This window comes from Pantoea latae (assembly GCF_002077695.1).
Lineage (GTDB): Bacteria > Pseudomonadota > Gammaproteobacteria > Enterobacterales > Enterobacteriaceae > Pantoea > Pantoea latae.
Map to the genome: position 1 here is coordinate 56,848 of NZ_MWUE01000011.1, position 57,671 is coordinate 114,518.

Annotated in this window: 46 protein-coding genes (2 of these 46 only partly in view); 20 read left to right on the forward strand and 26 right to left on the reverse strand. The window is 60.8% G+C overall.

The window, feature by feature from the left end; all coding sequences use genetic code 11:
* The 3 genes from lapB to yciH form a co-directional block, all read left to right on the forward strand.
* Positions 1-54, forward strand: the 3' portion of a protein-coding gene (gene lapB / locus B2J69_RS08045) for a lipopolysaccharide assembly protein LapB (protein WP_081138117.1). Its footprint begins 1,116 nt before the window's first position; only the last 54 of its 1,170 coding nucleotides appear in the window; the start codon falls outside the window, past its left edge; the stop codon is at positions 52-54.
* Between the two features lie 194 nt (positions 55-248).
* Complete coding sequence (gene pyrF, locus B2J69_RS08050) at positions 249-971, forward strand: orotidine-5'-phosphate decarboxylase (protein WP_081138119.1); 723 nt, start codon at positions 249-251, stop codon at positions 969-971.
* Positions 968-1,291: a stress response translation initiation inhibitor YciH gene (yciH, locus tag B2J69_RS08055; protein ID WP_081138121.1), complete on the forward strand. Its 324-nt coding sequence runs from the start codon at positions 968-970 to the stop codon at positions 1,289-1,291. The genes pyrF and yciH overlap by 4 nt, the downstream gene beginning before the upstream one ends.
* A gap of 81 nt (positions 1,292-1,372) precedes the next feature.
* On the opposite strand, the gene osmB is transcribed toward yciH, so the two are convergent.
* Complete coding sequence (osmB, locus tag B2J69_RS08060; protein WP_081138123.1) at positions 1,373-1,588, reverse strand: osmotically-inducible lipoprotein OsmB; 216 nt, start codon at positions 1,586-1,588, stop codon at positions 1,373-1,375.
* A gap of 351 nt (positions 1,589-1,939) precedes the next feature.
* Between osmB and araD the strand changes: the two genes are divergently transcribed.
* The 3 genes from araD (at position 1,940) to B2J69_RS08075 (ending at position 4,851) form a co-directional block, all read left to right on the forward strand.
* Positions 1,940-2,641 (forward strand): L-ribulose-5-phosphate 4-epimerase, encoded by a 702-nt coding sequence (araD, locus tag B2J69_RS08065; protein WP_081138125.1) that lies wholly within the window; start codon positions 1,940-1,942, stop codon positions 2,639-2,641.
* 218 nt (positions 2,642-2,859) lie between these two features.
* Complete coding sequence (kdgT, locus tag B2J69_RS08070) at positions 2,860-3,843, forward strand: 2-keto-3-deoxygluconate transporter (protein WP_081138127.1); 984 nt, start codon at positions 2,860-2,862, stop codon at positions 3,841-3,843.
* A 141-nt stretch (positions 3,844-3,984) separates the two neighbouring features.
* Positions 3,985-4,851 (forward strand): crotonase/enoyl-CoA hydratase family protein, encoded by an 867-nt coding sequence (locus B2J69_RS08075; RefSeq protein ID WP_033746837.1) that lies wholly within the window; start codon positions 3,985-3,987, stop codon positions 4,849-4,851.
* Positions 4,852-4,863: 12 nt separating this feature from the next.
* Here B2J69_RS08075 and pdeR read toward each other — a convergent pair whose 3' ends face one another.
* The 5 genes from pdeR to B2J69_RS08100 form a co-directional block, all read right to left on the reverse strand.
* Entirely contained in the window at positions 4,864-6,849 is a 1,986-nt protein-coding gene (gene pdeR, locus B2J69_RS08080) for a cyclic di-GMP phosphodiesterase (RefSeq protein ID WP_081138129.1), read from the reverse strand.
* Between the two features lie 159 nt (positions 6,850-7,008).
* Positions 7,009-7,293 carry a YbdD/YjiX family protein gene (locus B2J69_RS08085; protein ID WP_081138131.1) on the reverse strand — a complete coding sequence of 95 codons (285 nt, stop codon included), beginning with the start codon at positions 7,291-7,293 and terminating at the stop codon, positions 7,009-7,011.
* Positions 7,286-9,352 carry a carbon starvation CstA family protein gene (locus B2J69_RS08090; protein WP_081138133.1) on the reverse strand — a complete coding sequence of 689 codons (2,067 nt, stop codon included), beginning with the start codon at positions 9,350-9,352 and terminating at the stop codon, positions 7,286-7,288. Before B2J69_RS08090 ends, B2J69_RS08085 begins: the two co-directional genes overlap by 8 nt.
* A gap of 179 nt (positions 9,353-9,531) precedes the next feature.
* On the reverse strand, positions 9,532-11,466 hold the full coding sequence (locus tag B2J69_RS08095) for an exoribonuclease II (RefSeq protein WP_081138135.1): 1,935 nt from the start codon (positions 11,464-11,466) through the stop codon (positions 9,532-9,534).
* 121 nt (positions 11,467-11,587) lie between these two features.
* Entirely contained in the window at positions 11,588-13,891 is a 2,304-nt protein-coding gene (locus tag B2J69_RS08100; protein ID WP_081138137.1) for an FdhF/YdeP family oxidoreductase, read from the reverse strand.
* Positions 13,892-14,141: 250 nt separating this feature from the next.
* Here B2J69_RS08100 and B2J69_RS08105 point away from each other — a divergent pair, with 250 nt between their 5' ends.
* Together B2J69_RS08105 and B2J69_RS08110 are read left to right on the forward strand one after the other, a co-directional pair.
* Positions 14,142-15,728: a PTS transporter subunit EIIC gene (locus B2J69_RS08105; RefSeq protein WP_081138139.1), complete on the forward strand. Its 1,587-nt coding sequence runs from the start codon at positions 14,142-14,144 to the stop codon at positions 15,726-15,728.
* A 50-nt stretch (positions 15,729-15,778) separates the two neighbouring features.
* Positions 15,779-15,988 (forward strand): hypothetical protein, encoded by a 210-nt coding sequence (locus B2J69_RS08110; RefSeq protein ID WP_081138141.1) that lies wholly within the window; start codon positions 15,779-15,781, stop codon positions 15,986-15,988.
* A gap of 100 nt (positions 15,989-16,088) precedes the next feature.
* Here B2J69_RS08110 and B2J69_RS24175 read toward each other — a convergent pair whose 3' ends face one another.
* Entirely contained in the window at positions 16,089-16,259 is a 171-nt protein-coding gene (locus B2J69_RS24175; RefSeq protein WP_167376561.1) for a hypothetical protein, read from the reverse strand.
* A gap of 315 nt (positions 16,260-16,574) precedes the next feature.
* On the opposite strand from B2J69_RS24175, the gene B2J69_RS08115 reads away from it, so the two are divergent.
* A complete protein-coding gene (locus tag B2J69_RS08115; protein WP_081138143.1) occupies positions 16,575-17,492 on the forward strand; it encodes a LysR family transcriptional regulator in 918 nt (305 codons plus the stop codon).
* On the opposite strand, the gene B2J69_RS08120 is transcribed toward B2J69_RS08115, so the two are convergent.
* The 5 genes from B2J69_RS08120 to sapC all read right to left on the reverse strand — a co-directional run bounded on the left by B2J69_RS08120 (position 17,468) and on the right by sapC (position 22,389).
* On the reverse strand, positions 17,468-18,595 hold the full coding sequence (locus B2J69_RS08120) for a CMD domain-containing protein (RefSeq protein ID WP_081138145.1): 1,128 nt from the start codon (positions 18,593-18,595) through the stop codon (positions 17,468-17,470). The genes B2J69_RS08115 and B2J69_RS08120 overlap by 25 nt on opposite strands.
* A 198-nt stretch (positions 18,596-18,793) precedes the next feature.
* Positions 18,794-19,582 (reverse strand): enoyl-ACP reductase FabI, encoded by a 789-nt coding sequence (gene fabI / locus B2J69_RS08125; protein WP_081138147.1) that lies wholly within the window; start codon positions 19,580-19,582, stop codon positions 18,794-18,796.
* Positions 19,583-19,700: 118 nt separating this feature from the next.
* A complete protein-coding gene (sapF, locus tag B2J69_RS08130) occupies positions 19,701-20,504 on the reverse strand; it encodes a putrescine export ABC transporter ATP-binding protein SapF (protein WP_081138149.1) in 804 nt (267 codons plus the stop codon).
* Positions 20,504-21,499: a putrescine export ABC transporter ATP-binding protein SapD gene (gene sapD, locus B2J69_RS08135; RefSeq protein WP_081138151.1), complete on the reverse strand. Its 996-nt coding sequence runs from the start codon at positions 21,497-21,499 to the stop codon at positions 20,504-20,506. The genes sapF and sapD overlap by 1 nt, the downstream gene beginning before the upstream one ends.
* Positions 21,499-22,389, reverse strand: coding sequence for a putrescine export ABC transporter permease SapC (gene sapC / locus B2J69_RS08140; protein ID WP_081138153.1), 891 nt, complete (start codon positions 22,387-22,389; stop codon positions 21,499-21,501). Before sapC ends, sapD begins: the two co-directional genes overlap by 1 nt.
* Before the next feature lie 254 nt (positions 22,390-22,643).
* Between sapC and B2J69_RS08145 the strand changes: the two genes are divergently transcribed.
* The gene (locus tag B2J69_RS08145; protein WP_081138155.1) at positions 22,644-23,045 is read left to right on the forward strand and encodes a cupin domain-containing protein; all 402 of its coding nucleotides are present in this window, start codon (positions 22,644-22,646) and stop codon (positions 23,043-23,045) included.
* Between the two features lies 1 nt (position 23,046).
* Here the strand turns inward: B2J69_RS08145 and B2J69_RS08150 are convergent, their stop codons facing one another.
* The 3 genes from B2J69_RS08150 to B2J69_RS08160 all read right to left on the reverse strand — a co-directional run bounded on the left by B2J69_RS08150 (position 23,047) and on the right by B2J69_RS08160 (position 26,940).
* Entirely contained in the window at positions 23,047-24,534 is a 1,488-nt protein-coding gene (locus B2J69_RS08150) for a sensor domain-containing diguanylate cyclase (protein WP_081138157.1), read from the reverse strand.
* A 364-nt stretch (positions 24,535-24,898) separates the two neighbouring features.
* Positions 24,899-26,449, reverse strand: coding sequence for a methyl-accepting chemotaxis protein (locus tag B2J69_RS08155; RefSeq protein ID WP_081138159.1), 1,551 nt, complete (start codon positions 26,447-26,449; stop codon positions 24,899-24,901).
* Between the two features lie 260 nt (positions 26,450-26,709).
* Complete coding sequence (locus tag B2J69_RS08160; protein WP_081138161.1) at positions 26,710-26,940, reverse strand: transcriptional regulator; 231 nt, start codon at positions 26,938-26,940, stop codon at positions 26,710-26,712.
* Between the two features lie 321 nt (positions 26,941-27,261).
* Between B2J69_RS08160 and B2J69_RS08165 the strand changes: the two genes are divergently transcribed.
* The gene (locus B2J69_RS08165) at positions 27,262-27,465 is read left to right on the forward strand and encodes a DUF3606 domain-containing protein (RefSeq protein WP_081138163.1); all 204 of its coding nucleotides are present in this window, start codon (positions 27,262-27,264) and stop codon (positions 27,463-27,465) included.
* Here B2J69_RS08165 and B2J69_RS08170 read toward each other — a convergent pair.
* From B2J69_RS08170 to arnB, 8 genes are all read right to left on the reverse strand, one after another.
* On the reverse strand, positions 27,462-28,907 hold the full coding sequence (locus B2J69_RS08170; protein ID WP_081138165.1) for a methyl-accepting chemotaxis protein: 1,446 nt from the start codon (positions 28,905-28,907) through the stop codon (positions 27,462-27,464). The genes B2J69_RS08165 and B2J69_RS08170 overlap by 4 nt on opposite strands.
* A gap of 374 nt (positions 28,908-29,281) precedes the next feature.
* A complete protein-coding gene (gene arnF, locus B2J69_RS08175; protein WP_094078492.1) occupies positions 29,282-29,641 on the reverse strand; it encodes a 4-amino-4-deoxy-L-arabinose-phosphoundecaprenol flippase subunit ArnF in 360 nt (119 codons plus the stop codon).
* Entirely contained in the window at positions 29,638-29,958 is a 321-nt protein-coding gene (gene arnE / locus B2J69_RS08180; RefSeq protein ID WP_081138169.1) for a 4-amino-4-deoxy-L-arabinose-phosphoundecaprenol flippase subunit ArnE, read from the reverse strand. The genes arnF and arnE overlap by 4 nt, the downstream gene beginning before the upstream one ends.
* Positions 29,955-31,616: a lipid IV(A) 4-amino-4-deoxy-L-arabinosyltransferase gene (arnT, locus tag B2J69_RS08185; RefSeq protein ID WP_081138171.1), complete on the reverse strand. Its 1,662-nt coding sequence runs from the start codon at positions 31,614-31,616 to the stop codon at positions 29,955-29,957. The genes arnE and arnT overlap by 4 nt, the downstream gene beginning before the upstream one ends.
* A 25-nt stretch (positions 31,617-31,641) precedes the next feature.
* Positions 31,642-32,532, reverse strand: coding sequence for a 4-deoxy-4-formamido-L-arabinose-phosphoundecaprenol deformylase (gene arnD, locus B2J69_RS08190; RefSeq protein WP_081138173.1), 891 nt, complete (start codon positions 32,530-32,532; stop codon positions 31,642-31,644).
* On the reverse strand, positions 32,529-34,508 hold the full coding sequence (gene arnA, locus B2J69_RS08195) for a bifunctional UDP-4-amino-4-deoxy-L-arabinose formyltransferase/UDP-glucuronic acid oxidase ArnA (RefSeq protein WP_081138175.1): 1,980 nt from the start codon (positions 34,506-34,508) through the stop codon (positions 32,529-32,531). The genes arnD and arnA overlap by 4 nt, the downstream gene beginning before the upstream one ends.
* Positions 34,505-35,491: an undecaprenyl-phosphate 4-deoxy-4-formamido-L-arabinose transferase gene (gene arnC / locus B2J69_RS08200; protein WP_081138177.1), complete on the reverse strand. Its 987-nt coding sequence runs from the start codon at positions 35,489-35,491 to the stop codon at positions 34,505-34,507. The genes arnA and arnC overlap by 4 nt, the downstream gene beginning before the upstream one ends.
* Position 35,492: 1 nt before the next feature.
* Positions 35,493-36,629 carry a UDP-4-amino-4-deoxy-L-arabinose aminotransferase gene (gene arnB / locus B2J69_RS08205; protein WP_081138179.1) on the reverse strand — a complete coding sequence of 379 codons (1,137 nt, stop codon included), beginning with the start codon at positions 36,627-36,629 and terminating at the stop codon, positions 35,493-35,495.
* 1,017 nt (positions 36,630-37,646) lie between these two features.
* Between arnB and B2J69_RS08210 the strand changes: the two genes are divergently transcribed.
* Positions 37,647-38,831, forward strand: a complete 1,185-nt coding sequence (locus B2J69_RS08210) for an MFS transporter (protein WP_081138181.1) — start codon at positions 37,647-37,649, stop codon at positions 38,829-38,831.
* A 10-nt stretch (positions 38,832-38,841) separates the two neighbouring features.
* On the opposite strand, the gene norR is transcribed toward B2J69_RS08210, so the two are convergent.
* Positions 38,842-40,368 (reverse strand): nitric oxide reductase transcriptional regulator NorR, encoded by a 1,527-nt coding sequence (gene norR, locus B2J69_RS08215; protein WP_081138183.1) that lies wholly within the window; start codon positions 40,366-40,368, stop codon positions 38,842-38,844.
* Between the two features lie 154 nt (positions 40,369-40,522).
* Here norR and B2J69_RS08220 point away from each other — a divergent pair, with 154 nt between their 5' ends.
* The 5 genes from B2J69_RS08220 to norW all read left to right on the forward strand — a co-directional run bounded on the left by B2J69_RS08220 (position 40,523) and on the right by norW (position 44,174).
* A complete protein-coding gene (locus B2J69_RS08220; RefSeq protein WP_081138185.1) occupies positions 40,523-40,783 on the forward strand; it encodes a hypothetical protein in 261 nt (86 codons plus the stop codon).
* A gap of 4 nt (positions 40,784-40,787) precedes the next feature.
* On the forward strand, positions 40,788-41,021 hold the full coding sequence (locus B2J69_RS08225; protein WP_081138187.1) for a DUF2526 family protein: 234 nt from the start codon (positions 40,788-40,790) through the stop codon (positions 41,019-41,021).
* A 13-nt stretch (positions 41,022-41,034) separates the two neighbouring features.
* Entirely contained in the window at positions 41,035-41,394 is a 360-nt protein-coding gene (locus tag B2J69_RS08230; protein WP_081138189.1) for a DUF1971 domain-containing protein, read from the forward strand.
* Between the two features lie 202 nt (positions 41,395-41,596).
* Positions 41,597-43,030, forward strand: coding sequence for an anaerobic nitric oxide reductase flavorubredoxin (gene norV, locus B2J69_RS08235; protein ID WP_081138191.1), 1,434 nt, complete (start codon positions 41,597-41,599; stop codon positions 43,028-43,030).
* A 4-nt stretch (positions 43,031-43,034) separates the two neighbouring features.
* Positions 43,035-44,174: an NADH:flavorubredoxin reductase NorW gene (norW, locus tag B2J69_RS08240; RefSeq protein WP_081138193.1), complete on the forward strand. Its 1,140-nt coding sequence runs from the start codon at positions 43,035-43,037 to the stop codon at positions 44,172-44,174.
* Positions 44,175-44,189: 15 nt separating this feature from the next.
* Here the strand turns inward: norW and B2J69_RS08245 are convergent, their stop codons facing one another.
* Both B2J69_RS08245 and B2J69_RS08250 read right to left on the reverse strand, forming a co-directional pair.
* On the reverse strand, positions 44,190-45,044 hold the full coding sequence (locus B2J69_RS08245; RefSeq protein WP_081138195.1) for an alpha/beta fold hydrolase: 855 nt from the start codon (positions 45,042-45,044) through the stop codon (positions 44,190-44,192).
* Positions 45,045-45,153: 109 nt separating this feature from the next.
* Positions 45,154-46,242: an oxidoreductase gene (locus tag B2J69_RS08250; protein WP_081138197.1), complete on the reverse strand. Its 1,089-nt coding sequence runs from the start codon at positions 46,240-46,242 to the stop codon at positions 45,154-45,156.
* Positions 46,243-46,346: 104 nt separating this feature from the next.
* Between B2J69_RS08250 and B2J69_RS08255 the strand changes: the two genes are divergently transcribed.
* From B2J69_RS08255 to B2J69_RS08265, 3 genes are all read left to right on the forward strand, one after another.
* Positions 46,347-47,252, forward strand: coding sequence for a LysR family transcriptional regulator (locus tag B2J69_RS08255; protein ID WP_081138199.1), 906 nt, complete (start codon positions 46,347-46,349; stop codon positions 47,250-47,252).
* A gap of 306 nt (positions 47,253-47,558) precedes the next feature.
* Positions 47,559-49,223 (forward strand): ShlB/FhaC/HecB family hemolysin secretion/activation protein, encoded by a 1,665-nt coding sequence (locus B2J69_RS08260; RefSeq protein WP_081138201.1) that lies wholly within the window; start codon positions 47,559-47,561, stop codon positions 49,221-49,223.
* A 12-nt stretch (positions 49,224-49,235) separates the two neighbouring features.
* Positions 49,236-57,671 carry the 5' portion of a hemagglutinin repeat-containing protein gene (locus B2J69_RS08265; protein WP_081138203.1) on the forward strand. It continues 3,219 nt past the right edge of the window, so the window shows 8,436 of its 11,655 coding nt (coding positions 1-8,436); it begins with the start codon at positions 49,236-49,238; its stop codon lies beyond the right edge, outside the window.

Genomic DNA, 57,671 nt, shown 5'->3' on the forward strand with positions numbered 1-57,671 from the left:
TCGTGCCGCACCTGGTCCTCGGTGAAACCGATCCGCGGGCTCGACGGCCAGTAATTGGCCGTTGCGCTACGCACGCTTTCTTAGTTACAACATACTAAAATATTTATTCCTCAACTCGCTTAGCGACGTGCAACTTATCGCCTGGCAGGCAATCGGCGCGCCGCAAACGTTGTCCCTGGCATAACGCGCGGGTAGAATGCATGCCGTTTGTCTTCTCTGCCACGCGCCGTCAACTACGAGGAAATGCCATGCCCTTATCGCCAACCGTGACCGCTTCGCCCATTCTTGTGGCGCTCGATTATCACGATCTCAATAGCGCATTGCGTTTTGTCGACCAGATTGATCCGCAGAGCTGCCGCCTGAAAGTCGGCAAAGAGATGTTTACTCTGTTTGGTCCCTCGCTGGTGAAAGATCTGCAGCAGCGCGGCTTCGAAGTGTTTCTCGACCTTAAATTCCACGACATTCCCAACACCGCCGCGCACGCCGTTGCGGCGGCGGCCGACCTGGGTGTCTGGATGGTCAACGTGCACGCCAGCGGCGGGGCGCGCATGATGAACGCCGCGCGCGAAGCGCTGCTGCCGTTCGGCAACGAGGCGCCGCTGTTGATCGCCGTTACGGTGTTGACCAGCATGGACGCAGAGGATCTTCTCGGCCTCGGTATTACCCTGTCGCCCGCCGAGCAGGCGGAGCGGCTGGCGAAGCTGACCCGCGACTGCGGTCTGGACGGCGTCGTCTGTTCCGCCCATGAAGCCGCGCGCTTTAAAAGCGCATTTGGCGCCGATTTCGCGCTGGTGACGCCGGGCATCCGTCCGGCCGGCAGCGACGCTGGCGATCAGCGTCGTATTATGACACCGCAGCAGGCGCAGCAGGCGGGCGTCGACTATATGGTGATCGGACGCCCCATTACGCAATCCAGCGATCCTGCCGCCACGCTGTCGGCCATTTTGAACAGCCTGAAGGAGCCGTCATGAGCCGCGACAATCCTCTGGTTTACTCTACCGACGCGGGCCGCATCGAGCAGCCGCAAGAGAAGGTCGTCCGTCCAAAAGGCGACGGCATCGTGCGCATCCAGCGCCAGACCAGCGGCCGTAAGGGTAAAGGTGTGTGCCTGATTACCGGACTCGATCTCGACGACGAGGCGCTGAACAAGCTGGGCGCAGAGCTGAAAAAGAAGTGCGGCTGTGGCGGCTCGGTGAAAGAGGGCGTCATCGAGATTCAGGGCGATAAGCGCGATCTGCTGAAGCAGCTGCTGGAGGCGAAAGGGCTGAAGGTAAAACTGGCGGGTGGTTAACGAAAAATCGGGCTACGAAAGTAGCCCGATGAGGGTGTAGATGCGCTGCGTAGCCTTTATTTTAAATATGCTTGTCGGTCGTTAATTTACCTGATGACCGATGACACCGCCCACTGCCGCGCCGCCGAGGGTTCCCAGCGCGCTGCCGTGCGTTAACACTGAACCACCAATTGCGCCCGCTCCGGCGCCGATAGCGGTGTTACGATCGCGTTTTGACCAGTTCGAACAGCCGCTCAGCGCGACGACAAGAGTGGTGGCCAGAACAGCTGCGGTAATACGTTTCATGGTTGTTGTCATAAACTTCTCCTTGGTTGTGCTCACAGAGGCAACACACTAAGTATAGGTGGTTTTTTCCTCTGCTCTGTTATCTACCCGTGTTACGCCATCGCTTCTTCCATGAAGATGCCGATCTGCCTTTCACTATGGACAATGTTGTCTCGGGAAGATAAATGCAACTGGCAAACAGATCCGCCCATTGCACGAGTGAATTCTAAGCCTTATGCAGATTTTCCGAAGATGGAAGATTCCTAATTCGCGCCGCATTTTTCATTTAACAGCCGTTTTCCGCCTCTTTTACAGCCAGTCTCTCCATAACCTTTTTAGCCAGCGCCTGCACAATTCAGGGATAAATCTGAGCAGGAGAATGCAATGCTGGAACAACTCAAACAACAGGTCCTGGAAGCGAATCTGGACTTGCCGCGCTATAACCTTGTGACCTTCACCTGGGGCAACGTCAGCGCCATCGATCGCGAGCGTGGCGTGCTGGTGATCAAACCTTCCGGCGTCAGCTACGCCAGCATGAAGCGCGACGACATGGTGGTGGTGGATCTCGCCAGCGGCGAAATCGTCGAGGGCGACAAACGGCCTTCATCCGATACCGCCACCCACCGCGCGCTCTATCTGGCGTGGCCGGAGATCGGCGGTATCGTCCATACCCATTCGCGCCACGCCACCATCTGGGCGCAGGCCGGCCGCGCCATTCCCGCGTGGGGCACCACCCACGCTGACGACTTCTACGGTGAAATTCCCTGCACCCGCGCTATGCATGACGATGAAATCCAGCGCGACTACGAGTGGAATACCGGCGGCGTCATTATTGAAACCTTCGCCCAGCGCGATCTGTCGCCCAGCGCCATTCCGGCAGTGCTGGTGAACTCGCACGGGCCTTTTGCCTGGGGACGTGACGCCCAGGCGGCGGTGCACAGCGCGGTGGTGCTGGAAGAGGTGGCCTATATGGGGCTGTTCAGCCAGCAGCTGCGCGCCGATCTGCCGCCCATCAATCAGACGCTGCTCGACCTGCACTACCTGCGCAAGCACGGCAAAAACGCCTGGTACGGTCAGAAAGCCTGATTTATTGCACCTCATGGATGAGGTGCGCATTTCCGCTGCCATGCGGCTGGTATGGCGACGCCGCTCAAAATAACGAAACATAACGCTCACAAAAAATAAAACAGCGTTTCAATTTTACGGCGCGATCACTGTTTTCACTCTCCGTCACCCGTACTTTGCTGTCACGCCTTCGGGCATACAACAACGCACCTCCCTCTGGACAGCAAAGGTGATCTCTGATGCATATCAAACGTGCTATCGATAAAATTCCCGGCGGCATGATGCTTATTCCGCTCTTTCTCGGCGCGCTTTGTCATACCCTGACGCCCGGCGCCGGTAAATACCTCGGTTCCTTCTCCAACGGCCTGATGACCGGCACGGTGCCGATCCTCGCGGTCTGGTTCTTCTGCATGGGCGCCTCGATCAAGCTCAGCGCCACCGGCGCCGTGCTGCGTAAATCGGGCACGCTGGTCATTACCAAAATTGCGGTCGCCTGGATCGTGGCGGCTATCGCCTCCCGCGTGATGCCGGAAAATGGCGTCGAGGTGGGGATGTTCGCCGGGCTTTCGACGCTGGCGCTGGTGGCGGCGATGGATATGACCAACGGCGGCCTCTACGCCTCGATCATGCAGCAGTACGGCAGCAAAGAAGAGGCGGGCGCCTTTGTGCTGATGTCACTGGAGTCGGGTCCGCTGATGACCATGGTGATCCTCGGCACCGCCGGTATCGCCTCTTTTGAACCCCACGTCTTTGTCGGCGCGGTGCTGCCGTTCGTGGTCGGGTTTGCGCTGGGCAATCTGGATCCAGAGCTGCGCGAATTCTTCGGCAAAGCGGTGCATACCCTGATCCCGTTCTTCGCCTTCGCGCTGGGCAACACCATCGACCTGACGGTCATCGCTCAGACCGGGATGCTGGGCGTGCTGCTGGGCGTCGCGGTGATCGTTATCACCGGCATTCCGCTGATTATCGCCGACAGGCTGATTGGCGGCGGCGACGGCACCGCCGGCATCGCCGCCTCCAGCACCGCGGGCGCGGCGGTGGCGACGCCGGTGCTGATCGCCGAAATGCTGCCGCAGTTTAAGCCGGTCGCGCCAGCCGCCACGGCGCTGGTGGCAACCTCGGTTATCGTTACTTCGGTTCTGGTGCCAGTTATTACTGCGATCTATTCAAAACGCGTTAAGCGTTCTCGCGTTGCGTCAGCCCAGCACGCGGCGATCAAGTAACCCCGCTTAAGCATCCCCGACCTCTAAGTCGGGGATATCTCTGGATTTTACTTTATAAATCAATCTCTCATTTGGTCTGGCCTCTCTCTGCATTACGCTGATGTGGCGTTTAACGCATCAAAATAAACAGAGGATGAGACAATGACAGTAATTAACCAACCAACTTGCCGACTGTTCACCGAAGTGGGACAGACCACCCAGCTCGCCGCGTACTACGAAGAGGGTCGCCGCACCATGTGGATGATGCTGCGCGCGCAGCCGCGCCCCAGCTTCAACCATGAATTAATTGAGGAGATCATGAACCTGAGCTATGCGGCGCAGCGTTCCGGGCTGCCGATCGATTTCTGGGTCACCGGCTCGCTGGTGCCGCAGATGTTCAACGCCGGAGGCGACCTGCGCTTCTTCGTGGAGTGCATTCGCAACAACCGCCGCGAGGCGCTGCGCGCCTATGCGCGGGCCTGCGTCGACTGCATTCATTCAGCGGCGCGCGGCTTCGACACCGGCGCGGTGACCATTGCGATGATTGAGGGCAGCGCGCTGGGCGGCGGCTTTGAGGCGGCGCTGGCGCACCACTTTATTCTGGCGCAAAACAACGCGCGGCTTGGCTTCCCGGAAATCGCCTTTAACCTGTTCCCCGGCATGGGCGGCTACTCTTTAGTGGCGCGCCGCGCCGGAATGAAGCTGGCGGAAGAGCTGATCTGTGAAGGGGAGTCGCACAGCGCAGAGTGGTATGAGACGCGCGGTCTGGTGGACAAAGTGTTCCAGCCGGGAGAGAGCTATCGCTGCACGCGCACCTTTATTGATACGCTGCGGCCGAAGCTCAACGGCGTGCGCGCCATGCTGAAGGCGCGCCAGCGCGTGCTGCAGCTGTCGCGTGCCGAGTTGATGGATATCACCGAGGACTGGGTCGACTATGCCTTTACGCTGGAACCGAAAGACATCGCCTATATGGAACGTCTGGTGCAGTTACAGAACCGCCACAGCGCGTCCCTGCGTAAAGCGGGCTAATAACAACGAGTTTTAAACGCGGGCAGGATGCTTAGCCAGCCAATGCCCGAGCTGCTCTGCGGGCATTGGTTTTGCGTAAAAATAGCCCTGACGCCCATCCACACCGTTAAGGAGAACGAATTCTTCTTCCGCTTTGGTCTCGATGCCTTCGGCGATCACCTGCAGCGTCAGCGCCTTGGCCACGGCGACGATAGCGCGCACCAGCGACTGAGAGACCGGCTGCTCGTTAATATTGCGGATAAAACTTTGATCGAGCTTGATAGCGTTGATCGGCACGCGCGCCAGCTGCGACAGCGAAGAGTAGCCCGTGCCGAAATCGTCGAGATGCACCTGCGCGCCCAGCTCCTGAAACTGCTTCATCAGGGTCAGCGCCTGCGCTTCGTTTTCTATCAGGCAGCTCTCCGTCAGCTCGATATCGATAGGGCATTCGGCCAGCCCGCTGTCCATCAGCGCCAGTTTGAGATCGCTGTAGATGCTCTGGTCGATAAGCTGCCGCGCCGAGACGTTGACCGCCACGCGCAGATTGATGCCCTGTTCGCGCCACGCCAGAATCTGACGCAGCACCGTCAGCATGACCCAGCGGCCGAGCGGCACAATCAGGCCCGACTCTTCGGCATAGGGGATAAAATCGGCGGGTGACACCATGCCGCGCTCCGGGGAGTTCCAGCGCACCAGCGCTTCCGCGCTGCGCACCACGCCGTCGCTGTCGAGCTTCGGCTGATAGAACACCGTCAGATGATCCTGCTCGAGCGCCTTGCGCAGGTTGGTGTCGAGCCAGAGATATTCAAATACGCGCTGGTTCATTTCAGCGGCGAACACGCAGAACTTGCCGCGCCCGTTCTCTTTGGCGTGGTACATCGCGGTATCGGCGTTGCGGATCAGGCTCTCGCGATCTTCGCCGTGCAGCGGCGCCAGCGCGATGCCGATAGAGCAGCCGCTGTAAACTTCGATCAGGCCGATGCGGAACGGCTGACGCAGGCGTTCCAGAATGCGTGACGCCATCGCCTCCAGCGCCGCCTGGCTGGTGTGCTCCGCCAGCACCACGAACTCGTCGCCGCCGAGGCGCGCCAGCGTCTGGTCTTTGCCCAGGCAGCTGAGGATCGCCAGCGACACCGCCTGCAGCAGCTGATCGCCGAACATATGGCCGTAGGCGTCGTTGACCTTCTTGAAATTATCGAGATCGAGGTAGACCACGCCGGTCTCATCCTCTTTCGCCAGCTCCAGCGCCAGGCTAATTTGCTGGTGGATCGCGTTGCGATTGGGCAATCCGGTCACCGTATCGGTGTTCGCCATCACCCGCAGGCGCTCCTGCGCCCGTCGCTCCTCAGTTATGTCCGTTCCTGAACAGATGAGGAAAATTTCATTTTTCCCGCTACCGCTGTGCACGAACTTATTACGAAACAGAAAGAGTCGCTGGCCCTTACGGGTTTTCACCCAGCGTTCTACCTCGTAGGAGTTGCCGTCGCGGAAGAAGCCGGCGATGTTGCGCCGCGACGCGGCGGCCTCCTGTTTGGTCATAAACAGCTGAAACACGTTGCGGCCGATCACCTCGTGCTCCTGCAGCCCGGTGTACTCTTCGCTCAGTCGGTTAAAGCGCTGAATATTGCCGCGCTGATCGACGATGACGATCACCGAGTTCGCTTCAGAAACCACCTGCTCGGCAAACGACAGTCCGAGCGTCAGGTCGCGCGCGACCGCGGAGGTGTCGCCCCAGGCAGAAGCGGTGCCGGCCCAGCTGGACTGGTTCACCTTGCGGCCGACAAAGTGCATCGGCACCGGTGTGCCGTGCAGCGGCAGCGTCAGATTGACGCTGGAGGTGATCACCGGCATGGCGCGCAGCAGGCTGGCCTGCGCGGGCGTGAGCGCCACGGCGATATTGGTATGCGCATTTTCATCTTCTGCAAAATGCAAAGCATCGCTGTCGGTGGTCAGGCGCCAATGAGGGCTGGTTGTACCAAACAAGGTATACAGCAACGTTTGCCCTTGTTCATCGGTCATGGAAAGGTCCTCCGGGGGAGTGCTCTGCAGGCGTTATCTCATTATTTTATCAACAGTATTCGGCATCCCGCTTCAGCACAAGATGCCAGCCAAATATATTTTCCAGTCTGATAAAGAATGGCACAAAAAGGCCCCGGGTCGCGGGGCCGACTTCACTGCTTAACAAGGACATTTTCCCAGCTTACCGGCCTGACTGGGGAACCGGGCATCAAGACAGTATCGGTGGAATTCTCGCTCGCTCATTGGCGTCAGATCCGGGTGATGATGCTGCATATGCTGAAGATAATTTTGATAATCATGTACCCCGACCATCAGGCGAAAGCTCTGCTGTAGCCCACGCCACAGCCGTCGCCAGCTGAACCGCGCCGGGGCCACGAGCGGCTGGCAGCGGGTAATGTTGTTGAGACGCGCCGGGCGCGCGACGCGGCGGATAGCGTCAGACATGGCGTACCTCCTTGCGCAGCGACGGCTCGGCTTCGTGCGTGGTCGGCACGCTGCTCTGCAGCGCGCGGCGGATCACGAAGAAGGCGGCGATCAGCATGGTTACCGCCACCAGCATAAAGAAGCCGCACAGCACGGCGTTGATCTGGTTGCTGAAGACGATGGTCTGCATATCCGCCACGCTCTTCGCCGGGGCGATAATCACCCCTTCGTCGATCCCTTTGCGGAATTTATTCGCCTGCGCCAGAAAGCCGATAGAAGGCTTCTGATGAAAAATCTTCTGCCAGCCCGCCGTCATCGAGGTGACAAACAGCCAGGCGGTCGGCAGAAGGGTGACCCAGGCGTAGCGCTGCTTTTTCATCTTAAACAGCACCACGGTGCCGAGGATCAGCGCCATCGAGGCGAGCATCTGGTTGCCGATGCCGAACAGCGGCCACAGGGTATTGATGCCGCCCAGCGGATCGACCACGCCCTGATAGACAAAGAAGCCCCAGCCGGCCACGGCCACTGCCGTGCCCGCCATATTGCCCACCCAGGAGCGGTTGTTCGCCAGCGACGGCACCACGGTGCCGACCAGATCCTGCACCATAAAGCGACAGGCGCGCGTGCCGGCGTCCACGGCGGTCAGAATAAACAGCGCTTCGAACAGGATGGCGAAGTGATACCAGAAGGCCATCATCGCCCGGCTGTTGAAGACGTCGGTGATGATATGCGCCATGCCTACCGCAAAGGTCGGCGCGCCGCCCGCGCGCGACAGCACCGAGGCTTCACCCACGTCGCGCGCGATGCCGCTCAGCATCTCCGGCGTCACCACAAAGCCCCAGCCGTTGATCACCTGCGAGGCGTTCTCTACCGTGGTGCCGATCAGCGCGGCGGGCGAGTTCATGGCGAAGTAGACGCCAGGGTCGATCACCGAGGCGCAGATCAGCGCCATAATGGCGACGAAAGACTCCATCAGCATCGCGCCATAGCCGATAAAGCGGATATGGCTCTCGCGCTCAACCAGCTTCGGCGTGGTGCCGCTGGAGACCAGCGCATGGAAGCCAGAAATCGCGCCGCAGGCGATGGTGATAAACAGGAACGGGAACAGCTCGCCGGAGAAGACCGGGCCGCTGCCGTCGATAAAGCGCGTCACGGCCGGCATTTTCATTTCCGGCATGGCAAAGACGATGCCGATCGCCAGCCCGACGATCACGCCGATTTTCAGGAAGGTCGAAAGGTAGTCGCGTGGCGCCAGCAGCAGCCAGACCGGCAGCACCGAGGCGACGAAGCCGTAGATCACCAGCACCCAGGTGAGCGAGGTGCCTTTCAGGGTAAAGAAGGGGCCCCAGTAGGGATCCTGCGCCACGTTGCCGCCATAGATAATTGCCGCCATCATCAGCACAAAGCCGATCAGCGACACCTCCGCGATTTTACCCGGTCGGATAAAGCGCATATAGACGCCCATCAGCAGCGCGATGGGAATGGTCGCGGCGATGGTAAAGAGTCCCCACGGCGAGTTGGCCAGCGCCTTGACCACCACCAGCGCCAGCGCGGAGAGGATAATAATCATCACCCCGAGCGCGCCGAGCATGGTGATGACGCCGGCGAACGCGCCCAGCTCCTGACGCGCCATCTCGCCCAGCGAGCGGCCGTCGCGGCGAGTCGAGATAAACAGCACGAGGAAATCCTGCACCGCGCCCGCCAGCATCACGCCAATGAGGATCCAGAGGGTGCCGGGCAGAAAGCCCATCTGCGCCGCGAGGATCGGGCCGACCAGCGGGCCCGCGCCCGCGATAGCGGCAAAATGGTGACCGAACAGCACCCATTTATTGGTCGGCACATAGTCGAGGCCATCGTTCAAACGCTCGGCCGGTGTACGGCGTCGGTCGTCCAGCTCAAAGATATTGCGCGCGATAAACAGGCTGTAAAAGCGATAGGCGATGCTGTAGCAGGCGACGGCGGCCACCACCAGCCAGACCGCGTTAACGTGCTCGCCGCGGTTTAACGCCAGCATGGCGAAAGCGCCCGCGCCGACTAACGCCACTGCTAACCAGATAGCGCTGGTTTTGACGTTCTTCATGACCTCACTCCTTGTATGAACCGAAAGGGACGTTCAATGACAACGAGTCAAAGGTAATGTAATGGAATGTAAGTGAAAGTTAATGTGTCGAGAAGTGTGAAGCGGGGAACAAATTTAACATTTGTGCAAAACAGGGAGAGGGAGGCGGGATAACAGCGATTATCCCGCCTTGTTCAGGCTCAGACGGCCGGGCGCGCCACCACGCTGCGCGTTTCCATGCGCACTTCGGCGATGGTTACGTCAATCACGTCGGTCACGCGGTAGACCACTTCGCCTTTGATCTGCACCGTGCCGCTCTCCTGGCTGCACACCAGTTCGTCGCGCACCGCATGGATAAAGGGCGCCGGAATAAAGGCGACCGCGCCGTTCTCCAGCAGGCGCACGCGCATGCCGCCGCGCGACACGTCGATGATCTCCGCGCTGAACTTGCGGTCGGTGCCGGCGTGCGGCGTCAGCCAGCGCGCATAGAGCCAGTCGCCGACGTCGCGCTCCGCCATACGGTTAAGGCGGCGACGCTCGCTCATGGTGGTCGTCAGCGCGTCGTCCGGACGGGCGCCTTGCTCGCCGCGGATAATCGCTTTCAGCAGGCGATGGTTGATCATGTCGCCCGATTTACGGATCGGCGAGGTCCAGGTGGCGTACGCCTCCAGACCCAGACCGAAATGCGGGCCTGGCTCGGTGCTGATCTCGGCAAAAGACTGGAAGCGGCGGATGCGGCTGTCGAGGTACTGGGTCGGCTGCGCGTCCAGTTCACGACGCAGCTGGCGGAAGCCTTCCAGCGTAGTGATAGCGGCGGCGTCCACCGTCACGCCGTGGCTTGCCAGTACGGCGGCGGCCTGCTCGGCGTTAGTGGCGTCGAAGCCGGTGTGCACGTTGTAAACGCCGAAGCCCAGCTTCTCGCGCAGCACCTTACCGGCGCAGACGTTAGCGAGGATCATCGCTTCTTCAACCATGCGATTGGCGATGCGGCGCGGCTCGGCGACGATATCCAGCACTTCGCCTTTCTCGCCCAGCACAAAGCGGTAGTCGGGACGATCTTTAAACACCAGCGCGTGGTTGTGGCGCCATTCGCTGCGCGCCAGGCAGATGCGGTGCAGCAGACGGATCTGCTGGGCAATCGCCTCGCTCTGCGGCTGCCACTCGCCCTTGTTTTCCAGCCAGTCAGACACCTCGTCGTAAACCAGTTTGGCTTTTGACTCGATCCAGGCGGCGAAGAAATGCACGTCGTCGCCCAGCGTGCCGTCCTGCGCAACGGTGACGCGGCAGGCCAGCGCCGGGCGGCGCACGTTGGGACGCAGCGAGCAGACGTCGTCGGAGAGTTCGCGCGGCAGCATCGGGATATTAAAGCCCGGCAGGTAGTTGGTGAAGGCGCGCTGCGCCGCCAGCTTGTCCAGCTCGCTGCCTTCCGGCACGTAAGCGGTAGGATCGGCGATGGCGATGGTCAGGCGCAGCGTGCCGTCGGCGTTCTCTTCGACGTAGAGCGCGTCATCCATATCTTCGGTGCTGGCGCTGTCGATGGTGACGAACTCGAGCGCGGTGAGATCCTCGCGCGTCAGCTGTTCGTCCTGCATTTCGCCAAAGCCGACCTGCGGCGCTTCGCGCTCCAGGTTATGGCGCGACAGCGTGACCCACCACGGCGCCAGGTGGTCGTCGGCTTTGACGATAAATTCGGTCAGTTCGGCGTAGAAGCCGCGATCGCCTTTCAGCGGATGGCGGCGCATCTCGGCCACGGCCCAGTCGCCCGCCTGAAAATCATGGCTCAGGCCGCGCACCGGACGGCAGGGAATCGCGTCTTTCAGCAGCGGATGATCCGGCACGATAGAGAGACGATCGTCTTTCTTCTGAACGCGGCCGACAAAGCGGCTGAGGAAAGGCTCGATCAGCGTTTCCGGCTCGGCGCTTTCGCGATCTTTATCGCTGTGGATGATGGCGGAGACGCGGTCGCCGTGCATCACCTTCTTCATCTGCGGCGGCGGGATGAAATAGCTTTTCTGCGCGTCGACTTCAAGAAAGCCGAAACCTTTTTCGGTGCCTTTAACAACACCTTCTGCGCGAGGCGTCTGCGCGTGGAGCTTCTCTTTAAGCTGCGCGAGCAGCGGATTATCCTGGAACATAGTAGTTTAGTTTCGTGGCCTAAGAGCGGCTGCTAGTTTTACGCGAATCAGGGGCGCGCGGCAAGGCAAAAAGGGGGAAAAAAGCCGGATTAACCGGCTTTTAGAGGCGTAACGCGAGGCGTCAGGCAATACGTTGCGTCGGGGCGGAAACCGCCAGTTCCAGCTTCACCGGAACCGATTTCGAGGTTGGCGTGCCGCTGCCGTCGCCGAAGCTGTTGAGCGGCACCAGCGGGTTGGTTTCCGGATAATAGGCCGCGAGGTTGCCGCGCGGAATATTATAGGGCACCAGTTTGAACCCGGTGACGCGACGCGTAATGCCGTCGTTCCACAGGGTTTCGATATCCACCAGCTGACCTTCGCTAAAGCCCTGCGCCTGCATATCTTCCGGGTTAATAAACACCACTTCGCGCTGGCCATAGACGCCGCGATAACGGTCATCAAGGCCGTAAATCGTGGTGTTGTACTGGTCATGGGAGCGCAGGGTCTGCAGCGTAAACGGCACCTCGGCGATATCCTGCGGGAAGAGCGACGCCGGCAGCGCCGCGCTGCTGAACTCCGCCTTCTGCGTCGGGGTGTTGAAACGCAGCTCTGCCGCGGCGTTGCCCAGATAGAAGCCGCCCGGCTGATCGCACTTCAGGTTGAAGTCGGCGAAGCCCGGGATAGTCGCGGCGATATGGTTGCGGATCAGGTTGTAATCGGCGGCCAGATCCAGCCACTGCACCTTCTCGTCGCCCAGCACCGCATGCGCGATGCCCGCCACGATAGCGGTCTCAGAGCGCTGCGTCTCTGCCAGCGGAATGCCGATGCCCTCGGAGGCGTGCACCATGCTGAAGGAGTCTTCTACCGTGATGAACTGGTTGCCGCCGGCCTGGATGTCGCGCTCGGTGCGGCCCAGGGTCGGCAGGATCAGGCTTTCCGCGCCCGGCACCAGATGGCTGCGGTTGAGCTTGGTGCTGATGTGCACCGTCAGGCCGCAGCGCTGCAGCGCCTCTTCGGTGCGCGGCGAGTCAGGCGCTGCCGCCGCCAGGTTGCCGCCCAGCGCGATCAGCACTTTGATCTCGTCGCGCAGCATGGCGTTCAGCGCTTCAACGGTGTTGTGGCCGTGCTCGCGCGGCGGCTCGAAGCCGAAGTGGCTGCCCAGCGCGTCGAGGAACGCCTTGCTCGGCTTCTCGTCGATGCCCATGGTGCGGTTGCCCTGCACGTTGCTGTGGCCGCGCACCGGGCAGAGGCCGGCGCCTTTCTTGCCGAGCTGGCCGAAAAGCAGCTGCAGGTTAACGATCTCGCGCACCGTGTCGACCGAGTGCTTGTGCTGGGTGATGCCCATCGCCCAGGTAATAATGACGCGATCGGCGCTCTGGTAGATCGCCGCCGCTTCGCGGATCTGCGCTTCGCTCAGGCCGGACTGCTGCACGATCTGCATCCAGTCGGTATTGTCCACCGCGTCGAAGTAAGCCTCGATTCCGTGGGTGGTGGCGTTAATAAAGGCTTCGTCGAACAGGCCTTTTTCGCCCGCCGCCAGACGCGCGCGATGGGTTTCCAGCAGCGCTTTCACCATGCCGCGCACCGCCGCCATATCGCCGCCGAGGTTCGGCTGGTAATAGGTAGAGCTGATGGTGCCCGCCATAGAGGTGACCACTTCCAGCGGTTTCTGCGGATCGGCGAAACGCTCGAGGCCGCGCTCGCGCAGGGTGTTAAAGGTGACGATCTTCGCGCCGTGATCGGCGGCGTGGCGCAGGCTGTGCAGCATGCGCGGATGGTTGGTGCCTGGGTTCTGACCAAAGACGAAAATCGCGTCGGCATGGTCGAAGTCGTCGAGGCGAATGGTGCCTTTGCCGACGCCGATGCTACGCTTCAGGCCGGCACCGCTCGCTTCGTGACACATATTGGAGCAGTCCGGGAAGTTGTTGGTGCCCACCAGGCGGCCAAACAGCTGGTAAAGCCAGGAGGCTTCGTTGCTGGCGCGGCCGGAGGTGTAAAGCTCCATCTGATCCGGATTGTCCATCGCCTTAATATGCTGCGCGATCAGCGCAAAGGCGTCGTCCCAGCCGATCGGCTCATAGTGGTCGGTTTCAGCGTTGTAGCGCAGCGGATGGGTCAGACGACCCTGGTACTCAAGAAAGTAGTCGCTCTGCGCGTAGAGTTTGGTGACGCTGTGCTGGGCGAAAAAGTCGGTATCGACCACGCGACGCGTCGCTTCCCAGGTCACCGCTTTGGCGCCGTTTTCGCAGAAGCTAAAGGTGCTTTTATTGTCGTCGCCCCAGGCGCAGCCCGGGCAGTCGAAGCCGCGCGCTTTGTTCATGCGCATCAGGTTGCGCATATTTTTCAGTGCGGCTTTGCTGTCAAGAACGAAACGGGTGGTCGCTTCCAGTGAACCCCAACCGCCCGCGGCGGCGCGGTAAGGCTTAATTTTACGTTTGAATTTCATGGTGAGTGCAGGCTTATGTTTTTTGTAGGAAGTTTGTTATCAGGATATATCCTGACGGTGAGGGAAGTGTGCGACTGCAATCATAAGTTGTCTAATTGATTGACTTAATGGTGCGATAGCCCGCGTTTATCGCGTGGGTAATGGAAATGTGATGCTGTTCAAAGTTTACCCGCTGTTAACCTGCTCATAACGGGAGTTACCGGCGCATCGGGTCAATACTTGCTCATCTTCCTCGGAAAGGGCGCACCTTATGAAACAGCTCAGCAGTCAGATCCATGCCTTTGGCAAGGCGCTAATGATGCCGATATCGGTAATTGCGGCGGCGGGGATCTTTCTCGGCCTGGCGGCCGCGATGCAGAACCCGGCGATCACCGGCGACGCCTTTGCCCAGATGCAGGTGCCGCAGCTGATTATCGGGTTTATCCGCAAAGTGGCGGGCGCGCTGTTCGCCAACCTGCCGCTGTTTTTCGCCGTGGCCAGCGCCATCGGCCTGGCGAAAGCGGAAAAGCCGACGGCGGCGTTCGCCGCGGTGATCGGCTACATCGTCATGAACGTCGGCATCAACGCCACGCTGGCGGCGAAAGGGCTGACGGCGGCGACCACCACGCCGGACGCGCTGCAGCGGGCGGGCATGGATCAGACCGCGGCGATGATGACCTCGGCGGAATATATCCAGATGCTGGGCATCTTCACCTACAACATGAGCGTGCTGGGTGGCGTCATCGCCGGGCTGCTGACGGTGCTGCTGCATAACCGCTTCTATACCCAGCAGTTGCCGACCGCCATCAGCTTTTTTGGCGGCCGTCGCTTTGTGCCGATTGTCACCGTGGTGTTTTTGCCGCTGGTGGGCGTGCTGCTGGCGCTGATCTGGCCGACCCTCGGCGCAGGCATCGCCTGGGTTGGCCAGCTGATCGGCCAGAGCGGGCAGTACGGCGCTTTTCTGCTCGGCACCGCGGAGCGCATTCTGATCCCCACCGGGCTGCACCATATTCTCAATGAAACGGTGCGTTTCACCCCGATTGGCGGCATCGCCACGGTAGACGGACAGACGCTGGTGGGCGCGCTCAATATCTTCAACGCCTCGCTGACCCATCCAGGTTCGGTGCCGGATGAGACGCTGCGCAGCGCCACCCGCTTTCTGGCGCAGGGCAAAATCCCGGTGATGATGTTCGGCCTGCCGGCCGCCGCGCTGGCGATCTACCACACCGCGCGACCGGAGCATAAACAGCGGGTGAAGGCACTAATGATGGCGGGCGCGCTCACCTCTTTTACCACCGGCATTACCGAGCCGCTGGAGTTCTGCTTTATCTTTGTCTCGCCGGTGCTCTATTTGCTGCATGCGGTGCTGACCGGCCTCTCATTTATGCTGATGTCGATGCTGCACCTGATGATCGGCAACGTGCAGGGCGGCGTCATCGATCTGGTGGTTTTCGGCATCCTCGGCGGCAGCAAAACCCACTGGTGGTGGACGCTGGCGCTGGGCGCCATCTACGCGCCGCTCTACTACTACGCGTTCCGCTTTGTGATTACGCGCATGAACGTAGAGACGCCGGGACGGGAATCGGAAGAGGAAAAACCGCAGCTGGTGGCGGCGGATCAGCGCACCCAGGTGATCATCAGCGGGCTGGGCGGGCAGGGGAATATTGAGGATGTCGACTGCTGCTTTACCCGTCTGCGCGTGCGGGTGAAGGATATGAAAGAGGTGGTGGATCAGACGCTGCTGACAACGGGCGCCAACGGGGTCAACCGCGTCAGCGAGCATGATATTCAGGTGATCTACGGCCCGCAGGTAGAGAAGATCGCCAACGAGGTGAAAAGCGCGCTCGGCGTGGCGTAAGGCGATTTAGGTCTACACTTAACAGACTGGAAGCAGACAAGGAGACGGAAATGTTTAAGCATAAGACCAATGAAGAACGCAAGCAGGAAGGGGACGTCAGCAAGAGCGCTCCCGAGAGTACGCCCCACGTCCACAATGCCTATGAAGAGGACGATCATCCGGCGACTGATGCGCCTAATCAGCACGGCGAAATCCCGCGCACCCGCGACGATCACGAGGATGATAAAAAGGATCCTTATGAGGATCGCGACAAAAAATAGCGGCTTTCCGCTATCGCCCCGTTACAAGAAAGGCCGCAGCGTTGTCGCTGCGGCCTTTTTGGATATTTGCGCTAGCTGGCGGTTAGCCAGCGCGTCACTGTCAGGATTGCGGCTGACCAACCGGACCGGAACCCAGCGGGCCGCCAGGAACGGACTGGCCGCTTGGCGCGTGCGGACGACCATCGCTGCCCACCGCACTGCTGTCATGCTGACAGCCTGAAAGCGCAACCAGGCTGGCGATAATTAACATTCCACCGAATAAGCTTTTCATAAATGTCCCTGTGAGGTTTAAAGTTTTGTCGTGTGTTGCCGATCAAGCTTAGCCAGGGTGTGATGACTGTCAAAAAACAACGCGATTAATTTCCAGCGCTTTCAATCAACAAGCAGCCATGTGGTAAGCAAAACGGCGCACTTTTAGTGCCAGCGAAGATGGGTAAAAATTGACAATCTCATGACGCTAAATGAACATTCAGACATTGCCAACGGATAACGGTTTTCGCCGTTACTGGAAAGCGATCGCACCGGCGCAAACAACCTGTTGCCGGTCGGGTTTGAAATTTCCAGCAAATAGTGGCGGGCTATTAAAATCGACATCAAACAACTCATCTACCTCTGTAACCTCGAACGCGAGCGCCATTTCGGCCGGGCGGCGGAAGCCAGCTTCGTCAGCCAGCCGACGCTCTCGATGCGCCTGAAAAACCTCGAGCGCGAACTCGGCCTGTCACTGATCAACCGCAGCAATAACTTTGTCGGTTTCACGCCGGAAGGGGATCGCGTGCTGGCGTGGGCGCGCGAAATCGTGTCGGTCTATCAGGGGCTGAAGCTGGAAGTGGAATCGCTCAAGCACGGCGTCAACGGCACGCTGCGCATTGGCGTCATGCCGCAGTGCAGCGTGGCGCTGCCAGAGCTACTGAAAAGAGTGCAGGGGCGCTATCCGCAGCTTAACTACCGCATCGCCGCGCTCAGCGCCGATCAGCTGCTGGAGGCGCTTAACAGCCATACGGTCGACGTCGGCATCGGCTTTTTTGAGCTGGCGACGCTGCGCGAGCTGCATTTTCAGACGGCGTTTCTGCCGGAGCGCGGCGTCGAGGCGATATTCGATCCCGCCGCTTTTCCCGCGCTGGTGGGCAGCGAACCGCTGGCGCTCACGCAGCTCGCCGCGCTGCCGCTCTGTCTCTCAGAGCCGACGCGCTATTTTCGCCGCTATCTGGATATGGCTTTTCGCGAGTCGGGCTTAACGCCGCAGGTGATGGTGGAGAGCGCGTCGATCCTCGAACTGGTGCAAAGCGCGCAGGTCGGGCTGGGGGTGCTGGTGTCGCCGGTCGGCCATCTGCTGCCCTCTATGCTGAGCGGCATGGCGCAGCGGCCGATTGCCATTACGCATATGGCGCGTCAGGCGGCGCTGGTGATCGCCGAACCGGGTCGCGCCTCGCCGCTGTCGCAACACTTCTTCGACGAGGCGCGCAGCCACCTTGAGGGCTACGCCGCTTCGCCCATGGCGTAAAACAGCCGGCTGTTCCAGTTGCCGATCGCTACCGCCTGAATCAGGGCGAACAGCGCCTCTGGCTGCCAGCCTTCATTGACCAGCGGCTGCAGATGCGCCGCGCTAAAGCGCTCCGGCGAGCGCGTCAGCTGCGCCGCCAGTGCCACCACACGTCCCTGCGTCGTCGCCTGAGCGGCGGCGTCATCAACCGATTCCAGCAGCGCGTCGCGCACCTCTTGCGGGAAAAACTGAAACGCCCAGCGGCTGCCAAGCGCGCGTGCGCAGGTCGCCTCCGCCAGCGAGGTGAATGCGGCGGGCGCGATTCGCTGGCGCAGGGTTTGCCAGCCGTAGAGCGCGGCGGCGTCGTGCGCCAGCAGCCAGACCGCGTCGGCGAGATCGGCGTGCGGCTGACAGAAGGTGACGGCGGCAAGCTGATCGGCGCTGGCATAGCGCAGCTCCAGCGGCTTCACGCCCGGCTGCCATTTCTGCGGCTGCGTAAACCCGTCGCGCGCGGCGTCGGGCGGCGGCGTAATGCCCGGCAGCCAGCGCACCGGCAGCGCCAGCAGCGCCTGCAAACCGGCCACGATACGCGCCTGATAGCTGACGAAACCGATGATCTGATTCAGGGTGACGATATCCGGCTCGGTCAGGCCGACCGCGTCCAGCGCCTTCAGCGCTGCGGCGTTGATCAGCGACGGCTGCATCGCCAGCTGGCGCGCATACTGGGTCAGCTGCGTCAGGCGGTTATTGCTCTCGCGCGACGAATCAGGTCCCGGCAGCGGATTAAGACGCGCCGAATAGTGATTGCACAGCCGCTGCACGCCTGCGACCTGCGCCACGGTCAGCGCGGTGCTGAGACGGTCGTAAAGCGTCAGCGTATGGGTAAGCGTTGCCGTGACGCGATCGGGAAACAGCAGCTGGCTGAGATCGCGCGAGGCGAGCAGCATCGGCTGGCTGGCCTGCAGCAGCGGCTGCAGTGCGCTCGCCTCCTGCTGTAAACCGAGCAGAAAACGGTCGTTAATAAGGGCAGCTTCGGGAACCAGCGGTTCGGCCTGAACGGCATGCGGGCTGGTCTGGCTCTCGTAAAACCAGTGGTTATGGCCGGGATAGCGGCGTAGTTCCATGGTTAGTCCTTTTGCAAATAGCTGGCACGTCGCGCATGGCGTGAATCCGAAACCGTGACGCGCGCCCGGGGGCTGGCTTATCGTCGCCTGAGCGGTGTGAAGTGCAAAAGATTGATCGGTGATAATTAATAGCGGGATGCTATAAGGCGGGAAAATTGCGCAGAAAAAGAGAGGGCGAGCCAGGCTCGCCCTTAAAACTTACTTCAGTTCCAGCTCGTTCATCGCGGCGATGCTGAAGCCGCCGTCAACGTGAACCACCTCGCCGGTGATGCCGCCAGCCAGGTCAGAGCAGAGGAACGCGGCAGAGTTGCCGACGTCTTCGATGGTGACGGTGCGGCGAATCGGGGTAACCGCTTCGCAGTGCGCCAGCATCTTACGGAAATCTTTGATGCCTGACGCCGCCAGGGTACGGATCGGACCGGCGGAAACGGCGTTAACGCGCACGCCTTCCGGACCCATCGCGTTCGCCATATAGCGCACGTTGGCTTCCAGCGACGCTTTCGCCAGACCCATTACGTTGTAGTTCGGGATAGCGCGCTCTGCGCCCAGGTAGGAGAGCGTCAGCAGGGCAGAGCCCGGGTTCAGCATCTCGCGGCACTCTTTCGCCATCGCAACGAAGCTGTAGGCGCTGATGTCGTGAGCAATCTTAAAGCCTTCGCGGGTAACGGCGTTCACATAGTCGCCATCCAGCTGGTCGCCAGGAGCGAAGCCGATGGAGTGAACGAAACCGTCAAATTTCGGCCAGGTTTTTGCCAGTTCAGTAAACAGCGATTTGATGCTCTCGTCTTCGGCCACATCGCACGGCAGCACAATGTCTGAACCCAGATCTTTAGCAAACTCTTCCACACGACCTTTCAGTTTGTCGTTCTGGTAGGTGAAAGCCAGTTCTGCGCCCTGCTTGTGCATCGCCTGCGCAATTCCGTAGGCAATAGAGAGTTTACTGGCAACGCCAGTAATCAGAATGCGCTTACCGGAAAGAAAACCCATAGCTGTAATCCTTATGGTCATTGTTGTTGGCGGTCGCACTGGTTAAAAAATAAGCGACCGACGTTAATCGACGAGCGATTCTAGCACGTCTCGGGCAAATGGGGTAAACCAACCTGAATTAGCGCGCCCGGCGCCAGGCTTCCGCCGTCAGCGCTTCGCCAAAGTGGCTAGAAATCAATCGTTTAGTCAGATCGTGCAGTGGAGAAGCCAGCACGTCGGCGGTGCCGCCGCGCTCCACCACTTCCCCCTGATGCATCACCAGCACCTGATCGCTGATGTGCTTCATCATGCCGAGATGCTGCGTCACATAAATATAGGTGATGCCGTGTTTCTCCTGTAGCTCCAGCATCAGGTTGACCAGCTGTGAACGCATGGTCATATCGAGCGAGGCAAGGGCCTCGTCGGCGACAATCACCTTCGGCTGCAGGATCAGCGCGCGCGCCAGGCCGAGGCGCTGCTTCTGGCCGGGCGCCAGCATATGGGGATAATAGCCAGCGTGGTCGCGCAGCAGACCTACCTGACGCAGCGTAGCGATAATGCGCTTTTCGCGCGCCTCGGGCGCCAGGTCGCTGTTCAGCCGCAGCGGCAGATCGAGGATCTGGCTGACGCGCTGGCGCGGATTGAGCGAGGTAGAGGGATCCTGAAATATCATGCGGATGCGCTGGCTGCGGTAGCCGTAGTCGCCAAACTGCAGCGGGTGATCGTTAATCAGGATCTCGCCCGCGCTCGGGGCCACCATGCCGCTCAGCATCTTCGCCAGCGTCGACTTGCCAGAGCCGTTCTCGCCGATAATCGCCAGCGTCTGCTTCTCGCGCAGGGTAAAGCTCACCGATTTTACCGCCTCGACGTGCTGGCGGCGAAACAGGCCGGTGCGATAGCGAAAGGTCTTGCTGAGGTTGCGCACTTCAAGCAGCGTCTCCATTACTGCTCCTCCATATTCAGCGGGAAGTGGCAGGCGAACAGATGCGTTTTACTGCCGCTGAGACGCGGCGTTTCGACGCATTTGCGCTGCGCATAGGGGCAGCGCGGGCCGAGGCGGCAGCCAATCGGCAGGCTTTCCAGCGAGGGAATGGCGCCGGAGAGCGTGTTGAGCCGGCTCTTGTGCGGCAGCGAGCGGCCAAAATCGGGCATCGCGCGGATCAGCGCCTGGGTATAAGGATGGTGCGGCGTGGTCATCAAATCGCTGCTGCCGGCGGTCTCCACGGTTTGGCCGCAGTACATGACGTTAATGCGATCCGCCCACTGGCTCATGGTGCGCAGATCGTGGCTTATCAGCAGAATGGTGGTGTTGTTGTTCTGATTAAGGCGGCTCAGCAGGCGGAATATTTGCGCCTGCGTCGTCGGCTCCATGGCGTTGGTCGGCTCGTCGGCGATCAGCAGACGCGGCTGGGTGGCCAGCGCGATGGCGATCATCACCTTCTGGCACTCCCCTTCGGTCAGCTCGTAGGGAAAGCTGCGCATAATATCTTTGTGATCTTTGATGCCGACGCGGTGCAGCAGCTCGATGGCGCGGGTTTTGCGCCAGAACCAGAAGCGGCGCAGCCAGGGCCCTTTAAAGGTCCAGCGCGGGATCGCCTGCATTAGCTGACGGCCAATGCGCTCAGAGGGATCGAGACAGGACTGCGGCTCCTGAAAAATCATCGAGAAGTTGCGCCCGACGATACGGCGCCGCTCGCGCGGCGACAGGCGCAGCAGGTCGACATCGTCAAACACCATACGGTCGGCGGTGACGCGCCAGTTATCTTTGGTGACGCCGCAAATCGCCTTCGCTACCAGGCTTTTACCGGAGCCCGACTCGCCGACCAGCCCGCGCACTTCGCCTTCCGTCAGCGTCAGATTGATGCGATCCACCGCTTTCACCGGACCCTCTGCGGTCATAAATTCAATGGTCAGATTACGGATATCGAGTAACGGCATTATTCCACTCCCGCTTCTACAGCGCGGCGGATACCGTCGCCCAGCAGGTTAACGATTAATACGCTGATCATCAGCGCCACGCCGGGCAGCATCACGGTCCAGGGCGCCACATAGACCAGCTCGAGCGAATCGCCGAGCATCGCGCCCCATTCGGGCGAGGGCAGCTGGGCACCGAGATCGAGAAAGCCGAGCGCGGCGATATCGAGGATCGCCATCGACAGCGAGCGCGTCACTTCGCTGATCAGCGTCGGCAGCACGTTCGGCAGCAGCGCGTGGCGTAAAATATCGAGGTTGCTGGCGCCGTCGAGACGCGCCGCCACCACATACTCTTTTTCCAGCTCGTCATGCACCGCGCTGTAAATGTCGCGCACCAGCCGCGGCAACAGCGCCAGCCACACCGCCAGCAGCGCATGCTCCAGCCGCGGGCCGAGAAACGCTACCACGATAATCGCCAGCAGCAGCGAGGGGATCGACAGCAGCGTATCCAGCACGTGATTCATCACCGCCGAACGCAAACCGTGGGTGATCCCCGCCAGCACGCCCAGCACCAGGCCGCACAGGGTGGCGAACAGCGTCACCAGAATCGCCGAGCCCACCGTCGGCGCGACGCCGCTCAACAGGCGGCTCAACACATCCCGGCCGAGATCGTCGGTGCCGAGGAAGAAAGAGACGTCGCCGTAGCGCGACCAGGAGGGCGGCAGCAGCTGATAGCCGAGAAACTGCTGATCGATGCCGTAGGGCGCCAGCAGCCCGCCAAACAAACAGAGAAACAGCAGGGCGGCGAAGCCGTACAGGCCGATCATCGCGGTGGGGTTGCGATAAAAATGGTGCCAGCTGCGGCGAAAGGCGCCAGGCAGCCGCTTTTCGGCGTAGACGTTATCGTAGGGCATAGGCACTCGCCTGGTTTAACGCTTCATTAAAAAAAGAGAACATACAATGCACTGCCTTGGGTTGCGCGGTGACAACGTCGAGGTCATTCCCGATCGCCACAGGGGATTATCCGTCGATATCCCGCTTACAGGCAAGGAAACAGCAGCAGCTATTTCATCGATGGATAACAGTTGGTTAGGATCCGCGCGTTCAGAACGGCGGTACGACGTGGCTCAGCTACACTCGAACCAGACCCTAATTAGCAGGAGCAACGATGAAGGATGAAAAACCCGCCCGCGAGGCGAACCGGGAGCCTGTTCATGAACAGGTGCTGCAAAGCGGCGCGGCGTGGAACGGGCAGGCCTATAACGCCTACCCAGTCGGCAAGCCGCAGATTACGGTAATGCGCATGTCGCTGCCGGCGCACAGCGAGCTGCCCTGGCATACCCATCCCATGCCCAATACTGCCTATTTGCTCTCCGGCGAGCTGACCATTGAGGACAAAGCGAGCGGCGCGACGCACAGCGTAAAGGCCGGTGAGGCGATCAATGAAACCCTCGACAGCGCCCATCGCGGCTATACCCGCGACCAGCCGGCAGAGTTGGTGATTTTTTATGCCGGCGTGGAAGGGCAGCCGCTTTCCGTGCCGCTGCCAGGCGAGGCGTCGGAATTTTAGCCTACAGCAGGCAGATGCCCTGCATGCCGGCGATGCAGTTGCGTCCCGATTTTTTCGCCGTGTAGAGCGCCTCGTCGGCGGCCAGCTTCAGGGCATCCGGCGTGCCGCCAGGAACGGAGGCGCCGATCCCGGCGCTGAGCGTCACGATTTTTTCCGGCAGCTCGCTGGCCTCGTGAGGCAAGGCCGCGCGGCGAATCGCCTCCAGCGCCCGGAACGCCACCTTCTCCGCATCCCGCGCCTCGGTGCCCGGCAGAATAATGGCGAACTCCTCGCCGCCGTAGCGCGTGACGCGGTCGGTGCTGCGCAGCGGAAGGTGCTTAAGCACCGCCGCCACCGCCTGCAGACAGCGGTCGCCGGCGATATGTCCGTACGCGTCGTTGTAGCGCTTAAAGTAATCTACATCGAACATAATCAGGGAAACCGGCGTCATCGCGCCGTTCAGGCTTTTCTCCAGATAGAAATCGAACTGGCGCCGGTTGCCCAGCCCGGTTAGCCCGTCGAGCATCGCCAGATCGCTCAGGGTGCCGTTGAGCCGCTTTAGCTCATCCTGGCTGCGCATGAGCGCCTGCTGGCTCAGTCGGTTGGCGCGCAGTTGACGCAGGATCTGGAAGCCGAACAGCAGCACCAGCAGCCAGGTGAAGACGTTCACGCTGATGGCGGTGATATTGCTCATCCACCAGCCGTGCCGGATGGCCCGGGTTTCATAGCCCACCGCCACCACCAGCGGATAGCGCTCCAGCCTGGCGTAGCCGAACAGCCGCTCCTTGCCATCCAGACGACTCTTCCAGGTAGCGCTGCCGATGCGCGACTGGCTCAGCAGCGTGGTAAACAGCGGGCTGGAAGAGAGGCTGCGGTTAATGACGCTGTCGGGAAAGGGGCGCGCGTAAAGCAGCAGGCCGTCAGTGTTCATCAGCGCCAGCAGATCGCCCGGCATCTGTTCATACCAGCCGTAGAACTGGCGGAAAAAACTGACTTTCACCGTGCCGAGCGCCACCCCATTAAAATTGCCGTCGGCGTCGTTCAGGCGCAGCGAAACCGGGATAACCCGCTCGTCGGTGCTGCGGCTGTTTACCACGTGGCCGATATGCACGCCAGGGTTTGCGTGGTCGCGGTGCCAGATAAAATATTCCCGATCGGCGTTATTCATCTGAGGATCGACACTTCCGCGCGAGGTTGCCAGGCAGTTGCCCGCTTTGTCATAGACAAACAGGCCTGCCAGCTGCGGCAGAGGCACAGAGAGGCCCGCCAGAATGCCGCGGCTGCCGCTGTAGCTCGCCGGGCGGCTGAACAGCGCCTCCCGCTGACGCGCGATTTCGTCCAGCGCAATGCTGACCTGAAGAAAGGTGTCCTGCGCCTGACGGGAAAGCGACAGCGACTGGTTGCGCGCCTGAATGGAGATATCCTGCAGCCGATCCTGCCAGGATTTCCATAACGCCCAGCTACAGGCGGTGACAATAAACAGGCTGATAAAAAGCAGGAACAGCAGCACGGATCGCTCCGTTGTCCTGTTACGCAAGGATGGCAATGTCGCTCACCGCTAAAACAAGGGGTTATCTGTAAAAGGTAGCAGTAAACCGCGGACCTGTTGATGGAGACGCTGTTGCTCTGGAGACGGGGGAGGGCTATCAACCCCTCAAAAACCTCGCGTGTCAGTTAAGCATAGGGTGATAACGCAGTCTGGTGCCGCTCAGGGACGGCCCGGCAGCAGAGGAGGTGCAGTGGCCTGCACCAGCATGCCCACACGCGTAAATGAAAAGGCCGCCATTTAGAGAAAACAGCGGCCTTACCTGAACATGACCTTAACTGACAAGCATTACACGGCGGCGAGGTTTTTTTTATAAGAGGCAGGGATCTCAGGCGACTTTGAAGATCGCCGTGGCGCGACTTAGCTGTGCCGCCTGCTCTTCCAGAGACGCGGCGGCGGCGGCGGCCTGCTCCACCAGCGCGGCATTCTGCTGCGTCACCTCGTCCATCTGAGTAATGGCGATGCCGACATGCTCAATGCCGTTAACCTGCTCGCCGGAGGCGGTGTAGATTTCCGACATGATGCTCGACACGTCGCTGATAGCGCTGACGATGCCGTTCATGGTGTTGCCCGCCTGCGCCGCCAGCTCGCTGCCTTCGGCAATGCGGTGGTTAGAGGCCTCGATTAACGATTTAATCTCTTTCGCGGCGGTGGCGCTGCGCTGTGCCAGCGCACGTACTTCGCTGGCGACCACGGCGAAGCCGCGGCCTTGCTCGCCGGCGCGCGCCGCTTCGACGGCGGCGTTCAGCGCCAGAATATTGGTCTGAAACGCGATGCTTTCGATGGTGCCGATAATATCCACCACGCTCTTCGAACTGCTGAAAATATCGGCCATGGTGGTCACCACGCGATCCACTGCGTCGCCGCCCTGCTGGGCAACGTGCGAGGCGTCAGACGCCAGCGTGCTGGCGTGTTGCGCATTTGCGGCGTTTTGTCTGACGGTGGCGGTTAACTGCTCCATGCTGGCCGAAGTTTCCTCCAGCGAGGCGGCCTGCTGCTCGGTGCGCGCGGAGAGGTCGGTGTTGCCCAGCGCGACCTCTTTAGAGGCGTTGTCGATGGAGAAGGCCGCGCGCTGGATATCAGAAACCACCTGCTTCAGCTGATCCTGCATGGTTTTGAAGGTGGCGATCAACACGCCGGTTTCATCGGTGGAGTGCGCCACAAGGGCGGTAGAGAGATCGCCAGCGGCGATCGCCTGCGCCGCGTTCACCGCCTCCGCCAGTGGACGCGTAATCGAACGGGCAAGCAGATAGCCCGCTGCAGAGGCGATGGCTAATCCCAGCAGCGCGCCGATAAACAGCGTCAGCCGGGTCTGCGTCTCAACGGCGCTTACCGACTGCTGACGCTGAGTCAGCAGGCTGGTTTCGCCGCTGACGATCGCCGCAATGGTCTGGCGCATCTGATCCATCTGCGGTTTGCCGCTGTTGGCGTCAAACGCGGCGTTAAAGTCGCTCTGCGACAGGGTACCGGCGTTGAGCGCCTGGCGGTGATTCAGCAGCGCCGTGGCAAAGCTTTCCTGCCACGCCTGCTGCTGGTGTAATAGCGTATTCAGGCGCGCCTGCTGCGCCGGATTATCTGCGGTCAGCGATTTTGCCTCCTGCAAATCTTGCAGGAAATCCGCCTGGCCTGTTTTCCACGGATCCAGCATCTCTTCTTTACCGTTAATCGCATAGCCGCGCAGACCGGTTTCCATATTCACCAGGTTTTGCGTCAGGGCGCGGCTCTTATCGATGACGCGCCAGCTGTGGATGTTCCAGTCATTTGAGCTCACGATGCTGGTAAAGTTGCTGTAAAACGCAGCGCAGAGAATTAATAACAGGGCCACGATCAGGCCGAAAGAAAAGAAAAATTTTCTCTTAATGGGTAAATTTTTAAACATCTGTTTCCCGTTTCATCTGTGTGAGCAAAATAAATAAAGAATCTATAAAAAGCAGTAGGTTATCGGCAGGAAAAACAGGGGGCTTCAATTAAATATATGAAAGCGTTAACGTGGCGGATCAGGCTATTTCCAGCGGCTTAGCCTGGGCTTTCAACAAGATGGCAAAGCGCATGAAAAGATTGAAGGGCGAAATTAATAAGCGCCATAGAAAGGATGTGAAAAATGGCGCGGCCCTGCGCCAGCTTGTCGCCGTCAGCCCGCTAGCGTGGCGTCAGCTCAAAATGGGGATGTTTTCCCGCCAGTAACAGCAGCAGTTCATACTCGCCCTGGCTGAACAGCGCGGGATTTTTTGCCGCCTCTTTAAGTTGCCAGACCCGCAGGCTCAGGTTAAACCGCTCGGCGGCGCGCTCTTGCGTCATCCCGGCGGCGACGCGAAGCAGCCGCACGTCGGTCTGGACGATAACGCCTGGCGTAAAGGGTGTCGTGCTCATATTGATGTTCTCTGAAAAAAGTGTAGGCGCTGCTATAAAACGCTCTTTTTGGTTAATATCGCGTTTTAGCAATATCATTTTTTATTGATGTCATTAGCGAAGCGGTATGAAAAATATTTCATTGCGCTTCCCGGCTGTTTTATCTCCCTGTCGCTGCGGTTATTCAGATTTTATTCATCAGAACCCTCTCATAATGTCGATACAGACCCCTTTAGAGATAAATCCGGTTTATATCCTGGGTCATTGGTTCACGATAAGTCGCTTCAAAACAAGGCCGTTATTCATGGCACCCGTTAACGTGCCGACGATCAGGAAACCGATATGAAAGACCCAATTGTTCGCCGCGTGCCTGCTGACCTCTCCCGTATTGAAATCAGCGAGCAGTGGCAAATCACCTTCTGGATGCTGACGCTGCATACCACGCAGGATCGGCTGGTCCGGGCCGTGCGTGAAGCGGGCCCGGAGACGGAGAGCGTGCGCAGCTGGCTGGACGCCAATCCGCCAGCGCGACCCCCGCGCGATTAATGGTGCAAAGCGACCCATTCACCCGCGTTGCTGCGCGGCTGGGCGTCAGCCGCGGCGGGCTGACCAGGCTGCGGCGGCGTCGCGTCGGGAAAGGTAAAATGGCTAATGACCGACGCGAGGATTTCCGTCCGGCCGTTAAGACTGCCGGCCGAGGCCGCCACTTCCTGCACCAGCGACGCGTTCTGCTGCGTGACGCGATCCAGCTCGGCAATCGCCAGCGTGACCTGAGAAATGCCTTTGCTCTGTTCTTCCGAAGCGAGCGCGAACTGGGCGATCAGATCGTTCACCGTGGCGACGCGCGCGGTCACGCTGCCCATAGTATCGCCGGCGCGGCCGGCGGCGACGGCGCCTTCCTGCACGCGCGTCACGGCGCCGTTAATTAAGCCTTCAATCTCTTTCGCGGCGGCGGCGCTGCGCTGGGCGAGGGTGCGCACCTCGGTGGCGACGACCGCGAAGCCGCGACCCTGCTCGCCGGCGCGCGCGGCCTCGACGGCGGCATTGAGCGCCAGAATATTGGTCTGAAACGCAATGCTGTTAATGGTGGCGGTAAACTGGCGGATTTTTTCCGCCTCGCCGGCGATGTCGCCCATCAGGCGTGACACCGAGGTCACCAGAGTGGCGCCTTGCTGAGTGGTCTGCGCGGTCGCCTCCGCCAGCTGGCGCGCCTCACGCGCGCCCGCTGCGTTAGTTTTTACCGTGGCGCTCAGCTGCTCCATGCTGGCGGCGGTCTGTTCCAGCGCGGCTGCCTGCTGGGTGGTGCGATCGGAGAGATCGGCGTTGCCCGCCGCGATGCCTGCCGCTTCCTGGCGCAGCACGACGCTATTGTCGCGCACCGCCTGCACGGTGTTGAGCAGGCTCTGCTGCATCAGTCTGACCAGCGGCACCAGCTGACCGACGCAGTTACGCCCAAAATCCTGCGGCTCGCGCGTCAGATCGCCCGCGGCGATGCCTTTGAAATGGGCGCGCATCACGCCAAGGGGTCTGACCAGATGCACCACCAGAAAACGGTCGCAGAAGGCGAGCAGCCCCAGCGTGATCAGCGCGGCGACGAAAAAGGCAATTTCCAGCCGATGGCGATCCGTTACCGTCGCGGCTTCGTCGCTGTTCAGCTGCTGCTGCAGCGCCAGCAGCCGCTCGTTTGACGCCGCTGAAAACAGGGCGCTGCCGTCGGTCAGGGCGGTGCGCAGCGGCGCCCAGTCGGCGCTGTCAGGCGCTTCCCCGGCGAGGGCCGCTTTTTCCTCTGCCGAGCCGGAGCGGATGACGTTGCCGGCGCGCGTCAGGAAAACAAGCTGGGCGGTAGCGGCATCTCTTCCCTGCGCCTGATGATGCATATCGCGCAGCACGGCCGAGCCATAGGCCCCGGCCAGCGCCACAACCAGCAGCGCCGCCAGTAAAATAACCTGGACGACCCTGCGAATAGTGAAGTTCTTGAGAAAGTGCATATCAGGTTCCCTGGTGTTGTTGCTGTCTGGTCAAAATGTATTGCGTCATTTTTAGTAGCTTGCTATTCGATTGCACGCTATCTTTTTGTTAATGACAGTCTGGCAGGCAATTTAAAAAAAGGAAATGAAAAACTGATTAATTTTTTTATCTGCCAGTTATCGTCTTGTTTATTAAACTAAAAAAAGCAGAAAATAAGCCACGGCGGCTAATACGTTTAATCCGGGAAAACGTTTAGCCGATGTATTCCCTGGCTAAAATCATCATTAATTTAACTAAGTATCGGGCGGTATTATTTTTAAAGCGCAGCGGCAGAAATTTGCCTTAGCGGTAAATTAGCTGCCGCGCGCGATTACCGGCGCGCCTTGTTGCGTGGCTAGCTGTTCAACAGTAGCCCCAGCATAATCAATATCACGCCCGCCAGGCTGCTCCAGCGGAAGGGTTCGTTGAAAACCGGCAGCGAAACCGCCGCCAGCCACACCAGCACATAGCTCAGGCTAAGCAGCGGATAGAGCCGGTTAAGGGGCAGATGGCGCAGCGCCAGCAGCCAGCACAGCATCGATAATCCATAGGCGGCCAGTCCGGCACCCAGCAGCAGCGAGGCAGCGGGGTGCGCCATCCACCACCGGCTCAGCCAGTGAGATACGGGCGGCACGCCAGTCATCGCCATGCGCAGCGCCAGCTGAGCCAGCGTCACCAGCAGGATACTGCTTAGCGCCAGCATCATCCCCTTCACAGATGGCTCCCCATCAGCGCGACGCCGACGACAATCGCCAGCGTGCCCAGCCACTGCCGCCGCGTATAGCGCTCCCGCCAGATCGCGCGCGCGGCGATCGCCACCAGCACAAAGTTCAGGCTAAGCATCGGATAGGCGACGCCGACCGGCACCACGCGCAGCACCGCCAGCCACAGCAGCATCGCCACGCCCAGCAGCAGCAGGCTGAGCGCAATCCAGCGCTTGCCCCGGCGCAGGCCAACCGACGCCGCCTGTTTCTGACTGAGCTGGGCGGCGCAGCTCAGCAGGCTCACCAGCAAGATCAGCAGAAGACTCATGGCGTGGCGTTATAGCCGTAATAGACCAGGCGGCCCTGGCGATATTGCCTGTCCGGCGTCGGCAGATCGGCGTCCGGCGCCGCCTGGCCGCTGTCGAGCAGCATCACCAGCGCGACGCTGTGGTGACGGCGATGCGCCGCCAGCCAGCTGGCGAACGCCCTGCCGTCGACATAGCGCGAACGGGCGTCGGGGTAGCTCAGGCCATACTGCAGCTCGCCTTTGGCGTCAAAAAAGGTGATGTCGCTGCGCCGCGTCTCCCAGGCCACCGCCGAGGCGATGCCGGGATTATCCGCCAGCAGCAGGTCGCTGGCGGCCAGCTGGCGGTGTATGGCGTGGACAAAGCTCTGCGGCAGCTTAGCGTCGCGCACCTTTTGCGGCAGGGCGAAGCCGAGCAGCAGTGCCAGCGCCAGCGGACAGAGCGCCGCCAGCTTCCAGCGGTCGCGGCCGGGGCGCAGGCTCAGCCAGCCCATTGCGGCCCAGCCGAGAAACGCCAGCGCGCCGCAGACCACGCGCAGCTTTTCATGGCTGCCATAGAGCGGACGATGCGCAAGTCCCCAGGGCGCCAGCACGCCAGCCACCAGCGCGGCGGCCAGCAGGCCAGACAGCAGGTTAATCCAGCCGTTGAGAGTAAAGACCTTCGCCAGCCGCGCGCTGGCGCCGTGGGCGTAGCGCGCCATCAGCAGCGCCAGCGGCGCGAAACAGGGCAGGATATAGGTCGGCAGTTTGCCTTTGGCGACGCTGAAAAACAGCAGCGGCAGCAGCACCCAGCTCAGCAGATAGATCGCGCCGGGCTGCTGAGCGCGCGCGCGCCACGCGCTCAGCAGCGCGCCAGGCAGCAGCGCCAGCCACGGCAGGCTGCCCGCCAGCAACACCGGCAGGTAATACCAGAAGGGCGCTTTATGCTGGGCGTCGGCTTCGGCAAAACGCTGAATGTGCTCAACCCAGAAAAAGTAGTGCCAGAAATCCCCTTCCTGACGATTAATCGCCAGCGCCCAGGGCGCGCTAATCAGCGCGGCGACAACGATGGTCAGAGGCCCCCAGCGCAGCAGCTCGCCCATGCGGCGCTGCCAGATCGCCCAGGGAACGATGGCAAGCACCGTCACCGCCAGCGCCAGAAAGCCTTTGGTCATAAAGCCCATCGCGCAGGCGGCGCCGAGCAGCAGGTAGCCGCCCAGTCGCTGCTGCGTGGTGGTCGCCTGCGCCGCCAGCCAGTAGCTGCACATCGCCAGCACCAGCCAGAGCAGCAGCAGCGGATCGAGCACGGCATAGGTGCCGACGCCATACACCAGCAGTGAAGTGAGAAAAATCATGCTGGCGGTGAGGGCAATTTTATCGCTGTTGAACAGCCGCCGACCCAGCCAGTAGAGCAGCAGCGCGCTCAGCGCGGTGCAGAGAATCGACCCGGCGCGCACGCCGAAATTAGTCTGGCCAAAAATGAGCTGACCGAGATTGTTGATCCAGTAGCCGGCGATGGGCTTTTCAAAATAGCGCAGGTGGAAAAAGTGCGGCACTACCCAGTTGCCGCTGGCGAGCATCTCGCGGCTAATCTCGGCGTAGCGCGTCTCATCCGGCTGCCACAGCGCGCGGAACTCAATGGGGATCAGGTAATAGAGCGCGAAAAGCGCCAGCAGCAAAAGGGTTTTAGTGCCTGTACGCATCCGTGTTTCCTGTGAAAAAATTGCGTTACGCCGGGCGCTGGCAGCCCAGCCAGCCTTCGCGTCCGGCAAGCTGGCCGCGCACCACGCGCCCCTGCGGCAGGGTGCTGAGATCCGCGGGCAACAGCTCGCTGAGCGGGCAGAAGCGGATGCCCAGCGCCTCTGCACGCCTCAGCAGCTCGGCAAAGGCGGCTAAGCCAACAATGCCCTCGACCTCGGCATGGATGGTGTAAACCGGCGCACCGGCGGCGGCCAGCATCTGCTGCAGAATAAAATCGTTAAAGCGGGCGGCGCTGACCTGCTGGCCGACCACTTCATCCCAGGTCGGCAGCGTCACCGGGATCTGCACCGTGCCCAGGCGGCCGTCGCTAAGCAGCGGCATAAACGGCCCGCTGCCGCGGCAGTCGCTGTTATAGCGGAAGCCGAACGGCTGTTTGGCGGCGACGACCCGCTCGTCGGCGCGCCAGCCCGCCACGGCGGAGCAGGTGACGTTGTCACCTGTTATCGCCTCCAGCGCCGCTTTACCGCGCGCGATCTGTTCGACGAGCTTCTCTGGCGGCCAGACGCCCGCCCAGGTTTGCCAGGCGAAGTGATCCCAGGCGTGCAGGCCGACCTCATGGTGATCCGCCGTGGCACGAATAATCTCTCCCAGCCCGCGCCCGATATCCCGGCCCGGCCAGGCGGTGCCCGCCAGCAGAATATCCCAGCCGTAAAGCGATGCCGCGCGCGAGCGCAGCATTTTCCACAGGAAGCGCGGCTTCATCAGACGCCACAGGTGGCGTCCCATGTTGTCCGGGCCGACGCTGAAAAAGAAACTGGCCTGCAGCCGATGCAGGCTAAACTGCGCCAGCAGCGCCGGCACGCCCTGTTGCGTGCCGCGCCAGGTATCGACATCGACGCGCAAACCGACTTTCTTCATGGCTTGTCCTGTAGCTCAACGGTGCGCAGGAAGAAGTCCAGCGTGTTATCGATGGTGGTGTCCATCTCCACCGTCGGCGTCCACGCCAGCAGGCGACGCGCGTTTTTGATGGAAGGCTTACGGTGCTCAACGTCCTGGTATCCTTTGCCGTAGTAGCTGCTGCTTTCCACCTCGCGGAAACCGGCGAAGGGCGGGAAGCGGTCGCGCAGCGGATGGCGCTCGAAGCTCGCCAGCAGACGTTCGGCCAGCTCTTTAATGCTCGCCTCGTTGTCCGGGTTGCCGATATTGACGATTTGCCCGTCGCAGTTGTTGTTTTTGTTCTCAATAATCCGGAACAGCGCCTCGATGCCGTCGCGAATATCGGTGAAGCAGCGTTTCTGCGCGCCGCCGTCGATTAGCTTGATGGGCGACCCTTCGACCAGGTTAAGGATCAGCTGCGTAATGGCGCGCGAGCTGCCGATGCGGGCGGCGTTGAGGTTGTCGAGGCGCGGCCCCATCCAGTTAAACGGCCGGAACAGGGTAAAGCGCAGCCCCTCTTTTTCGCCGTAGGCCCAGATGACGCGGTCCAGCAGCTGCTTCGACACCGAGTAGATCCAGCGCTGCTTGTTAATCGGGCCGACCACCAGATTCGAGTGATCCTCATCGAAATGGGCGTCGGTGCACATGCCGTACACTTCCGAGGTCGACGGGAAAATAATGCGCTTTTTGTACTTCACGCAGTCGCGGATAATTTTCAGGTTCTCTTCGAAGTCGAGTTCGAACACGCGCAGCGGGTTACGGGTGTACTCGATGGGCGTGGCGATGGCCACCAGCGGCAGCACCACGTCGCACTTCTTGATGTGATATTCGATCCACTCAGAGTGAATGCTGATATCCCCTTCGACAAAGTGAAAGCGCGGCTGCTCGAGGAAACGGCTGATGGCGTCAGAACCGATATCGAGTCCGTAAACGTCGAAGTTATCATCCTGCAGCAGGCGCTCGGTGAGATGGTTGCCGATAAAGCCGTTGACGCCGAGGATCAGCACGCGCGTGCGGCGTTTGACCGCGGCGACCGGCTGCGAATAGAGCAGCGCGCCCGGCACCATGCCAAGGCTCTGCGCCAGCTGGCTGCCGTTCATATAGACGCCGTTGTCGCTCTGGCCGGTGACCACCTCCAGCGCGCCTTCGCCGCAGGCGATGAGGAACGGCGCTACCGACAGCACGGTGCCGGGCTTCGCCTGCGGGGCATCGCTGTGCACGCGGCCTTTCCACACCACGAATTTCACCGTGCCGGCGAAGGCAAAGGCGCCAGGCCAGGGATCGGTGACGGCGCGCACCAGGTTGTTGATCGCCTGCGCCGGGCGCGTCCAGTCGATGCGACCATCCTCCGGCGTACGGCGGCCAACCTTCGTCGCCTCGGCCTCATTTTGCGGCGTGGCGGCGATTTCGCCGCGCTTGATCGCCGGCAGGGCGCTTTCCAGCAGCTGCGCGGCGCAGGCGACCAGCTTGCGGTGCAGCGTCAGCGCATTGTCCTGCTCATCAATCGCCACGCGCTGCTGCGCCACGATGTCGCCGGCATCGGCACGTTTTACCATGCGGTGCAGCGTGACGCCGGTTTCGGTTTCGCCGTTAACCAGCACCCAGTTAAGCGGCGCGCGTCCGCGATATTTAGGCAGCAGGGAACCGTGCAGGTTAAAGGCGCCGATGCGCGCGCAGTCAAGAAGGGTGCTGCTGAGCAGCGCGCGGTAATAGAAGGAGAAGATAACATCAGGCTGCATCGCCCTGATGCGGTCGACCCACAGCGGGTGGCTGGCATCTTCCGGCGCGTACACCGGAATGCCGTGCTCCGCCGCGAGGCGTGCCACGGAGGGAAAAGCGTGGCTTTCCGGCGAGGTGTCAGCGTGGGTGAAAATTGCGCCAATCTCATAGCCGGCGTTCAACAGGGCGGTAATGCCCGCACAGCCCATTTCGGCGTAGGCGAAGACGATGGTTTTCATTGCTCAGTTTCCTGTACAGAAGAAGCATGCTGCTGCGGAGAGATAACACGCTGGATGAAGTAACGCGGGCGAGCGCGGACATCGTTGTAGATACGGCCGATATACTCGCCAAGCAGGCCCATGCCGACGAACTGCGCGCCGACGAAAATAAACAGCACGGCAAACAGCATAAACACGCCGTCGCCGGCCCAGCTGGCGCCGAGGAACAGGCGCAGCACGATCAGCACCAGCGAGAAGGCGAAGCCGGCCAGCGCGATCAGGCTGCCGACGATGCTGAGCAGGCGCAGCGGCGTGGTGGTGAGGCAGGTCACCAGGTCGTACATCAGGTTAATCAGCTTCATAAAGCTGTATTTTGAGTCGCCAAATTCGCGCTCGGCGTGGGTGACCGGCAGCTCAATGGTGCGGCGCGCGAAGGTGTTGGCGAGGATCGGAATAAAGGTACTGCGCTCGTGGCAGTTGAGCATCGCCTCGACGATATGGCGGCGATAGGCGCGCAGCATACAGCCGTAATCGCCCATCGCCTTGCCGGTGACGCGCTGGATCAAATGGTTGATGGCGCGCGAGGCGCGGCGGCGAAACCAGCTGTCCTGGCGATTTTGCCGCACGGTGCCGACCACGTCATAGCCCTGCTGCGCCGCCTGCACCAGACGCGGGATCTCTTCCGGCGGGTTTTGCAGGTCCGCATCCAGCGTAATGGTCAAATCACCGGAGACATGGCTAAAGCCCGCCATAATCGCCGAGTGCTGGCCGTAGTTGCGGTTCAGCAGCACCCCGACCACATGGCTGCCGGGCAGCGCGGCGGCGTCGGCGATCAGCTCAGCGGATCGATCGGCGCTGCCGTCATCCACCAGCAGGATCTCATACTCCAGCCCGAGGCCGCTGCAGGCGCTCTCGGTACGGCGCATCAGCTCGGGCAGGCTCTCTTCTTCATTAAAGACCGGGATCACCACGGAGACTTTACGAATCGGTTGTTCTGGCTGCATCTCAGACCCCCGCGATCTGACGTAACGCGCCGATTGCGCGCTCGACATCCTCATCGCGCATATCCGGGAACAGCGGCAGCGAGCAGATGCGCTCGCTGTTCCATTCGGTGTTGGGCAGAGAGAGATGCGGATAGCGTTCACGGTAATATTTGTGGGTGTGGGCGGCGCGGAAGTGCAGGCCGGTGCCGATGTCCACCGCTTTAAGCGCCTCCATCAGCGCATCGCGGCTGATGCCGCAGGTTGCCTCGTCGACGCGAATGATAAACAGATGCCAGGCGTGCTGATGCGGCCAGTCAGGCGGCGCCAGCGGCAGAAAGGGGGTGTCGGCCAATGCGTGCAGGTAGCGCTGGGCGATGGCGGCGCGGCGCGCGTTAAAGTCCGCCAGCCTGTTAAGCTGCACCAGCGCGATGGCGGCGCTAATATCGGGCAGGTTGTATTTGAAGCCCGGCATGATCACTTCCGCCTGCGGCTTGCGCCCATGGGTATGACGATCGTAGGCATCGACGCCGAGTCCGTGAAACTTTAGGCTGCGCATGCGATCCGCCAGCCTCGCATCGTCGGTGACGATCAGGCCGCCTTCGGCGCAGGTCATATTTTTGATGGCGTGAAAAGAGAAGATCGCGGTGCCGGCGTCGCCGATATGTCTCTCCTTGTAGTAACAGCCGGCGGCGTGCGCGGCGTCTTCGATGACCGGGATGGCGTGGCGCTGTCCAACGGCGCGGATGGCGTCGATATCAGCAGGCGCGCCGGCATAGTGGACGGGAATGATGGCGCGAGTGCGCGGTGTGATCGCCGCTTCCACCTGTTGCGCCGTCACCATCAGCGTGTCGCGATCGATATCCACCATCACCGGCGTCGCGCCCAGCAGGGTAATGATATTCAGGGTCGACACCCAGGTCAGCGACGGGGTGATCACCTCATCGCCCGGCTGAATATCGAGCGCCAGCAGCGTGACGTGCATGCCTGCGGTAGCCGAGCTGACCGCAATGGCGTGCTGATTGCCGGTCAGCTGGCAGAAAGCCTGCTCAAGCGCCGCATTCTGCGGGCCGGTGGTGATCCAGCCTGAGGCGAATACCGCCTGAACCGCCGCCAGTTCGTCCTGACCGAGCGAAGGACGTGAAAAAGAGAGAAATGACATTGTTAATTTCCATCCAACTGATTGAGCAAAATAAAATTATCAGGCGCGATAATTTCGTTTTATATCCCAGCAAAAAATGGCAATAATAAAATTTATTTTCTTTTTGTTGATGTAGCGTTTACTTTTTACTTTTTCACGTTGCGACAGGCGGTTAGTAGAGTGAGTAATAAAAAACAATAGTCGCCAAACCTTAAGGAACCCTTAAAACCTAAAATAACCTCATTCAGGGTGACAGCGCGACGTGTTACGCCCTGAGCAGGTTGTGTAAATTAATAAAACCTTAATAAATAATTCCAGGTTTTAAAATAATCACGATCTTTTCTGAAAGGGTTTATTAATATTTCCTGCATCAACATGATGAGTGACGGGAGCAAAGAGGCGCTGGCGTTGGCAGTGAGAACGGGCAGGTTAAAAACAGCTTATCTGCGACGGCAGCGCGTTTTTCCTGTTAAGACAGGCGCAAAACTATTTATTTTCATCTTAAGGTTAAATTAATGCAGACGACTAAAGGAAGGACATAGCGCATATTCTCTGCTGGCTGTTTTTTTATCTCGTGCTAACGGCCAAAAGCAGGGAGTAATCTTGCGTAATGTTGACAGGCTGTGCCTTTCTCAGCGATAGGTTTTTCTGATGTATCAATTTATGTCAGGGTGTTGAATATTGTATATCAAATGCAACTTATTAATGTTTAACGCCATGAGCAGCTTTTATTACCTGTCGCTTGAATGCGATCCCTCTGGATGCTTTGTACTGCATAGCAAATCCTGTCGTCATTTGCCTGACATTACCCTGCGGATCTTTATCGGCACGTTTTATCATCCCAGAGATGCGCTGCTAAATGCGAAATACCGCAAAGTGAACTCCCGACCTTGCCTATGGTGTCTGGGAGAGGTAATGAAAGCCACGCCATAAGCGCGTCAGTTTTTTCATTGCGCTGGCCTGGAAAAAATACGCCTTTTATTAACCTGTAACCAAATATGTTGTTTAATGCGTCTTTCGTCAGGCTAAGGAACAGTGATGTTTGCTCGCTTTACCACACTCAGACGCATACCCGGTGGCGTATGGATTATCGGCTTCGTCAGTCTGCTAATGGATGTGTCATCAGAGATGATACACAGCCTGCTTCCTCTGTTTATGGCTACCGCGCTCGGCACGCCGGTGGTGATAATTGGCCTGATTGAGGGCATCGCCGAGGCCACCGCGCTCTGCATTAAGATCTTTTCCGGCGTCATCAGCGACGCTATCGGCAAACGCAAAGGGCTGGCGGTGGTGGGCTATGGGCTTGGCGCGCTCAGTAAACCGCTTTTTGCACTGGCATTGACCGCCGGTATGATCTTCGGCGCCCGCATGATCGATCGGGTAGGAAAGGGGATCCGCGGCGCACCGCGCGATGCGCTGGTCGCCGACGTCACGCCGCCGGAAATCCGCGGCGCCGCCTATGGCCTGCGTCAGGCGCTTGATACCACCGGCGCTTTCCTGGGCCCGCTGCTCGCCGTTGGGCTGATGCTGCTGTGGGACAACGATTTTCGCGCCGTATACTGGGTCGCGGTGATCCCTGCCTTTCTGGCCGTTGGCCTGCTGATGGTCGGGTTGAAAGAGCCGCGCGCGCCGGTTACCGCGCCGCGCACCAGCCCGATTAAAAAAGAGAATCTGCAACGGCTTGGCGCGGCGTGCTGGTGGGTAATTGGCCTCGGTGGCGTTTTCACCCTGGCCCGCTTCAGCGAGGCGTTCCTTGTGCTGCGCGCCCAGGAGGTCGGCCTGCCGCTTGCGCTTATTCCGCTGGTGATGGTCGCCATGAACCTGGTCTACTCGTTAACCGCTTATCCCTTCGGACGCTGGTCAGACAGCGTTAGCCATCGTCGGCTGCTGCAGGCGGGCCTTGGCGTGCTGATTGCCGCTGACGTGGTGCTGGCGCTCAGTCAGAGCTGGGCTGGCATCATTGCCGGCGTCGCGCTGTGGGGCGTCCATATGGGCATGACGCAGGGGCTGCTCAATGCCATGATCGCCCGCACGGCGCCGGCTGACCTGCGAGGAACGGCGTTCGGCTTTTTCAGTCTGCTGAGCGGCGTGGGGCTACTGCTGGCCAGCGCTGGCGCGGGTCTGCTCTGGGAGCTGTGGGGCTCTGCATCCACCTTTTTTGCCGGCGCGGTTATCTGCCTCTTTACCCTGGTTTTAACCCGCTTCGCTCCTGAGCGGGCGTAAGGGATCGGGATTATTTCAAACCGAGCTTGCGCGCCAGGCGGTGCAGGTTGCCGGGATCAACCTCGAGGCGACGCGCCGTTTCCGCCCAGACCTTGCCGCTGGTTTGATAAACCTGCTGGATATAGTCGCGCTGAAACTGGCGCGTCGCCTCGTGCAGGCTTCTCTCCGGCAACTCGCTGGCCGTAAAGGTTGCTGGCGCGGTCGGCACCACCAGCCTGCCGCCGTCGAGGCTGAAGTGCTGCGGCAGCAAAACCACGTCCCGGCTGCGACTCTCCGCCTGCGCCATCAGGGTGGCGCGATAGATTGCATGCTCCAGCTCGCGCACGTTGCCTGGCCAGCTGGCGGTGGTGAGCTGCGCACCGGCCGCCGGGCTGAGCGCCACGCTCTGCAGGCCGAACTTGCTGCGACATTTTTCACAAAAGAAACCGGCAAGCAGCACGATATCCTCGCCGCGCTCGCGCAGCGGCGGCACAAACAGCGGGAAAACGCTGAGCCGATGATAGAGATCCGCCCTGAATTTCCCTTCGGTAACCGCCCGGCGGATATCCAGATTGGTGGCGGCAATGATGCGCACGTCGACGGTCAGCGCCCGATCTTCACCGACGCGCTGTAGATCGCCATACTGCAGCACCCGCAGCAGTTTCGCCTGCAGAGAGAGCGGCAGTTCGCCGATCTCATCCAGAAACAGCGTGCCCTTATCCGCCAGCTCGAATTTGCCCTTGCGGTCATGGATCGCGCCGGTAAAGGCGCCTTTCACGTGGCCAAACAGCTCGCTTTCGGCCACCGTCTCCGGCAGCGCCGCGCAGTTAAGGTAGATCAGCGGCATGGCGGCGCGCGTCGACTGCCGGTGCAGCGCCTGGGCGATCAGCTCTTTGCCGGTGCCCGTTTCGCCGAGGATCAGCACGCTTAAATCGGACGGGGCAATGACGCCGATCTCTTTCTTCAGATGGCGTATCGGCACCGACTCGCCGATGATCTCCGCCTCTTCATTATCCTCAGGCCGGTGCGGCGGCGGCACGAAGGAAGAGGCGGGCTCTTCAAGCCGATCCAGCAGCAGCGCGTTGCTCAGCGCACCGCCCGTCAGGCTGGCCAGGATGCGCAGCTCTTCATCGCTGTAGGGGTCAAACTGCGCGGCGTTCATGCCGTCGAGCGTCAGCGCGCCGATCAGCGACTGGCCGGAAAACAGCGGCATTCCCACGCAGGCGTGAACGTGCAGCTCCTGCTGGTCGGGGATCAGTCCGTCATAGGGGTCGGGCAGGTCGCTGTCGGCGGGAAAGCGCACCACGTCACCGGCGCGCGCAATCGCTTCAAGGCGCGGATGCGCCTCCAGGCTGAAGCGGCGTCCCATCACGTCGGGCGCCAGCCCGGCGGTGGCGAGCGGGCGAAACTGCCTGTTTTCATACCTCAGCAGCGCGGTGGCGTCGCAGCGCAGCGCGTGGTGAATGGAGTTGATAAGGCGGGTAAAACGATCCCGATTCTGCAGGCCGTTTTGGATCTCCACCGCCAGCGCGGCAAGGGATTGCACAGAGAGCGTCATGGTGTCATTTCCACACGAGGGGTAAAAATCACAATGCAACAGCGTGTCATATAAACACTGAACCCGCCGGGATTCAAACAAATCAGGCACATCCTTTCTGGCACGCATTATGCTCATTATTAAAGAGACATCTTAGCCTTGTAAGGGGATCACCATGTCAGAGCTGTTGAAAGAGAAGACGTTAAGCGACCGCGACATTGCAACGGCGGCAAAGGCGCTGCGCTGGGCCGCGTTTGGCGGCACGCGTCGCGGCATTGGGTTTAGCGGCAAGCAGACCGCGCCCGATCGCCTGCGTTTTGAAACCGACTACGAAGGCCGCAAAGCCTGGGTCGATCTCGATATTCCCTGTACTCCGGTCTCGCTGATGCTGGCCGGCGCGCTGCTGTTACAGCAGCTCAATACCTATCTCGGGTGATGCTATGGCGCATATTGATGACGTTATCGAGGCGGTAGACAAGGCGATCGAACGCAACGTTATCCGCGATATGAATATCCTGCTTTGCCAGCTCAGCGAGGATGAGGCGCTGTCGCGCGAGGCGCGCTACCAGCAGCAGCAGCGCCTGCGCGTGGCGGTGTTTCGCCACAGCACGGAGAAAGCTGAACTGGCCGAGCAGCGCCGCCAGTGGCTGACGCAGGGCGGCATCATCGTTTAACCGGAGGTTTATCATGGCTCATACTATTCCTGCCCATTTCGTTCACACCCGTTCTACGCCGTTCTGGGATCGCAACAGCGTGCCCAGGGCGCTGCTGACCCACCACAATACCAAAAAGGGCGTGTTTGGCCGGCTATGCGTGATGCGCGGCGCCGTAAAATATTATGGCTTTGCCGCCGAACACGAGAGGTCACCTGAGAGGGAAATCGTCATCAACGCGGGTCAGTTCGGCATTAGTCCGCCCCAGTACTGGCACCATATCGAACTGCTGACCCCTGACACCTGCTTCAACATCGACTTTTTTGCCGATCCCGGCGCGCAGCTTGAGGGGCAAGGGATCGGCCAGGTGGTGCATCTGCAGCCGGCCCGCTAGCCGCTTCTCCTTTCAACCCGCCTCGGCGGGTTTTTTATTGCCTGCTTTATTGTCTTAAAAACAATAAATTGTCGCTTTGACCTTTTCTCTTCAATGTCATTATGACTTTATAAAAATAAATCCATTGCTTTTCAGTAAGTTAATAACTGGCACGGCAGCTGCATTAGCAAAGCAACAAATCACACCGGCTACGAGGCAGCTAATGAACATTCATGTCAAAAACAACATCTTTTGGGTAGGCAAACGCGACTGGGAGGTTGAGCACTTCCACGGCAAAGAGTACAAAATGCAGCGCGGCACCAGCTACAACAGCTATCTGATTAAAGAAGAGAAGAAGGTGCTGATCGACACCGTCGATCTCAAGTTCAGAACCGATTTTGTGAAAAATCTCGCGGAAGAGATCGACCTGAACACCCTCGACGCCATTGTGATTAACCACGCGGAGGAGGATCACAGCGGGGCGCTGGCGGAGCTGCTGGCGCTGATCCCTGATACGCCCGTCTACTGTACGGCCAACGGCGTCGATTCGATTAACGGCCATCACCATCATCCCGAGTGGAATTTTAAGGTGGTGAAAACCGGCGACTCGCTGGATATCGGCAACGGCAAAAAACTGATCTTCGTTGAAACGCCGATGCTGCACTGGCCCGACAGCATGATGACCTATCTGACAGAGGATGCGGTGCTGTTCAGCAACGACGCCTTTGGTCAGCATTACTGCGACGAACACCTGTTTAACGATGAGGTCGATCAGCAGGAGCTTTTCGATCAGTGCCAGCGCTACTTCTCCAATATTCTGACCCCTTTTGCCCGGCTGGTGACGCCGAAGATCAACGAAATTCTCGGCTTTAACCTGCCGGTCAGCATGATTGCCACCTCGCACGGCGTGGTGTGGCGCGATAACCCGACGCAGATTGTCGAGCTGTATCTGAAATGGGCGGCGGACTATCAGGAAGATCGCATCACGATTTTTTACGACGCCATGTCCAGCAACACCCGCATGATGGCCGACGCCATCGCCGAAGGGATCCGCGAAACAGACCCGCGCGTCGCCGTGAAGGTTTACAACGCCTCGGTGCATGACAAAAACGAGATCATCACCTCCTGCTTCCGCTCCAAAGGGATCCTGGTGGGCTCCTCCACCATGAATAACGTGATGATGCCAAAAATCGCCGGGATGCTCGAAGAGATTACCGGATTGAAGTTTCGCAACAAACGCGCCTCCGCCTTCGGCTCCTATGGCTGGACCGGCGGCGCGGTCGATCGGGTCGCGACGCGCCTGCAGGACGCCGGTTTCGATATGACCATCGCCCTGAAAGTGAAATGGCGTCCCGATTTAAGCGCGCTGGAGGCGTGCCGCGAGCATGGCCGCAGCGTTGCGCGCGAGTGGGCGCTTTCGCCTCTGCCCGCTGCCGCGCCTGCCGTTGCTGCTGAAACAGCGTCTGCCAGCGGCGTGGAAAACGGCGAGGGCGCGCAGAAAATGATCTGCAGCGTCTGCCAGTGGGTCTATGACCCGGCGGAAGGCGAGCCGGGCCAGGATGTCGCGCCGGGCACCTGCTGGGAAGCGGTGCCCGACGATTTTCTCTGCCCCGGCTGCGCGCTGGGCAAAGAGGTTTTCGATCCTTATGAGGGGTAACGCGATGTCAGCAGAAATCGTTATTATCGGTTCCGGCTTCGCCGCGCGTCAGCTGGTAAAAAGCATCCGGCAGCGGGATAACGCGGCACCGATTCGGGTAATCGCAGCGGACAGCGGCGATGAGTACAGCAAGCCGGAGCTGAGCCACGTTTTTAGCCGGCGCCAGCGCGCGGAGGATCTCACGCGTCAGCCGGCGGCGGCCTGGGCGGAGTCCCAGAACATCACGCTGCTGCCCGATACGCGGGTGCGCGCCATCGACGCGGCAAATCACCTGGTCCGCAGCGACGCGGGCGACTTCCCTTACCACAAGCTGGTTCTGGCCACCGGCGCGCTGCCGATGGTGCCGCCGATTAGCGGACGCGAGCTAATGGTGACCCTGAACAGCCAGCAGGATTACCGCCGCTGCGAAGCCGCCGTGCAGCAGGCGAAGCGCGTGCTGCTGGTGGGCGGCGGACTGATCGGCGCCGAGCTGGCAATGGATCTCCAGCGCGCCGGCAAAGCGGTGACGGTGGTGGATCGCAGTACGCATCTGCTCTCCACGCTGCTGCCGCCGGAGATCGCGGCCCGCCTGCAGCACGCTTTGCTGAAGCAGGGCGCACGTTTGCTGTTTAACAACGCTCTTTGCCGTCTCGAACGTCATAAGGATGCGCTGGTGGCCTCTTTTCATCAGGGAGAGCAGCTGCGCGTCGATGCGGTGATCTGCGCCATCGGTCTGCGCCCGGATGTCGCACTGGCGCGCGAGGCGGGTTTAGCGGTGCGCCAGGGCATTGTGGTCGATGACGCGCTGACGACATCCGACGGCGATATTTACGCGCTGGGCGACTGCGCGGAGATTCAGGGAACAGTGAGGCCTTTCCTGCAGCCGACGACGCTGGCGGCAGTGACGCTGGCAAAAAACCTCACGGGCGATGCGGCAACGCTGCGGCTGCCTACGCCGTTAATCAGGGTAAAAACGCCGGATATGCCGCTGCATCTGGCGGGCGAGACGGCGGATCCCGCCCTGAACTGGGAGGTGAGCTTTTCCTCCTCAGGCATGATTGCCCGTGGCGTGAACAGAGAGGGCGATCTGCGCGCCTTTGTGGTAAGCGAAGATCATATGCCGCTGGCCTTCTCGATGCTGAAAAGCATCAGGCAGGACGGCTAAGGGCGGCGAGGCCCGTTATCGCAAAAATGCCAACAGGGCCTCGGTTAACGCCTCTGGCGCCTCTTCGGCCATATGATGGCCGCTGTTTATCCCATGACCGCGGACATCAGGCGCCCAGCGCCGCCAGATGGCGAGAATGTCGCCATAAATCTGTTCAAGATCGTCCTGCTTCGACCATAAACAGAGCGTGGGGCAGCGGATCACGCGTCCAGCCTGCTGATCCAGCGCCTCATGCTGTTTATCGATCGCTAATCCGGCGCGATAGTCTTCTATCATGCCGTGCACGGTGGCGGGATCCCGTGTGGCGCGTCTGAACGCCTGATACTCTTCATCTCCCATCGTCGCTGGGCGAGGGCCATACCACGCATCCGGATCGGCCAGAATGGCGCGCTCCGGCTTTTCCAGCTGGGCAAAGAAAAACCAGTGATACCACTGGCGGGCAAACCTCTCGTCGCAGTGTTGCAGCGCTTCAAGGATCGGCACCGAGTCGAGCACCGCCAGCCGCGAAATCACCTCCGGGTAATCAAGCGCGGCCCGATAGGCGGTGTAGCTGCCTCGGTCGTGTCCGACCAGCGCAAAGCGCGCAAAGCCGAGGTGGCGCATCAGCTCTACGCAGTCTTTCGCTTTTGCTCTTTTCGACGAGCCGGCGTGATCCGGCCTGTCGGCAGGTTGAGAGGAGTCGCCAAAACCGCGTAAATCGGGGCAGACCACCGTAAACGACCTGGCCAGCATGGGCGCGACTTTTGACCAGGTGACGTGGGTACGAGGATGGCCGTGCAGCAGCATCACCGGCGGGCCGCTGCCGCCGTAGCGCACGTTGATCACCGCGTCGGAAACGGCTATTTGTGTATGGGTAAATCCTTCAAACATGGCTGTTTTCCCGGCTGGCGTTTAAGGCGAATTATAGCCAGGCTGGCGGGGCGCGCCTTTGTCAGCTGCGCTGGGGCGAGCGTTAAGCGGAAACCGCTCGCCCTGGGCCTTAAATTTCGCTCTGCTTAATGCTGGCGACAGGCGAAAGCACATTGTCAGGCAGGGCGCGCAGCGTCTCTCCCTGCGCGACACGCGTCGGCCAGTCATGATTGGCCAGCGCCGCCTTGCCGATGGCGACAAAATCGGCGCAGGCGGCCAGCTGCGCCTCAGCCAGCTCGCCATTATCGAGGCCGCCATTCACCACCAGCACGGTGTCGGGCGCCGCCTCGCGTGCGATGTCGGCAAAGGTCTGTTGGCCGTCGCTAAAGGCTGGCTGCCACGCCTGATATTCCGTCACGTGGATATAGTCGACGCCCGCCGCCTGCAGCAGCGCAAACACCGTAGCGGCGCCTGCTTTACCCTCTTTCCACTTGTGGTGGAAGTCGTTGACCTTGCCCTGGGAGATGCGCACGCCAAGGATAACGTCTGCGCCGATCCTTGCCCGCACCGCTTTAATCACCTCCAGCGTCAGGCTCAGGCGCGCCGCAATATCGCCGCCCCAGCGGTCGGTGCGCTGGTTGGTATAGTCAGTCAGGAACTGATCGAGCAGATAGCCGTTAGCCGCGTGGATCTCCACGCCGTCAAAGCCCGCCTGTTTTACCGCACGCTCGGCGCTGGCGGCAAAGGCGTCGATCGCCGCCGCAATCTGGTCGCTGTTCATCGCCTGCGGCAGCGAATAGGCGCCCTGGCCGTGATAAAACCCAAGCTGCTGGCCGACCGGCTGCACGGCCGACGGCGCTACGGTGGTGTCGCGATAGATATTGGCCTGAGAGAGCGCGCCGCCGTGAATCAGCTGGGCGATAAAGCGCGCGCCGTCCTGTTGCACCGCCTTAACTACCTTGCGCCAGCCCGCAACCTGCTCCTCGGTGACAATGCCGGGCTGAAAGGCGTAGGTCTGCGACCAGGCCTGGTCGACATAGAGGCCTTCAGAGATCACCGCGCCAAAGCCGCCGCGCGCAAAGCTGGCGTAGTAGTGCTGCACGATCTCGCCCGGCACGCCGGTTTCTGACGCAGAGATGCGGGTCATTGGCGCCACCATGGCGCGATTGTTGAATAACACACCGTTAATCGTTCCGGCAGTAAAGAGTTGCTTAGCCATTTCAACAGGGTCCTCTGAATGATTATTTCAGCTGACATTGTAATGCTGTAAAAACGCCCGCAGAATCGCCAGTATCGACAAGCTGTATAACGGATAGCGTTATAATGGACCTGGAGAACGTTGAAATTTTCTGCAGCATTGCCGACACCGGCAATCTGACCGAGACGGCGCGAAGGCGTAACGCAACGGCGATGACCATCTCCCGACGTCTGGCGCAGCTGGAGAGCGACCTGGGCGTGCGGCTGTTTCAACGCACTACGCGCGCGGTGGCGCTAACCAGCGAAGGAGAGGCATTTCTGCCCTATGCGCGCATGATGCTGGAGGCAGAAGAGTCGGCCAAAAGCCTGTTTAACGGTGAGACCCAAGGCGCCAGCGGCATACTGCGCGTCACGTCGGCCTCGGAGTTCGGCAAGCGTTATCTGCTGCCGCTGCTGCCGGCGCTGATGGAGACGAACCCGGCGCTGCGGGTGGAGTTGAACCTGAGCGATAGCCTGGTGGACATCGTCGGCCAGGGCTATGACATGGCGCTGCGCCTCGCGCCGCTCAAGGATTCGACGCTTATCGCCCACAGGCTGGCCGATAACCCGCGCATACTCTGCGCCGCGCCCGGCTACCTGGCGCGTTTTGGTCAGCCTGCCTCGCTTAACGATCTCGCGCAGCACCGCTGCCTGAAGATTTCTGGCGTCGCCCACTGGATGTTTGAGCAGCAGGGGCAGGTGGTGAACTGCCCGGTCAGCGGGCGCTTTAGCTGCAGCAGCGTCGAGGGCGTGCGCGATATGTGCGTGGCCGGCATTGGCATCGCCCAGCTGACGCTGCTGGATATTCGCGACGAGCTGCGCAGCGGCGAACTGGTAGAGATTTCGCTGGCAGACGCAGCACGACACGCGCTGGCGGTCTGGGCGCTGCTGCCGACGCGCCGCTATATGCCGTATCGGGTGACCCTGCTGTTGCAGGCGCTGAAAGAAGCGTTGCGCGACGGGTCAGGTTTGATGCAACGCGTTTCCGGGTAAACCGGAAAGGCTGGCTGACGCTGAAGCCAGCGCTGCGTTATTTATCATTCGGCAGCGATCTCCTGAGGCGGGCAATATTCCTCTTAATGATTCGTGTTAATCGTAATGTCGATCGTTTTATTTTTTCTCAATAAATTTGCCGTTCATTCTGCCGCTTTGCGATAGGTCGATGTAAAGCTCTCTTTCATCGAAAAATTGAGAAAGATAATCGTTTATTATTTGAAACAGGATGTTTCTGATTGTTTCGGTGGTATTATGATTTCCATGCGTTACTAATAGTTACCATTAATTTATATAAAGTATTCGATGATGGCCAAAACATGGATGTTACTGGCGCTCAGCGCCAGCTTTTTCAGCACCTTTGTTACTGCGGCGCCGTTAAGCCCGGCCGACCGCGACGCGATTCAACTGCAGCAGCAGCAGCGACTGGATCAGGATCAGCAGCAGCGCGATGCCCTGTGGCACGCCGCATCGTCTCCGCGCACGCCCGCTGCGACCGGTTTGCCCTCCGGCCGCTGTTTTCCGGTTCACGCCATCGTTATTCGCAACGCGTCGCTGCTGTCTGACGCCCAGCGCAAGACGTTAACCGCGCCCTTTATTCATCGCTGCCTTAACCTGACGGACATTAATGCGCTGGTGCATGCTATTTCCGACTGGTATATGCAGCGCGGCTATATTACCAGCCGGGCGTTTTTAACCGAGCAGGATCTCTCCACGGGCGAACTGACTATTCCGGTACTGGAAGGGAAGCTGGATAAGATCCGCCTTGAAGGCCAGCATCCGCGCGTGCTGGCAATGACCTTTCCCGGTCTGGAAGGCAGCATCCTTAACCTGCGCGATATCGAGCAGGGCATGGAGCAGATTAACCGGGTGCGCCGCACGCCGGTGCAGATTGAGATCCAGCCCTCGCCAAAAGCGGGTTATTCCGTCGTCAATCTCACGGCAAAACCGGAATTTCCCCTTAGCGCTTCAGCCGGGTTTGATAACAGCGGACAGAAAAGTACCGGTGTCGGCCAGCTCAGCGCGTCGCTCACCGGCAATAACCTGCTGGGGCTGGCGGACCGCTGGTTTATCAGCGGCGGACGCAGCAGCGCCTTCAGCGACTGGCGCGACGCGCAGAACCTGCAGGCGGGCGTTAGCGTGCCGTACGGCTACGGCCTGCTCGACTACAGCTACAGCTGGAGCAGCTATCACAGCAGCTTCGTCAACAACGGCTTCACATGGCTAAGCAACGGCGACAACGTTGCGCACCGTCTCAATGGCTCCTGGGTGCTGTTCCGCAACGGCGATATCAAGAGCGGCGTGCAGCTCGGCCTGAACCACTACAGCAGCCATAACTACCTCAACAGCACGCTGCTCTCCAGCAGCAGCCGCAAAATCACCAGCCTGCAGCTCGGGCTGAACCACACGCAAAAAATGTTCGGCGGCGTGGCGACGCTCAACCCAACCCTGAGCCGCGGCATGCCCTGGTTTAGCGCGGAAAGCGACGCGGGCAAAAGCCGCGAACTGCCGAAGGCGCAGTTCCGCAAGTGGAGCATTAGCGGCAGCTTTCAGCGACCGCTGACAGACGGCCTCTGGTGGCTTAGCAGCCTCTACGGCCAGTGGTCGCCCGATCGGCTTTACGGCAGCGAGCGGCTGACGCTCGGCGGCGAAAGTTCGGTGCGCGGTTTTAAGGAGCAGTATCTCTCCGGCGATATCGGGGGCTATCTGCGCAACGAGCTGAGCTACCGCCTGTTTACGCTGCCTGTGGTCGGCGAGGTCAGCGCGCTGGCGACTGTCGACGGCGGCTGGCTGAAAAGCGACGCGCAGGACCGCGACTCCACCGGCACGCTGTGGGGCAGCGCGATCGGGCTCGGCACGCAAGGCCGTCACGTCTACACCCAGTACACCCTCGGCATTCCCCTTAGCTATCCCGGCTCTCTGCAGCCGGATCGCGTCAGCATTTACGCCCGCGTTGGGCTGGTTTTCTAAGAGACAAAGATTATGGACGATCGTCAACCTGTTACCTTTAAACGTCGTGCGCTGAGCTATTTCATCTGCTCACAGGTAGCGCTGCAGCCGATACTGCCCGCCGTGGCGGCGCAGATTACGCCGGTGACGCCGGGCACCCAGATGGATGCCGCCGCCAACGGCGTGCCGGTGGTCAATATCGCCACGCCGAACGGCGCCGGGGTGTCGCATAACCAGTACCAGCAGTACAACGTTGGTCAGGAAGGGCTGATCCTCAACAACGCCACCGGCCAGCTCAATCAGACGCAGCTGGGCGGTCTGATCCAGAACAACCCCAACCTGAAAGCCGGGCATGAGGCGCAGGCGATCATCAACGAAGTGACGGGCGCCAGCCGCTCCCAGCTGCAGGGCTACACCGAGGTGGCGGGCAAAGCCGCCAACGTGATGGTCGCCAACCCATATGGCATTACCTGCAACGGCTGCGGCTTTATCAATACGCCGAACGTCACGCTCACCACGGGCAAACCGCAGCTGGATGCGAACGGCAACCTCGCCGCGCTGCAGGTGAGCAAAGGCTCGGTGATCGTCGAGGGCAAGGGGCTGGACGGCAGCGCCGCCGATGCGGTGTCGATCGTCGCGCGCGCCACGGAAATCAATGCCGGGATCCATGCGAAGGATCTCGCGCTGACGGTGGGCGCGAACCGCGTTGGCGCAGACGGTTCGGTTACGCCGATCGCCGGCGAGGGCGCCGCACCGTCGGTGGCGGTGGATACCGGCGCGCTGGGCGGTATGTACGCCAACCGCATTCGCCTCGTCTCCAGCGAACAGGGCGTAGGGGTTAACCTCGGCAACCTGGTGGCGAATCAGGGCGATATTCAGCTCGACAGCAACGGCCAGCTCAGGCTGAACAACAGCCTGAGCAGTGGCGCGCTGACGGCGAAAGGCGCGTCGGTGGCGTTAGGCGGCGCTAACAAAGCCACCGGGCAGATCGTCGTCAGCGCGCAGCAGGATGCGGCCATCGGGCCAGGCACGCTGGTGAGCGATGCCGGGATTGCCGTGTCGGCCAACGGCTTGCTGACAACAAAAAGCGCCACCCTGACGGCAGGACGGGATATGCGTTTAAGCGGCGGCGCGCTGTCGGCAGACCAGGCCAGCCAGGGAAACGCCGGCGAGACGATTGTGCTGCAGGCGAAGGATCAGCTCAGCAACAGCGGGCACTTTACGACGGGTAAATCGCTTTCCGTGACGGCTCAGCGGCTCGATAACAGCGGTTCGCTTGCCGCAGCCGCAACCACAATGAACGTGGGCACGTTAAATAACAGCGCAACAGTGGCAGGCTCCCGCAGCCTGCTCATCACCAGCGATCGTCTGCTTAACCAGGGGGTGCTCTCCGCGCCTGTGCTGACGGTCGACAGCGTGCAAACCGATAACAGCGGGCTGCTGCAGGGGACGGATGCGCTCAACTACAGCGGCAATCGCCTCAACAACCTGGCGGGCGGCACGCTCAGCTCCAGTAACGGTTTTTCACTCAACCTTGAGGCTGTAGACAACAGCGGCCTGATCAGCAGCGGCGCGGCGCTGACGCTGGGCGGCCGCAGCCTGACCAACAATGGGGAGATCAATGCCGCGAACCTGACGCTGCTTAATGAACGCGTCACTAATCAGCTGGGGGGATCGCTGCTCGCAGAGCGGCAGCTGGAGCTGAACAACGGCGAACTCTACAACCACGGAAAAATCGCCGCCGATGCGCTGACAATCCGGGCTGGCGCGGTGAGCAACAGCGGTACGCTGCAGGCGCAAGGGATGCTGGAGACGCAGGGCCAGACCTTCATCAGTAACGGAACGGTTCTGAGCGAAGGCGGGTTGACGCTCACGGCCGACAGGCTCGATAACGCGGGCATGCTCCAGGGGCAGCAGCTAACCATCACCACCCGCAGCGGCGTCAACAGCGGCAAAGTGCTGAGCCTGGGCGACGCGTCATTAACCGCCGATCGCCTCAACAACAGCGGCAGCATTCTCAGCCAGCAGGCGCTGCGGCTGAGCAGCGGGGAAACCGATAACAACGGGCTGATTCAGGGCACCCAGGCGCTCAGCCTGACGGGACAGCGCCTGACTAATCTGGCGCAGGGCACGGTCAGCTCAGAGAACAGTTTTGGGCTGAACCTGCCGGAACTTAATAACCTCGGCCTGATTACCAGTGGCGACACCCTGACGTTTGCCGGTGAGAGCCTGATCAATAGGGGCGAAATTAACGCGTTACAGATCGCCGCAAACAACAGCCGCCTGACCAATCAGCAGGGCGCGCGGCTGCTGGCAGATAACACCATGCGTTTTAACAACGGCAGGCTGACCAACGCTGGCGAGATCGCCGCCAGCCTGCTGAGCATTGCCGGCGGCGCAGTGGACAACAGCGGCATCTTACAGGGCAAACAGGCGCTGCTTGCGTCAGGCCAGCAGCTGACCAACAGCGGCACCCTGCTGAGCGGCGGCGAGCTAAGACTAGACGCGGAGACGCTTGAAAACAGCGGCCTGATGCAGGGCCAGCAGCTGAACCTGACGGCCGCCGACTGGCAAAACAGCGGCAATGCGCTCAGCGTCGGCGACGCGCAGCTAAACAGCGGCAGCCTGAACAACAGCGGCAAGATTCTGGGGCAGCAGCATATAGCGTTGCAGGCTGATAAAACCGACAACAGCGGCTGGCTGCTGGCGCAGGCGCTGACGCTGCAGAGCGATCTGGTGAACAGCGGACTTATTCAGGGCACGGACGCGCTGGGGATAACGGGCGGAGAACTCAACAACCAGACCGGCGGAGAGCTGCTTAGCGGCGGTACGCTGACGCTGCAGGGCGATAGTCTGACTAACCAGGGCCGCCTGCAGGCGGATCGGCTCGATCTGCGGTTAACCCGCTGGCAGAACGCAGGCGGCGCGCGGGCGGCTTCACAGCTTACCGCTGAGGTCAGCAGCCTGCTGGATAACAGCGGTTCGCTGCTGAGCGAAAACCGCGCTGATCTGACAGGCGGCGAGATCCGCAACGGCGGGACGCTGGCGGCGGAGTGGCTTGACGTGACGGCCGCGACCCTCACCAACGCGGGCCTGCTGCAGGGCAACAGCGCGCTCACCCTCAGCAGCGCCGCAATCGCCAACCAGGCTGACGGCCTGCTTATCAGCGGCTCATCGCTGTCGCTCTCGCCGTTGACCCTGAGCAACAGCGGACTGCTGCAGATCGCTGGCGATTTCGACCTGAACGGCGGCGACTTCAGCAACAGCGGCACCGTGACGGCAGAGAATATCGCTACCACGCTGACCGGCTCGCTGAACAACCGTGACAACGGGCTGCTGCTGGCGCGGCAGCAGGCGACGCTGCACGCCGCCACGCTGGAGAACAGCGGGTCACTGGCCGCGCAGCAGCTTGCCACGTCCGGCGATACGCTGACGAATCACGGCCTTATGCAGGGCGAGGCGACGCTCTCGGCTGATTTTGCTCAGCTAAACAACCTGAGCGCGGGCACGCTGCTGAGCGGCGGCGATCTCAGGCTGCAGGCCACCAGCGGCAACAATGCCGGCGTAGTGCAGGGCAGTCACCTCAACTATCGGTTTGCGTCGCTGGCTAACAGCGGCACGGTGAACGGCATCGCCACGCTGACCGGATCGACGACCGCGCTGCTGGATAACAGCGGCACGATGGTGACGCAGGGCAGCGCCAGCCTCACGGCGGGCCGTCTCGATAACCGTGGAAAACTCATGGCGGAGAGCCTGCTGCTGCGCGGCGATACGCTTAATAACAGCGGACTGTGGCAGGGCAGCGCCCTGCTCGACGTGCAGGCAACACGCGCGGCGACGCAGGACGTATCCGGCAAAGCGCTGAGCGGCGGCGACCTGCTGCTGGATGCGCGCAGCCTCACCACTGACGGCACGCTGCAGGGGCATCGCGCGCAGGTGAACGCAGAGAGCTGGCAGCATCAGGGAACGCTGCTTAGCAGCGGCGACCTGACGGCGTCCGTCAGCGGCGCGCTGCGCAACGGCGGGGAGATCCTGTCGCAGGGCGCTTCGCTGATCGCCGCGCAGGATATCGAGAACAGCGGCTCGCTGCTGGCTGAGAAGGCGATGACGCTTCGGGGCGATAATCTCAACAACAGCGGCGCCGTACAGGGCGAGACCCTGACCCTAACGCCCGCCAGCGTCACCAATCAGGGCAGCCTGATTGGCCTGCAATCCCTGACGCTTGGCCCGGACACTACCCTGCGCGGTTTGCCGTCTCAGCCCGCGCGCGTGCTGGTGAATAACACCGGCGGGCAGCTGCTGACGCAGGGGACGCTGAACATCAGCAGCGAGAGCGTGACCAATAACGGCACGTGGCAGGGACAGCACATTCTGCTGACTGCCGTGCGTCTCGCCAACGGCGGCGCGATCCAGAGCGCCGACGGCATGCAGCTCAACCTCAGCGACACGCTCTCTTCGTCGACAGGGAGTAAAATCACCGCCAACGGCGACGCCGCCCTCAGCGCCCTGAGCCTCAGCAATCAGGGTCAGTGGATAGCGAAAAACCTGACGCTGAACGGCACCGCGTTAGATAACGGCGGCGACATCTCTGGCGTGAACGGACTCACGGCCATCCTCGGCGACAGGCTGACGCAGCAGCAGAGCGGCGCGCTGCTGAGCGGCGGCAGGCTGGATCTGCAGGCCGGCGCGATCAGTAACGACGGACGCGTGCAGGGCGCGGATCTGGCGCTGACCACCGGCTCCCTCACTAACAGCGGGCGTCTGCAGGGCGACAACAGCCTGCTGCTCACCGCCAGCGGCCGCGTCACCAATGAGGGCCTCGGTACGCTGCTCAGCCAGGGCGGCCTGACGCTCACCACGCCGGAGCTATACAACTATGGTCTGATTCAGGGCGCAACCAGCCGCATCACCGCCAGCGGGTCGGCAACCAATGCAGGCAGAGTGCTGTCGGCGGGCGAGCTAACGCTGAACGCGCCGCAGTTCACCAACAGCGGCTGGCTGCAGGCGACGCAGCTGACGCTCAACGCGGCAAACGCCAGCAACAGCGGCACGCTGCTGGCCGATGGTCAAAGCATGCTGACCGGCACGCAGCTGCAAAATCAGGGCACCGCGCAGGGCGGCAACCTGACGCTAAACTACGCGCAGCTCACCAACAGCGGAACGCTGCTGGGCGTGGATCAGCTGAACGTAAAAGCCGCGCAGGTGACGCAGCAGGCGACCGGCAGGCTGTTCAGCGGCGGCAACCTGCTGCTGGAGAGCAGCGGCTTCGACCAGCTGGGGCAGGTAATCGCGCTCGGCGACGCCACGCTGAAGCTGATCAACAGTTTTACCGCTCGCCACACGCTGGCGGCGGGCAAGCGTTTCAGCATCAGCAGCGACGGCGCGATTGAAAACCAGGGGACGCTGCAGGGCGAGGCGCTGACGCTAAGCGCGGGCGGCGATCTCACCAATAACGGGCAGATCACGACGGGCACCGGCGACAGCAGCCTGAGCGGCAGCCGCATCAGCATGAACGGCGCGGGCACGCTGCAGGGCGGCGGCAACGTCAGCCTGAACAGCCGCAGCGACATCACTATTGATGGCTTTACCGGCACGCTCGGCAATCTCACCCTCAGCACGCCCGGCAGCATTATCAACGCCGCGCTGCTCTACGCCGGACAAAACCTGGCGCTCTACGCCAACAGTATCCGCAACCAGCGCGGCGATATGCTGGCGGGCAACAGCCTGTGGATGCAGGGCGATGCGGCGGGCAACGCCAGCGGCGAGGTGATCAACACATCAGGCACCATCGAGTCGCAGAACGGCGATATCAGCATTAACACCGGGCACCTGCTAAATACGCGTGACGGGCTACAGGTCACCCAAACCAGCACTAATGAGCCGACGCGGGACGGCGTGGGCGATGCCACCTTGAAAATCCACATTAACGACCTGCCGGAAGGTTCATACGGTTCCTACTCCATTACGACCGTCACCGAAAGCGGCGGCGGCTGCGCCGGGATTGACGGTGCCTGCTCTGTCCACACTAAAACGAGATATTACTATGCGCCGCTGGCGGAAGTGGCCACGCAGAAATTTGCCTTAAACAGCTCAAGCGTGGAGGTCATCAGCAGTGGTGGCGCAGGGCGTATTAGTGCTGGACGGGATCTCAGGATTCAGGCAGAGAGCCTGGATAATCAGGCCAGCACGATGCTGGCGCAGCGCGACATCGCCCTGTCAGGCAACCAGCTCAATAACCAGTCGTGGCAGGCGGGCACGCAGAACGATTATCTGATCTATCAGTGGCAAGGCAAGTCACCCACTGTTGGCTTACCCGCCGGTTCACGCTTGCCCAATGCAGAAAGCAATTACATTGTGTACACCCTTACCGGCCATGAAACCAGCTTCACGCCTGGCGAACTCTATCGCTCGGTGATTCAGGCTGGCGGCAACGTCAGCGCCAGCTTTAGCGGCGATATCAGCAATACCGCCACCACCGCGAACGCCGGGTGGAGCGGCAATACCCTGTCCGCGCCTGCGGTGGCTGGATTAGCCGCGCTGAATCAGGCAGAGGCGACGCAGCGTCAGGCGTTAGCCAACAGTAGCCAGGTGGCGGTGAGTTCACCTGCCTGGCGGGGTCAGCTCGAGAACGCGCTACAGCAGGTCAATGCAGGCGTGGCGCTGGATAGCACACAACCGGATGACGCGGCGTTAACGTCGCTGGCAGGCAAACAGCAGGGCCAGGCGGCCCTGGGCGGCGCCAGCAGCCTGGAAACAGGCAGCCTGACGCCGGTTTCGTGGCAAAACGCCGCGCCCGCTAAAGTGGATACCAGCGCTTATCCTCTGCCAGCCAGCAGCAACGGCTACTTCGTGGCGGGCGACAGCGACAGCCCCTATTTAATCACCGTCAATCCCAAACTCGACGGGCTGGGTCAGCTGGACAGCAGCCTGTTCGGCGAACTGAGCGCGCTGCTGGACAAGCAGCCCGGCAGCGTCACGGCGGAAACCCGCCAGCAATATACCGACGTCAATACTTTCCTCGGATCCGCCTATCTGCTTAACCGCCTGAACCTCAACCCAGAGCGCGATTATCGCTTCCTGGGGGATGCCGCTTTTGATACGCGCTACGTCAGCAATGCGGTGCTGAACCAGACAGGCAGCCGCTATCTGCACGGCATTGGCTCCGATCTGGATCAAATGCGCTATCTGATGGATAACGCAGCGGCAGCCCAGCAGTCGCTGGGTCTGCAGTTTGGTCTGTCCCTTAGCGCCGCGCAGGTTGCCGCGCTGGATAGCAGCATTATCTGGTGGGAAGCCGCGACGATAAACGGCCAGACGGTCATGGTGCCGAAAGTGTACCTCTCCGCCAACGATGCCGAAATGCATAACGGCAGCGTCATTGCAGGCAACAACGTCACCTTATCTGGCGGCAACATCGTTAACGAGGGCGGCACGCTGACGGCAAAAAATAGCCTGACAGCTGACAGCCAGAACCGCATTGATAACCTCAGCGCCGGCTTGATGAGCGCTGGCGGCGACCTGCAACTCAGCGCGCTGGGCGATATCAATAATGTGAGTTCAGCGATTAAGGGCAAAAAGGTCGAGCTTGAAAGCCTTGATGGCAGTATCAACAGCCTGACCACCACACAAGAGTGGAGCCTGGATGCGGGCACCAAATCCTTTAGCGAAACGCTTAACGCGCAAACGGCGTCGATCGCCTCAATCGACGCCCTGAGTCTGAGTGCCGGCAATAACATTAACCTCACGGCAGCAAATCTCACCTCTGGCGGCAATATGCTGCTGAACGCCTGGAATGATATCGCCATTACCGGCAATCAGCAGGTTGAGGGGCAGTCGCAGGGCGGCGAAAAAGTGCGCTGGTACACAACCGAAAAAACCAGCAGTCAAACGGTGAGTTACGCTGGCAGCCAGCTATCGGCCGGCGGCGATTTAGCGCTGGAAGCGGGGCACGACCTGAGCGTTACCGCCAGTTCGCTGGCGGGCAAAGGCAACACGGCGCTGGCTGCCGGCAATGATTTGCTGCTGAACAGCGCGGCAACCAGCCAGAACAGCAGCAAAGGAAATAAAGAGACCCACTCCTCGGACGTTGATCGTACCACCATAACCAGCGGCGGCGACCTTTCGCTCTCTGCCGGGCAAGATCTCACCAGCCAGGCGGCAGCGATTGTCGCCGAGGGCGACGTTGGGCTGCAAGCTGGGCGCGATATCAGCCTGAACGCGGAAGCGAGCCGAGCCGGCAACAGCGAGCGCGGCAGCAAAAAAACCGTCATCAATAAGGCGGTGCGTCAGCAGGGCACGGAAATTGTCAGCGGCGGAGATATCAGCGTGAAGGCCGGTCATGATATCACCAGCCAGGCCAGCGACGTGACGGCGCAGCAGGATATTGCCTTACAGGCGGGTCATAACGTTGATCTGGGTACCGCTGCAGAGAGCGATTATTACTACAAAGAAGAGACCAAAACCAAAAAA

Coding starts and splice junctions, on each gene's coding strand:
- pdeR (WP_081138129.1), bottom strand. CDS start 6,849: ATGACCGATGAACAAGGGCAAACGTTGCTGTATACCTTGTTTGGTACA.
- arnD (WP_081138173.1), bottom strand. CDS start 32,532: ATGAAGAAAGTCGGTTTGCGCGTCGATGTCGATACCTGGCGCGGCACG.
- B2J69_RS08250 (WP_081138197.1), bottom strand. CDS start 46,242: ATGGCTAAGCAACTCTTTACTGCCGGAACGATTAACGGTGTGTTATTC.
- B2J69_RS08090 (WP_081138133.1), bottom strand. CDS start 9,352: ATGAAGAACGTCAAAACCAGCGCTATCTGGTTAGCAGTGGCGTTAGTC.
- B2J69_RS08075 (WP_033746837.1), top strand. CDS start 3,985: ATGACAGTAATTAACCAACCAACTTGCCGACTGTTCACCGAAGTGGGA.
- B2J69_RS08155 (WP_081138159.1), bottom strand. CDS start 26,449: ATGTTTAAAAATTTACCCATTAAGAGAAAATTTTTCTTTTCTTTCGGC.
- B2J69_RS24175 (WP_167376561.1), bottom strand. CDS start 16,259: ATGAAAAGCTTATTCGGTGGAATGTTAATTATCGCCAGCCTGGTTGCG.
- norW (WP_081138193.1), top strand. CDS start 43,035: ATGTCAGCAGAAATCGTTATTATCGGTTCCGGCTTCGCCGCGCGTCAG.
- B2J69_RS08225 (WP_081138187.1), top strand. CDS start 40,788: ATGGCGCATATTGATGACGTTATCGAGGCGGTAGACAAGGCGATCGAA.
- arnT (WP_081138171.1), bottom strand. CDS start 31,616: ATGCGTACAGGCACTAAAACCCTTTTGCTGCTGGCGCTTTTCGCGCTC.
- fabI (WP_081138147.1), bottom strand. CDS start 19,582: ATGGGTTTTCTTTCCGGTAAGCGCATTCTGATTACTGGCGTTGCCAGT.
- kdgT (WP_081138127.1), top strand. CDS start 2,860: ATGCATATCAAACGTGCTATCGATAAAATTCCCGGCGGCATGATGCTT.
- sapF (WP_081138149.1), bottom strand. CDS start 20,504: ATGGAGACGCTGCTTGAAGTGCGCAACCTCAGCAAGACCTTTCGCTAT.
- arnC (WP_081138177.1), bottom strand. CDS start 35,491: ATGCAGCCAGAACAACCGATTCGTAAAGTCTCCGTGGTGATCCCGGTC.
- arnE (WP_081138169.1), bottom strand. CDS start 29,958: ATGAGTCTTCTGCTGATCTTGCTGGTGAGCCTGCTGAGCTGCGCCGCC.
- norV (WP_081138191.1), top strand. CDS start 41,597: ATGAACATTCATGTCAAAAACAACATCTTTTGGGTAGGCAAACGCGAC.
- arnA (WP_081138175.1), bottom strand. CDS start 34,508: ATGAAAACCATCGTCTTCGCCTACGCCGAAATGGGCTGTGCGGGCATT.
- sapC (WP_081138153.1), bottom strand. CDS start 22,389: ATGCCCTACGATAACGTCTACGCCGAAAAGCGGCTGCCTGGCGCCTTT.
- yciH (WP_081138121.1), top strand. CDS start 968: ATGAGCCGCGACAATCCTCTGGTTTACTCTACCGACGCGGGCCGCATC.
- B2J69_RS08085 (WP_081138131.1), bottom strand. CDS start 7,293: ATGTCTGACGCTATCCGCCGCGTCGCGCGCCCGGCGCGTCTCAACAAC.
- B2J69_RS08105 (WP_081138139.1), top strand. CDS start 14,142: ATGAAACAGCTCAGCAGTCAGATCCATGCCTTTGGCAAGGCGCTAATG.
- sapD (WP_081138151.1), bottom strand. CDS start 21,499: ATGCCGTTACTCGATATCCGTAATCTGACCATTGAATTTATGACCGCA.
- araD (WP_081138125.1), top strand. CDS start 1,940: ATGCTGGAACAACTCAAACAACAGGTCCTGGAAGCGAATCTGGACTTG.
- B2J69_RS08120 (WP_081138145.1), bottom strand. CDS start 18,595: ATGGAACTACGCCGCTATCCCGGCCATAACCACTGGTTTTACGAGAGC.
- arnB (WP_081138179.1), bottom strand. CDS start 36,629: ATGTCATTTCTCTCTTTTTCACGTCCTTCGCTCGGTCAGGACGAACTG.
- B2J69_RS08100 (WP_081138137.1), bottom strand. CDS start 13,891: ATGAAATTCAAACGTAAAATTAAGCCTTACCGCGCCGCCGCGGGCGGT.
- B2J69_RS08245 (WP_081138195.1), bottom strand. CDS start 45,044: ATGTTTGAAGGATTTACCCATACACAAATAGCCGTTTCCGACGCGGTG.
- pyrF (WP_081138119.1), top strand. CDS start 249: ATGCCCTTATCGCCAACCGTGACCGCTTCGCCCATTCTTGTGGCGCTC.
- osmB (WP_081138123.1), bottom strand. CDS start 1,588: ATGACAACAACCATGAAACGTATTACCGCAGCTGTTCTGGCCACCACT.
- B2J69_RS08095 (WP_081138135.1), bottom strand. CDS start 11,466: ATGTTCCAGGATAATCCGCTGCTCGCGCAGCTTAAAGAGAAGCTCCAC.
- B2J69_RS08255 (WP_081138199.1), top strand. CDS start 46,347: ATGGACCTGGAGAACGTTGAAATTTTCTGCAGCATTGCCGACACCGGC.
- B2J69_RS08230 (WP_081138189.1), top strand. CDS start 41,035: ATGGCTCATACTATTCCTGCCCATTTCGTTCACACCCGTTCTACGCCG.
- B2J69_RS08145 (WP_081138155.1), top strand. CDS start 22,644: ATGAAGGATGAAAAACCCGCCCGCGAGGCGAACCGGGAGCCTGTTCAT.
- B2J69_RS08170 (WP_081138165.1), bottom strand. CDS start 28,907: ATGCACTTTCTCAAGAACTTCACTATTCGCAGGGTCGTCCAGGTTATT.
- B2J69_RS08210 (WP_081138181.1), top strand. CDS start 37,647: ATGTTTGCTCGCTTTACCACACTCAGACGCATACCCGGTGGCGTATGG.
- norR (WP_081138183.1), bottom strand. CDS start 40,368: ATGACGCTCTCTGTGCAATCCCTTGCCGCGCTGGCGGTGGAGATCCAA.
- B2J69_RS08165 (WP_081138163.1), top strand. CDS start 27,262: ATGAAAGACCCAATTGTTCGCCGCGTGCCTGCTGACCTCTCCCGTATT.
- B2J69_RS08220 (WP_081138185.1), top strand. CDS start 40,523: ATGTCAGAGCTGTTGAAAGAGAAGACGTTAAGCGACCGCGACATTGCA.
- B2J69_RS08260 (WP_081138201.1), top strand. CDS start 47,559: ATGATGGCCAAAACATGGATGTTACTGGCGCTCAGCGCCAGCTTTTTC.
- B2J69_RS08110 (WP_081138141.1), top strand. CDS start 15,779: ATGTTTAAGCATAAGACCAATGAAGAACGCAAGCAGGAAGGGGACGTC.
- B2J69_RS08160 (WP_081138161.1), bottom strand. CDS start 26,940: ATGAGCACGACACCCTTTACGCCAGGCGTTATCGTCCAGACCGACGTG.